This window comes from Parahoeflea olei, assembly GCF_001703635.1.
GTDB lineage: Bacteria > Pseudomonadota > Alphaproteobacteria > Rhizobiales > Rhizobiaceae > Hoeflea > Hoeflea olei.
The window spans coordinates 1-56,974 of the sequence record NZ_LQZT01000007.1 but is presented as its reverse complement, the minus strand read 5'-3'; the positions used below and the strand labels follow the sequence as shown (position 1 = coordinate 56,974).

Sequence of the window (56,974 nt, the reverse complement as noted above, 5' to 3'; positions counted from 1 at the left end):
GCGCCGGAACAGCGAATCCTTCATCTCGCCGATGCCGCTCGCCAGATTGGCGGCGATCAGCTTCCAGAAGCCGGGGAAGCGCAGATAGCTGCTCATGTCGGCCGCGTTGACCGAGAATTTCGGATAGCCCTCGCGGGCCATGCCGAGCACGGCATTGGGGCCGACCGTCAGCGAGCCGTCGATCATCGGCGTCAGGTGGATGCCGAGAAAGGGCAGCGCCGGGTCCGGCACCGGGTAGATCATCCGCTCGACCAGCCCGGACAGTTCCGGCCTGAGCGCATAATATTCACCGCGGAACGGCACGATCCGGAAATCGGCGTCGAGACCGGAACGGCTGGCGAGGCGGTCGGCCTGAAGCCCGGCGCAGGCCACCGCCTGGCGCGCCTCGAAAGCGGTGTCGCCGGCGATGATGCGGACATGATCGGCGCGGTCCTCGAACCGGTCGACCGCCACGCCGGTGGCGATCTCGCCACCATTCTCCCGGATAAGCCCGGCCATGGCGCGGCAGATTGCGGTGTAATCGACAATGCCCGATTGCGGCACCAGGATCGCGCCAAACCCGGTCACGGCCGGCTCCATCTCGGTCAGCGCCTCCGCCCCGATACGCGTGCAGGAAATGCCGTTGGCGGCGGCATTGGCCTCCAGCGCGGCAAGGCGCATCATTTCGACCTCGCTGGTGGCCACCACCAGCTTGCCGGGCGTGCGGTAGGGAATGCCGTTTTCCTCGCAGAAGTTCTTGGTGGCGCGCTCGCCGGCGCGGCACAGCTCGGCTTTGAAGCTCTTGGGCGCGTAGTAGATGCCGGCATGGATGACGCCGCTGTTGTGGCCGGTCTGGTGCTGGCCGAGCGCGTCTTCCTTCTCGATCACGAGCAGGCGCGCGCCGGGCCGGTTGCGCGTGATGGTCAGCGCTGTGGCGAGGCCGACAATGCCACCTCCGACGATACAATAGTCATACATGGCAAGTCCCGTCCAAGCTCTGCTTGGGGTCTCGCATATCATTGCCCGATCGTCAACAATCCTGTTATCAATAATGGCGACTGTCGGGCGGGCCGTGTTGACCGATATCGGGGGAACCGTGCTAGACAACGGCAAAGGGAACCCGGCGGGACGCCACATGACAGACCAGGTCGCCAGCGCACTGAGATTCGACATCGTCTTCGGGCGCCTGCGTCCGCGCGAGCGGCTGGTGGAAAACGACCTGACCGAACGCTTCGGCGTCGGCCGCTATGTCATCCGCGCCGCGCTCGACGAACTGGAGCGGCAGGGCTTTGTCGTGAAGCGGCCCAACAAGGGCGCGATGGTGCGCGAATATTCCAGCGAAGAGATCCGCCAGCTCTACGACATGCGCAGTCTTTTGCAGCGCGAGGCGGCCGAACGCATTCCGCTCGAGGATACCGCCGATTTGGTCGCCCGCCTCGAGGAAATCCAGGCGCGCTACCGGGCAGCCCTCAAGCAGCGTGACCTCGTGTCCGTCTCGGCCGCCAATGATGCATTCCATGCCACCCTGTTTGCGGCCTGCGGCAACGTCTTCCTTGCCGAAACGATCGAACAGTTCTGGAACAAGACGGCGGCGATCCATTCCTATGCGCTCATCGATCCGTCGCTCGCCGAGCGCTCCTGCGCCGAGCACGAGACAATGATCGAGGCGCTCCGCAACGGCGACCGGGCCACACTGGTCGAGGTCGTCGTCGATCACATGAAGCCGGCGCTGCAGGCCTACGAATCGGCCTTGCGCCGCTGGTAACGCCGCGGCGCGACCTGCCCCGACGGTCCCTGACGATCTTTCAAACGCTGCTGCCAGAGTGTGGCCGGCGGGGTGCCGGACGGCTCGGGGAGGGGATCTCTGTGGCGGAAATGTTACAGTGTCCGAAAAATGCGCTCTGCCCGCGCATGGCGCGTGACCGGGCTCGGGCGGCTGCGTCGCTGTCGCCATCCCAATGGAATCAAGCATTAAACATGACAAAAAGACACTAGTTTTATGCCGCAGCGGCGTCGGCGGCCTAAATCATTGCCATTGCGCGGGAATTTCGCCTTTGTTAGGGCCGTTCCATCGAAAATGTGAACGCCGCCACAGGCGTTGAGTGCCGCCAGATGTCCATGGAATCGATCAGTATCGCCTCCCTTTATGCCACCGAGCACAGCCGCCTGAGGCTGATGCTGATGCGCCGCGGCATGTCCGCGCAAAGTGCCGCGGATATCGTCCAGGATGCGTTCGTCAAACTGTTGCGCAATCCTGCCGCCGACATCCGCGACCTGCGAAGCTATCTGCGGCGGACCACCGAGACGGTCGCGATCGATCACTTCCGCAGCGAGCAGCGCGCCGCGCGCGTCGTGGACCCGGCCTTCGCCGTCGACGAAAATGTCGCCGACGCCTTGCCGCTGCCGGACATGGCCCTGATCTCGGCCGAGGAAATCGCCGCGCTCGCGGCCGCGATGCTGGAATTGCCGCCGCGCGCCCGCGAGGTGCTGGTCCTGCACAAATACGAGGGTCTGAGCTATGCAGAGATTTCCGAGCGCCTCGGCATCGCCCGGAACACGGTGATGGTGCACATGGTCAAGGCGCTCGGATGCCTGAGGTCGAAGCTGCGCGAGAACAATCCGCGCGACGACTAATTGGTTTCCGTCTTTCCACCGTCCTAGTAGATAGGCGATCGTCGTCGAATCGTGACGGCGGTCGGCGCACGCCCGTGAGGCGTGGCCGCATGCGACATGAAACGCCAACAGGACACACGGCCCAGCCGGGATTGCTGATGGGAAAGCGCGACGAACAGACCATCGATGACGAAGCCCTTGAGTGGTTCGTGCTGTTGGGCGACGAGGACGCATCTGACGATGACCGCCGTCGGTTCGAAGCGTGGCGCGCGGCCGACCCCCGGCACGACAGGGCCTGGCGCGAGCTCGAGCGTCTCTGGGGAGGCCTCGGCCATCGGGCCGTCGCGGACGCCGCCAGGGCCGGGGCGCACCGGCCCGGACCTGCCGTCGCACCGATCCGCCGCGCCGATCGCGCGCCGCCGCGCCTCGGGGCGAGCCGGCGTCAAGGCCTGTCCGTGGCCGCCGCCGTGATGCTTGCCATCGCCGTCGGCTGGCAGATGACGCCTGCGGGCCTCCTGGCCGATTACCGTTCGGGCATCGGCGAGCGGCAGACCGTTCGCCTCGAGGACAATTCGCAGGTCGAGCTCTCCAGTGCCAGCGCCATGGATGTCTCTTTCGGCCCCGGCCGCAGATATGTGACGCTGCTGGCCGGCGAAGCCTTCTTTACCGTCGCCCCCGATCCGCAGCGCCCCTTCGTGGTCAGGACCGGCCAGGGCGACATCACCGTGCTCGGCACCGCCTTCAATGTGCGTCTCGGCGACAGCGCGAGCGTCGCGGTGGCGCAGCACACCGTCGAGGTGAGCGCCGCCGGCGAAGCCGTTCGCGTCGGCGAAGGCGAGATGGTTCGGTTCGGCCCCGCCGGCGTCTCCGCGGCCGAGACCGCCGACCTCGACGCGATCTCCGCCTGGCGGCACGACCGGATCGTCTTCAGCGACCTGCCGCTCGATCAGGTCGTCGCCGAGCTGCAGCGCTATCACCGCGGCCGCATCCAGCTGGTCGGCGGCGGCATGGCCGACAAGCGCGTCACGGCGGTGTTCGACACCGGCCGCATCGATGCGGCGATCGGCACCATCGCCGAGAGCCTGGGGCTGCGCGTCATGCAGGTCCCGGGGCTGCTCACGTTGATCATGCCCGGCTGACGCGCCGCGAAAAAAACGCTCCGGCCTCTAATTACTTTTCCCAAGCCCGCCGTCTTCATAGTCAGGAGGCCGCTTTCGGCCGGTCTCCAGTGTGTTTGGAGACAGGTGATCATGCGTAACAGTGGATGTGACAGGGGAACGCGGTTCCGGAACTTGCTCGCGGGCCTGATGGCCGGCACGGCCGTGATCGCGGTCTCGGCCGGCGACCGTGTGATGGCGCAATCGGCCGCCGCTTCGGAGGCCAACCTGAACATCCCAGCCCAGCCGCTTGCGAGCGCCCTGATCGCCTTCTCCCGCCAGACCGGCGTCGAGGTGTTCGTCGCCTCACAGGACGCCGCCGGCAAGCGCTCGACCGCCGTCAGCGGCGCGCTCCGGCCGGAGGCGGCGCTGCAGCACTTGCTCTCCGGCGCGGGCCTTTCCTACAGCTTCACCAATCCGACCACCGTCACCATCAGCGACCGCATCGCTGCGGCGCATGCCCCGGCCGCCGATGACGGGTCGCTGCTGCTCGACACGATCACCGTCAATGGCGGCGGCAGGGAAGGCTCGGTCTACAGCCCCTATCAAACGGCCGGGGCTGCGGCCCATATTTCGGGCGAGAAGATCGAGCGTTTCCGCGGATCGAGTCCGGCCGACATGTTCCGTGGCACGCCGGGTGTCATGTCGGGAGAGGCCCGCAATGGCGCCGGGTCGATCGATCCGAATGTCCGGGGCATGCAGGGTTTTGGCCGTGTCGCGACAACCATTGACGGGGCCGAGAACGCGGTCACGATCTACCAGGGCTATCAAGGGCTTTCCAACCGGACATTCGTCGACCCGGATTTCATCGCCAGCGTCGATGTTCTCAAGGGGGCGGACACAGCCTCCTGGGGCAATGCCGGCTCAATCTCCATGCGGACATTGAGCGCCGATGACATCGTCAAACCGGGAGATACCTGGGGTGTTCGCGTCAAGGGCGGCGTCGGCGGGAATACCAGTGGCCCCGTTGCCGGCAACAAGGCGGGATACAGGTACAACAATCCCCTGGGCAGCGTGAGCAATCCGACCACGGGATATGGTTCTGCCACAGCTTCTCCAACCGGGATGGATCGCCCATCCCTGCTGTCGCCCACCAGCGGATCGGGCAGCATCGTCGGTGCCTACAAGGGCGAAGGGTTCGACATTCTCGGCGGGTATGCCAGGCGAAAGCAGGGCAACTACCACGCCGGAACCCATGGTGCGGCCGCGAATCCGGTGAGCACGGGGCCGCGCCCGTTCTGCTATGCCAACGGGGTCTGCAATCCCGACTTCCTGTATCGCGACGTCATCGAGAATGGTGGCCTGTCGAATTATCGTGCCGGCGAGGAAGTCCTCAACACCCAGCTCGAAACCGAGTCCTGGCTGTTCAAGCTGAACGCAGACATCGGCAGCGATCAGAAACTGCAACTCGGCTACACCGGTTACCGCAGTGAAGCCGGCGACCGGTTGGCATCGGCACAGTCCGGCTACATGTCGCAAGCCTTGCAGCAGGCGCAAACCACCGGAACCAGCCTCGATACGTTCACGGCGCGCTATCGCTGGAATCCGGAAGGAAACGATCTGGTCGACATGAAGGCGAATGCCTACTGGACCCATCTTGAGCAGCGTAACCCGCTGCGTGGCGGACGGTGGGGCGTTACCGCGGAATCCGTCGGCCTGCCGGCAGGGTATCGCGTCGGATCTGACACGGACATGTGGGGAGGCAGCATCAGCAACACATCGCTGGTTTCCCTCGACCATGCGGATCTCAATCTCACCTATGGCCTGTCGTATCGTGCGGAAGACACCCGCGGCAGCAGGCATGCGGCCGCACTCGAAGGATGGGTCACGCCGCGCGACGGCATCAGGCAGGAAGTCGCAGGCTATGTAAAGGGCAGCTACAAACCGTTTGAATGGGATTGGCTGACGCTGAATGCAGGTCTTCGTTATTCGCATTTCTGGTCCAAGGATCGCGTTGATCCCTATGAGCGCAGCCAGGTCGACAATGACCGTGTCGTTGTGGGCTATGAGACCGATGCCGGCGGTTTTAGCCCGTCTGTCGGCATTACCGTTGAACCCTTTGAAGGCACGCAGGTCTATGCCAGCTATTCCAGCATGATGCGGGCGCCGAGCATTATCGAATCGGTATCGGCCTTCAACAGCGTGGTGGCCAATAACGCCGTCAGGCCCGAACGGTCCAACAACTGGGAAATTGGCGCCAATTTCAACCGGGACGGGCTGATGCGGCCGGACGACCGGGCGATGCTCAAGCTTGGGTACTTCAACTGGAACGTGAAGGACTATCTGGCGCGGGGCATCATTGTCGATCCGACAAATCCCAACGCACTCGGGCTGGACATAACCAATATTCACCGGGCGAAATTTTCGGGGCTCGAGCTTTCTGGCCGATACGAAGCGGGCGGCTTTACGGCCGAACTGGCGGCCAACTATTTCCTCAATGTGGAATATTGCCGGACCGCCGCGACCTGCGAAGACAAGACCCTTTATGCCGACTATGCGACGAACCACGTTCAACCCGAATACACGGTTGATCTGACGCTGTCGCAAAAGCTGTTGCAGGACAGGTTGACGATCGGCGGCCGCATCTCTCACGTGGGCCCCCGCGCCATCGGTCACGGCGACGTGACGGCCCAGGGCGCGCAGCAGTTCATTACGCCGGTCCGGTGGGATCCCTACAGGCTTGTCGATGTCTTCGCCGAGTACAAGATTAGCGGCAACCTCACCGCCTCGATCCGGGTCGAGAACCTGTTTGATCAGTATTATGTCGATCCGCTCGGCCTTGTCTCCCAACCGGGACCTGGACGCACCTTCTATGCAAGCCTCACCGGTACATTCGGCGGCGACCAAAGCCTCAACCCGGCCTTCTCGCCGTTTTCGGGCGGAGCCTACGGTGCGGCTTCCGGAGTGGTCGACTGGACCGGGCTCTATGCGGGCATGCATGCCGGTGGGGCGTTTTCCGGTGAGAGGGGAACAACCACTGCGCTTGATGGAACGACAAACGCAACGACACGCGCGGAGTCGACGGACCTCGATATGAAAAACGGCCTGTTCGGCGTTCAGGCGGGCTACAATTGGCAGTTCGCCAACGGGATCGTGCTCGGCGTCGAGGCGGACTGGAGCAGGACCTGGATGAACGGCAAGCAAAAGACTGTTTCGACTGAAGCCGGCCTGGCCGACGCGGGCTCCGCGCAGGCGCTGACCTACCATGATGTCGACTGGGTTTCGACGATTCGCGGGCGTCTTGGCTATGCGCTCGGAAATCGCTGGATGGTTTACGGCACGGGAGGCCTCGCTCTGGCCCGGGAAAGCCTGGCCCGCGAGCAGTATTGGAGAAAGGACAGCTATTCGCCGGTCACCACGATTGCCTCCGTCGAGCGCACCAAAAAGACGCGGCTCGGGTTTACGCTGGGCGCTGGCACGGAATACGCCATCAACGACAGATGGTCGCTCAGCACAAGCTATGCCTATAGCCACTTTGGCAGCGCCGATTTCGAGTTCCAAAGTGCCCGTGCCGGCGCGGACACCACGTCCGGGGCTTTCGACATCACAAACGGCAGGAAGGCGTCCAACACGCTTGACCTTCACACCGTCAATATCGGCTTGAACTACCGGTTCTGACCTCCCCGACACTGCGCGCCTGCCTTTCCCGGAAGGGAGAAGGCAGGCGGTTCCTCCCCCCCCGCGCCCCCGCTTTGGCGAGCCCTGTTCCGGGAAGGACGGTGCAGCTGATCGCTCTGCGCTTCGCCGCTGTTGGCCCTGCTTCCGGATATTGAAGAGCGCGGCCGGATCCAGCCGGTCGGGGGTATTTTTCAGCACCGGCCGCATCGACGCGGCGATCGGCACCATCGCCGAGAGCCTGGGGCTGCGGGTCATGCAGGTCCCGGGGCTGTTCACGCTGATCATGCCCGGCTGACGCGCCGCGAAAAAAACGCTCCGGCCTCTAATTACTTTTCCCAAGCCCGCCGTCTTCATAGTCAGGAGGCCGCTTTCGGCCGGTCTCCAGTGTGTTTGGAGACAGGTGATCATGCGTAACAGTGGATGTGACAGGGGAACGCGGTTCCGGAACTTGCTCGCGGGCCTGATGGCCGGCACGGCCGTGATCGCGGTCTCGGCCGGCGACCGTGTGATGGCGCAATCGGCCGCCGCTTCGGAGGCCAACCTGAACATCCCAGCCCAGCCGCTTGCGAGCGCCCTGATCGCCTTCTCCCGCCAGACCGGCGTCGAGGTGTTCGTCGCCTCACAGGACGCCGCCGGCAAGCGCTCGACCGCCGTCAGCGGCGCGCTCCGGCCGGAGGCGGCGCTGCAGCACTTGCTCTCCGGCGCGGGCCTTTCCTACAGCTTCACCAATCCGACCACCGTCACCATCAGCGACCGCATCGCTGCGGCGCATGCCCCGGCCGCCGATGACGGGTCGCTGCTGCTCGACACGATCACCGTCAATGGCGGCGCTGGGCGCACGGCGACGCTCGGAAGCCTGGCGGATGACGACGCCAACTATCGTACCGCCGGCAGCAGTGCCTTCCTGAGCGACGCCAAGATCCAGCGGTTCCGGGGCTCTTCGGTGGGCGATTTCATCAAGGGCACGCCCGGCGTCTTGACCGGCGACAATCGCAACAGCGGCGCCGTCGATGTGAACGTCCGCGGCATGCAGGGGTTTGGGCGGGTTCCCGTCGTCGTCGACGGCACGATGCAGCAGAACACGGTCTATCGCGGCTATTCCGGGGTCGCCTCCCGCAACTATGTCGACCCGGACATGATCGGCGGTGTGGTCATCGAGAAGGGGCCCTCGGCCAGTGTCTATGGTGTCGGGGCCACAGGCGGGCTGGTGCGCATGGAAACCATCAACGCCGACGACATCATCATGGACGGCAAGAACTGGGGCGTAAGGCTGCGCGGCGGCATGATGGCCAATACCTCCACGCCGCCGGCGGTCGGTACCGCGGGCGGCTATGCCCCGATGGCCAAGTCGCGCTACACCACCGGCTGCAACTGGGGATGCACGCTCGACACGCTTCCCGACAACCCGCTCGTCGGCAGTCCCGACGGCATGGATCGCCCGGCGTTTCTTGAGCCCAATTCCGGATCGGGCAGTGCTGCATTTGCCGCGCGCAACGACATGTTTGAGGTGGTGGCGGCCTATTCCAGGCGCAAGAACGGCAACTATCATGCGGGCACCCATGGCAGGACGCCGCAACTGACGAAGTCCTACGACACGGTCATTCGGCCCGGCCGGCCCGGCAGGCCGGAGCAGATCACGGATTACACCGTCTATTCGCTGACCGGCCTCAACCGCTATCGCGCCGGCGAAGAGGTGCTCAACACCTCGCAGGACAACACTTCCTATCTCTTCAAGGCCAAGGCGGAACTCGATGGCGGACATGTCTTCGACTTCAGCTACATGCGCTACCACAGCCTGTTCGGCGAGATGATGCCGTCGGTCATCATCCGGTTCGACGGCGCCACGCAGGCCCCGTTGAGCGAAGTGTCGGTCGACACCTATCGCGCCGGATATCGCTGGAACCCCGACGAGAACGATTGGGTCAACCTCAAGGCCAATATCTGGATGACCGATACAGACACCCATATCCTGACGCCCTATGCCTTCGACTTCGGCGGCACCGTGGCGCATTTTCCGCAGGCCTACTGGGACATCGCCAAGCGCTACGGCTTCGACCTTGTCAACACCTCGGAGATGAGCACGCAGTGGGGCGATGTCACGGTCGCGACTGGAGGGTCCTTCGTCTATGAAACCCTGGAGCCGCCCGCCGGAAACGTGAATGTCGACAGCAACGAACTGCTGGCCTCGCGCGATGGCTGGCGCAAGGAAGCGAGCGCCTTTGTAGCCGGCGACTGGAAGCCGAAAGACTGGCTGAAGGTCGATGCGGCGCTGCGCTACACCTGGACGCAGTCCTACGACAACAACACCGGTTACGGACTGGATCAGCACAACGAGGAAAAGAACAGCGGCTGGGCGCCGATGGTCGGCGTCACCGTGGAGCCCTGGAGCGGCATCCAGCTCTATGCGAAATACTCCGAGGCGATCCGCTCGCCCAGCCTGTTCGAATCCACGACCGGTTTCTCCTTCAGTCCCGACCCCCTGGTCGGCGTGCGCCCGGAGCGCTCGCGCGATACCGAGCTGGGGCTCAACATCCTTCAGGAGAACGTGCTGCGCGCGGGCGACAAGCTTCGCTTCAAGGCGAGTTATTTCAACAATGACGTCAAGGATTACCTGACGCGCACCAACGATCCGAGCGTGTCGGTCTCCAATATCGAGCATGCGCTGTTCCGGGGTTTCGAAGCCTCCCTCGGCTATGATGCGGGCTGGGGCTATTTCGACGTCGGCGGCATCCTCTACGACAAGATCGAATTCTGCGCGGAGGAATTGCTCTCCGGGGTCATGTGCCGTCAGTCCGGCGTCAAGAACGGGTACGCGCAGCTGCACCGCCCGCCGAACAAGAGCGCCACGCTGACGGCCGGTCTGCGGTTGTTCGACGATGCCCTCGATGTCGGCGGGCGGGTGACCTATACCGGCGATCGCGGCCGCATGACCAATGTCGAAACCGGCGGCTACACGACCGTGGTGAACTGGCAAAAATACACGCTGGTGGACCTGTTCGCGAGCTACAAGGTCAACGACAATCTGCAGCTGGAAGTCGCCGTCGATAACGTCACCGACGTCTATTACATGGATGCGCTGACCCTCGGCCTGATGCCGTCGCCCGGCCGCACCTTCCGCGCGAGCCTGACAGCGAAATTCTGACGACACGGCCCCGCGCGGCATCGCGCTCCGGGGCGGAAACGAGCCGCTGTCATGGCGGAGACACAGATGAGGGCAGAGCGATGACGCATGAGACATTGGAAACACAAGCCGAGGCCGGAGAGGTGGGCCGGGCCAAGCGGCTGAAGCGGGCCACCCATTCCACCCACGAGCGTCTGGACCAGGCGATCATGGCCCGCGAGCCCTTTGCCGATCGCGAGCGCTATGGCCGGTTCCTCGCGGTGCAGCATCGCTTCCACGCCGAGATCGACCCGCTTTTTGGCCACCCGGAGCTGCAGGCCCTGCTTCCGGACCTGGAAGAACGCCGCCGCCTCGACCTGATCCGCCAGGACATGGCCGATCTCGGCATGGCGTCGCCAACGCTGACCCCAGGCCGTGCGGAACCGCTGCCCGGCATCGCCGTGGCGCTTGGCTGGCTCTATGTCGCCGAAGGCTCCAATCTCGGTGCGGCCTTCCTGCTCAAGGAAGCAGCCAAACTCGGCCTGTCGCAGGCGTTTGGCGCACGGCATCTTGCGCCCGCGCCTGAAGGCCGCGGCCTGCACTGGAGGACCTTCACCGCTGCGCTCGACGCGGTGGCGCTGCCCGAGGCGGATGAAGCCCGCGTCGTCGCCGGGGCGGAACAGGCATTTCGCCGCGTGCATGCGCTGGTCGGGGACGTGTTCGGATGACGGCTCTGGTTCTCCTCGAGACGAGCTCTCCGCGCGACAGGGCGCAATGGCGGCGTTCGAAACGATGACCGAGTCAGCCCGACCGACAGACGCCGGCGTTCGTGCCGATCAGCCGTGCAAAAGGCGGCTTTCCCCTCGCAGTCGATGCCGGCGGGTGGGCGAAGCGTCGCTGCACGCGACCGGAGAGGCTTCCATGATGCCGCTGCGTGCGGTCTCGCCGCGGCCGGGGCGTTCCCGGCTCGATGAAGGCCGACAGGCAGGCTACATGGCGCTCGGCTGTCTCATGCTGCTGCTCGGCATGGTCGGCGCGGTGCTCCCGCTGATGCCGACGACGATTTTCCTGATCCTCGCCGCATGGTGTTTCGGTCGCTCCTCGCCGCGTCTGGAGGCCTGGATGCTGGCCCATCCGCGTGCCGGTCCGCTGATCCGGGACTGGCGTGCGCAGGGGGCGATTCCGCTGCGGGCGAAGTGGATGGCCTGCCTCGGAATGACGCTCGGCTACGCGCTGTTCTGGTTGGCGGCCAGGCCCGACCCCTGGCTCGCGGTCCCGGTCGCCGCAGCCATGCTCGGCTGCGCGGCCTGGATCGTCACGCGGCCCGGGCAGGGCGCGGCCTGCGGCGTGGACCGTTCAGGCGGGTTCGCGAGCCCGCAGCCAGGAGGCGAGAGACCATGATGAAACTGACCCGGCAGGCCGAAATCGCCATCGACATTCTCGTGGCCTGCGCACGGCCCCAGCCCAACAAGCCGAGAACCACACGGCTCGTCGCCGACCTCGCCGGCACCACCAAGGACCACGCGGCGCAGGTTGTCACGAAGCTCTGCCGGCATGGCTTTCTCGAAGGCATGCGCGGCCGCGCCGGTGGCATCCGGCTGTCCCGGCCTGCAGAGGCGATCGTCATCGGCGATGTGCTTCGGCTGATGGAGCCCTCGCTCGTGGATCAGGCCCGCACGGCCCCCGAACCGTCGGGCACGGCCCTCGATACGGTGGTGCATGCGGCCATCGGCTCCTTCGTCTCGATCTTTGACGACTTCACCATCGACGACCTCGCCGGCGATCCCTCGAGCGGCAGGCTCGCTTGCCTGGGGTGCGACCTGCACAGCCTCGTCCTCAAGGGCCGGCTCTTTTCGCGGCTTCGGCCGCATCTCCGGCATAGGCCCCGGCCCGCATCGAACCTGGACAAAGTCGCCACGCCGGCGGCATGAAGGAACACTGGAATGACCGACATCACCAAGCCTCACCGCCGCCTGAGCGGGTTTTGCCTTTCCCTGCTGCTCGCCGCGTCGCTGATCTTTGGCGGCCCGGTCTCCGCGACCGCGCAGGAGCCGGCCCCTGCCCCTGCCGCGAGCGGGCAGGTGGCGCCCGCAGTCCCCGCAGTCCCCGCTGTCCCCGCGGACCAGGACGCCGCCGGAGCCGCGTCGCCTGCGCAAGCCGAAATCACAGCTCCCACGGATGACGCCCGGTCGGTGCCGCCTGCGCCCGTCCCGAACGAGGGCGCGGAGCCGGAAGTCCAAACCGGCGGCGCCGATGCACCGGCCGATATCGCCGGGCCGGTCGCGCCTGCGCCGACTTTCCTTGAGGACCCGGCCGGTGCCGTCTCGCACCTCCTGAACGCCGAGCCCGACGCCAGCCTGCCGCACAACCTGTCGCCCTGGGGCATGTTCATGGCGGCCGACTGGGTGGTGAAGACCGTCATGATCGGTCTCGCGCTCGGCTCGCTCGCCGTCTGGACGGTCTGGGCGGCCAAGACCATCGAGATCGCCTGCGCCAAGGCGCGCGCAAGACGCGGGGTCGCCGTCATTGCTTCCGCGTCCACGCTCGCGGATGCCGCACACCGGCTCGCCGGCCGGGGCGGTCCTGCCGCGTTCATGGTGCGCTCGGCCGAGCATGAACTGGAGCGCTCGTCCGCAGCCCTCGACCATGCCGGCAATGACGGCGTCAAGGAGCGCCTCGGCGCGCGGCTTGCCCGCATCGAGGCGCAGGCGGGGAGGCGACTGTCGCGCGGCACCGGCCTTCTGGCCACGGTGGGCTCGACCGCCCCCTTCATCGGCCTGTTCGGTACGGTCTGGGGCATCATGAATTCCTTCATCGGCATCTCTGAGGCGCAGACCACCAATCTCGCCGTCGTCGCGCCGGGCATCGCCGAGGCGCTGCTCGCCACCGCCATCGGCCTGGTCGCGGCCATTCCGGCCGTGATCATCTACAACCTGTTTGCGAGAAGCATCGCCGGCTACGGCCAACTGCTTGCCGATGCCGCATCGGGCGTGGAACAGTTGGTGAGCCTCGATCTCGACCTGCGCAAGGTGCCGGTGCGGAGCGCAACTCCCGCTGCGTCCTTTGCGGTGGAGCAGTCCCGGACGCCGGAGCGCTCCGGTGAAGCCACGGCTGCGGCGGCGGAGTAGACGACATGGCCGGAGGCATTCGCAGGAACGCGGGCGCGCTGCCCGAAGAAAACAGCGACATCAACATCGTTCCCTTCATCGACATCATGCTGGTGCTGCTCATCATCTTCATGGTGGCGGCGCCGCTGGCGACCGTCGACGTGAATGTCGATCTGCCGGCCGCGGCGGCGAAGCCGGCGGAGCGGCCCGACAAGCCGCTCTACGTGACGCTGAAACCGGACCTGACGCTGCATCTGGATGAGGATCCGGTCGCGCGGGAAGCGCTCGGCGCGGCAATCGACGTGCTGACCGAAGGCGACAAGGAAGCCCGCATCTTCCTGCGTGCCGACCGCGGCGTCGACTATGGCGACTTCATGGAGGTGATGAACCTGCTGCGGCAGTCGGGCTACCTGAAGATCGCGCTGGTCGGGCTTGAGAAGACGCAGCAGCCCGCTTCAGTTCCGTCCGCGGACGAGAATGCACCCGGCGCGGTCGAGGGCGAGGGCGACAGTGCCGCCACGTCTGGCCCGTCCGGCGCCGACAGTCCCGTGGTGCCATGACCGGCTCCCGTCCCCCCACCGGCGCCACACGCGCCCTGCGTGTCATGGAGGCGGCGCTGTGGACCGGCGCCAGCCTGTTGGTGCTGACCGCCCATGTCGGTGCCGCCCTGTGGCTGATGCGCGAGGCGCCCATGGTCGCCGCCGACGCCACGCCGCCGGCAGCCATCATGATCGAACTCGCCGATGAAGCGGAAGCGGTCGACACCCAGGAAAACGAAATCTCCGAGGCCATGGAGGATGCAGAGGCGAGCAAACCCGCCGAAAACGTCCCGACGCCGGACGAGACACCTTTCGAGGAGGTGGTCGAGGACCTGCCCGAACCCGAGCCCGAGGAGATTGTGGAAGAGGTCGCCGAAGACGACGATCCTGTCGATGAGGACGTCGCCCTGATTCCCGAGGCCGAGGTGCCGATTCCGCTGCCGCGGCCTGCGCCGCCGGAGCCGAAGCGCGAGGTGGTCAAGGCCGAACCCCGGAAGACTGAACCGCGCCGGCAGAAGCCCCGTCCGCAACAGCAGCAGGCCGCCTCGCAGGCCACGCGCCAGGCCAAGGCCCAGGTCAAGGAGGGCGCCCGCACCGCCGCGCGCCAGTCTGCATCCGGTGTCTCCTCGATGTCGCCGGCACGCTGGCAATCGCGGCTGATGGCGCATCTGGAGCGGCGCAAGAAATATCCCGCCGATGCGCGCCGGCGCGGCGAGCGCGGCACTGTCCATGTCCGCTTCTCGATCGATGATGCCGGCAATGTCCGGTCGGTCACGCTCGCGCGCTCATCGGGCTACCCGGCGCTCGACAACGAGGTTCTCTCCCTCGTGCGCCGCGCGTCCCCGGTTCCCGCCCCGCCCCCCGGCGTCAACAGGACCATCGTCGCGCCGGTGCGCTTCAGTGTGAGGTGAGCGGGGAGATCCCGCACAGGCGCGCCTGAGGCGATGATCCTGGCCGGGTCGGGGTCGTTTCACGCGGCGGCCTGTCTCCCGCCGGTGGACAGCAGTTGCAGCAGTGAGGCGAGCGTGCCGACGATGATCAGCGCGATCCAGGCGAGCGAATAGCTGCCGCTCCACTGAAAGCTGAGGCTGCCCAGCCAGGCGCCGAGAAAGGCGCCGACCTGGTGGCTGAGAAACATCACGCCGAAAAGGCTGCCGAAATTGGCCGGGCCGAACAGGCTGTTGATGAGCCCGCTCACGGGCGGCACGACGCTGAGCCATAAAAAGCCCATCGCCGCGGCGAACACCAGGGTGGTTCCCACGCTCACGGGCAGCACGAAGAACAGTGCGATCGCCGCAGTGCGCAGCGCATAGATGAGCGCGAGCACCGTGCTGTTTCCCCAGCGCTGGCAGAGATGGCCGGCTGCCAGCGTGCCAAGGGCGTTGCACACGCCGATCAGCGCGATCGCCTGCGCGCTGACCGACGGCGGTAAGCCGCAGATGGCGACGAAATTGGGCAGATGGGTGGCGATGAAGATCAGCTGGAAGCCGCAGGCAAAGAAGGCGAGGGTCGTGATCACGAAGGCCCGGTTGGTGAGTGCCTCGGCGATGGCGAGCCTGAAACTGGCCTTGGCAGCCGGGGACGCCGCCGGTCCGCGCGGCTTGCTCCGGCCGAGCGGCACCGCCACCGCCGCCATCACGCTCGCCAGCACCGCCAGTCCCGCAAGTGCGCCCTTCCACGACCAGAGATCGATCATCGCCTGGGCGCCCGGCGCGATCACGAAGGTTCCCAGCGACCCGGCCGCCGCCAGAATCGAGACGGCCGTGCCGCGCACCGCCGGCGTCGCAAGCCGCGAGACGATGCCGACCAGCACGCCATGCGACGTCCCCGCCACCGCCAGGCCGATCAGCACTCCTCCGCCAAGATAGAGGCCGAAGCGGCTCCCCGTCGCCATCAGGAACAGACCCGCACAATACAGGACCGATGCCGAAACGATGACGATACGTCCGCCGAGCCGGTCGAACAGCGCCCCCATGAACGGTTGCCCGATCCCCCAGGCCAGGTTCTGGATCGCCATCGCGAAACCGAAGGACGCCAGCGTGATGCCGGTTCCGGTGATCATCGGCTCCACGAAAAGGCCGAGACTCTGTCTCAGGCCCATCGACAGCGACAGGATTGTTGCGGCGGCGATGAGCGTCAGCACCAGCGCCGGCGTCCAGGGTCGTGCATCGGTGTGCGGCAAGGCTCGACTCCCTCCTCGAAGGCGCCGACGATAAGCCGCGGACGGAGAGAAGAAATACACTAGTCGGTATACCTGGCGGCTTCAGTCGGCGACGCGGGCGCGCAGCACTTCCGGCTCTGCTGTGGCGGCAGCGGCGATGGACGCGGCCGCCTTGCCCGCGGCCAGGGCATAGGACACGTCGCGGTGCACGAGCATCTGCGCGATCGCGCCCTCGAGCAGGATCATGATCTGCCGTCCCGCAAGCGCGGGGTCCGACGCGCCGGCGGTCCGCAACTCGTCCGTGAGCCAGGCCTCGAAGCGCGTTTTGTGGGTGGCCGCCATCGCCACGGCAGGGTGGCCCGGCTGGCCCGCGAGCTCCACCGCGGCACGGGTGAAGCCGCAACCGCGCCATTTCGGTTTCTCGGCATGGGCCGCGAGCGCCGAGAACAGGCGCAGGATGCGATCCGCCAGCGGGCGATCGTCCGCGCCGAGCCAGCGGCGATAGCGTTGCGCCGTCGGGCCGTCCTTGTCGGCCAGATAGGCGGCGATCAGTTCGTCCTTGCTCCTGAAATGGTAGTAGAGCGTCCGCTTGGTCACCTCCGCCCGCTCGGCGATGGCGTCGACGCTCACGCTTCGAAGCCCGTGCTCGTAGAAAAGCGCGTCTGCCGCGGCGATGATTCGGGCTCTCGTGGTGTTCTGCATCGGCTCAAGCCACCCTGTGGGGAAGACGGAAAGGCGGATCTTATATCACCGAAGCCCGGTTTGGCATCGGTCGCCGCCCTGGCGCGGCGGTCGGAGTTCGCGAAGGCGCGCTCAAAAGCCGGCTTCCGGGAGCTGCATGCAAGGCCCGCTCGCGGCGATCCTCTTCTGGGACGGGCAATCGGCTCCGATGGTCCGATCGTGCCCGTCACGGGCGAAAGATGTCTTCGATCGAAAGCTCGAACAGGCTTGCGATCCTGAACGCCAGAGGAAGACTGGGGTCGTAGCGGCCCCGCTCGAGAGCGTTGACCGTCTGCCGCGAGACGTCGAGCCTAGTCGCCAGATCCGCCTGCGACCAGCCTCGCTTTGTCCGCAGTTCCTGAATGCGGTTGTTCATTTGTAGCGCAGGTGCCCGAGCACGAGGCCCGCCATCCAAAGGCCGCACATCACCGGCCAGACGGCGAATGCCGACAGTTTCGGAAAGCCGACATTCTCGAGGAAGCCATAGCTGAACGTGATGAGTGCGGTGCCCGCAAAGGCGAGCGAGAAGGCTTCGAGCTGAAGCCTGCGCTGCATCTCGTCGAGCTTCCGGATCACGCCGATGATCGAGGCGCAGAGAAGCACGGCCGGGACCATCGGCGCGAGCGTCACCGCGATTTCCTGGACCCGGTTGTCGATGCCGCCGGCCAGCAGGCGCAGCGAGACCATCAGCACCAGGGCATAGGCCAGCATGCTCAGGAAGGCCGGGATCATGTTCCGCGCGAGCGCGGCGGGAGTGGTGGTATCAGTCATGGTGTCACCTCGTGTAAAGTGTCCTTTACATAAGATCGCGCAAGCATGTCCTTGTCAAGGGTCCTTTACATCGGTCTCGCGATTTCGTCCGCGACGAAGGCGACGAACTTGCGCACCAGTTCGGGAGCCTCTTCCGGGCGCCAGCCCATCCCGACTTCGATCGTCGGGGCGCTTTCCCGCAGCCGAAGATAGGTGACGCCGGCCGGTGACAGGCTGCACATCGAGCTCGGCACGAAGGCAAGCCCCAATCCTTCCGCCACCAGATTGATGATGGTCTGCATCTGCATCGCGCGCTGGCCGATGACGGGATGCGCGCCGAAGTCGGCGTAAAGGCGGGTGACGAGATCGTGAAGAACGGGCGCCCCGGTCCGCGGAAACAGGATGAGCGGCTTGCCCCTGAGGCGATCGAAGGAGACGGTGCCGGTCGCGTGCGCGGGATCGCCGACCTCCAACCACGTGGTCGGCATGGCCACGACCAGTTCCTCCGAACTGATCGGCACATAGCCGAGCGGGGCCGGCATGGCCCGGTTCGGCGGCGGGATCATCAGGCCGATATCGAGTTCGCCCGCAAGCAGGCCGTCGATCTGGACGTTGCTGGTCGCTTCGTTCAGTTCGATGTCCACCTCGGGGAAGGCGTGCTTGAAGCGGCTGACCAGCCGCGGAAGGAAGCTGTAGCCAACGAAGCTCACAAAGGCCAGGTGCAGCGTGCCGACCTCGCCGCGGGACAGCCGCCGGGCCAGCTCGGGAAGCGTCGTCGCTTCGCCCAGCACCCGCCGCGCATAGGGCAGCCACTCCTTGCCGATCGGCGACAGCCGCACCGTGCGCTTGGTGCGCACGAACAGTTGCACGCCGAGGTCGGCTTCCAGCGCCTGAATGCTCTGGCTCAGCGGCGGCTGTGTCATGTGCAGCCGTTCCGCGGCCCTGCCGAAATGCAGTTCTTCGGCAACGGCGACGAAGTGGCGGAGCTGGCGCAGTTCCATGAGTATCTCGATTAATATGCAATACGACCTAATATCATATGATAAATCTATTTCCAGAATTACTTGGTTGCCGCTTATGCTTTGGCTCACCAGCCAGCCGAGGGAGGGCAGCCAGTGCCGCAGGACCTGCGATCGAGCATGATCACCAAAGGCGTCGAACGCTCGCCCAATCGCGCGATGTTCCGGGCACTCGGCTATCGCAGCGAGGATTTCGACAAGCCCATGATCGGGATCGCCAACGGGCACTCGACCATCACGCCCTGCAATGCCGGGCTTCAGCCGCTGGCTGATGCCGCAGCGGATGCGATCAGGGCTGCCGGCGCCAATCCCCAGATGTTCGGCGTCCCCACCATCTCCGATGGCATGTCGATGGGCACCGAAGGCATGAAGTACTCCCTCGTCTCGCGCGAGGTGATTGCCGATTGCGTTGAAACCACCGTCCAGGGACAGTGGATGGACGGCGTTCTCGTGATCGGCGGCTGCGACAAGAACAAGCCCGGCGGCATGATCGGGATCGCACGGGCGAACGTGCCGGCGGTCTATGTCTATGGCGGCACCATCAAGCCGGGGAACTGGAAGGGCAACGACCTGTCGATCGTCTCGGCCTTCGAGGCGGTCGGCGCGATCAAGGCGGGCCACATGAGCCAGGAGGATTTCGACGGCATCGAACGGCACGCCTGTCCGAGCACCGGCGCCTGTGGCGGCATGTACACGGCCAACACGATGAGTTCGTCCTTCGAGGCGCTGGGCATGTCGCTGCTCGGTTCCTCGCTGATGGCCAATGTCGATGAGGAGAAACGCTCGTCGGCGGCGGCGTCGGCCACCGTGCTGGTCGAAGCGGTCAGGAAGGGCATCAGGCCGCGCGACATCATCACCCGCGAAAGCGTCGAGAATGCCATCGCGCTGGTGATGGCGACCGGTGGCTCGACCAATGCCGTGTTGCACTATCTCGCCATCTGTCATGCTGCCGAAGTCGAGTGGACGCTCGATGATTTCGAGCGCATCCGCAAGAAGGTGCCGGTCATCTGCGACCTCAAGCCCTCCGGGCGTTACATGGCGGTCGACCTGCACCGGCAGGGCGGCGTTCCCCAGGTGCTCAAACTCTTGCTCAATGCCGGCCTGCTCAATCCCGGCTGCATGACGATCACCGGCAGGACGATTGCGGACGAACTCGCCGATGTGCCCGACCACCCGCCCGAAGGTCAGGATGTGGTGCGCCCGGTCGATGCCCCGCTCTACCAGGAAGGCCATCTGGCGATCCTGCGCGGCAATCTCGCCGAGGGCGGCGCGGTCGCCAAGATCACCGGCCTGAAATCGACCTCGATCACCGGCCCGGCGCGTGTCTTCAATGACGAGCAGTCCGCACTCGACGCCATCCTGTCCGGTGCGATCCGGCCCGGCGACGTGCTGGTGCTGCGCTATCTCGGTCCGAAGGGCGGTCCCGGCATGCCAGAAATGCTCGCGCCGACCTCGGCGATTGTCGGCCGCGGGCTCGGTGACAAGGTCGGCCTGATCACCGACGGCCGCTTTTCCGGCGGGTCCTGGGGCATGCTCGTCGGCCATGTCACGCCGGAGGCCTTTGTCGGCGGAACGATCGCGCTGGTCGAGGAGGGCGACCAGATCACCATCGATGCCGATCGCCGCCTGCTTCAGCTCGACGTGCCGGCAGAAGAGATCGATCGGCGACGGCGCGCGTGGCGCCAGCCGGCACCGCGCTACACGCGCGGCGTGCTGGCCAAGTTCGCCGCGCTTGCAAGCCCCGCCAACGAGGGAGCCGTCACCGGATAGCAGGGGCGCCCGGGGACGCCCCGTCCACACATCACACACAGGGAGGAGAAAGATCATGCTCAAGACAGGAAGGCAGTTCGTGCGCGCCACGCTTGCCGCGGCGACGCTGTGGGGGCTCGCCACGGCGGCATCCGCGCAACAGGAAATCAAGCTCGGCTACGCGCTGGCGCCGACATCGCATTACGGGGTCGCGGCCGCACGGTGGCAGGAATTCGTGGAGGCGGAGAGCGAAGGGCGTTACGCCTTCCGGCATTTTCCGTCCTCGGGCCTGGGCGGCGAGCGGGAAGTGATCGAGGGCGTTCAGCTCGGCACCGTCGAAACGACGATCGTCTCATCCGGCACCCTGTCCAATTTCGTGCCGGAAGCCGGGGTCTTCGACATTCCGTTCCTGTTCCGCGACCTCGGCCATGCGCGCCGGGTTCTCGACGGACCGGTGGGGCAGGAGATCCTCAAGAAGTTCGACGATGTCGGGCTGGTCGCCATCGCCTGGGGCGAGCAGGGCTTCCGCCACATCACCAACAACCGCAACGCCATCGAAACCCCGGCGGACATCTCCGGCCTGAAGCTGCGGACGATGGAGAACCCCACGCACATCACCGCCTTCGAGACGCTCGGAGCCGCGCCCACGCCGATGGCCTGGCCGGAGGTCATCGGCGCGCTTGAGCAGGGCACGATCGACGGCCAGGAAAACCCGCTGTCGGTGATCACCTCGGCCAAGCTTTCCGAAGTCCAGACCTATCTCACCCTCTCAGGCCATGTCTATTCGCCGACCGTGTTCCTCGTTTCGCGGCCGTTCTGGGACGGCCTGTCCGAGGAAGACCGGGAGATCTTCCGCAAGGGCGCGACCGAAGCCGTCGCGGCGATGCGCGCTTTCGTCGACGGTGTCGAAAGCTCAGGCGTCGAACAGCTCAAGGCCGAAGGCATGACCGTCGGGGAACTCAGCAAGGAGCAGAAGGCGGCATTTCAGGGGGCGCTGGAAACTGCCTACGAGCAGTATTACGGCACGTATGGCAAGGACCTGGTCGATCGGATCATCGCCACCGAATAACGCCCTGCGCCGACCGCCCGCAGGTGCTGCCGGCACGCCTCCGCGCGTGCCGGCTCTCTTTTCAAGGTGAGACACGATGCAAATGTTCGAGCGCCAATTTGTCAGGGTCAATGAATGGCTCGTGCTGCTGATCCTGGCGGCCATGACGGTGATCGTCTTCACCAATGTCGCCCTGCGTTATCTGACCAACTATTCGCTCATCTGGGCGGAGGAGGTCGCGCGTTATCTGATGATCTGGATGACGTTTGTCGGCGCGGGGTTGGTGCTGCGGGCGGGCGGACATGTGGCGATCACCAATCTGCATGACCTCGTCCCGCCCCCGGTAAAGCGCGCGCTGCGCATCGTCGTTGCCATGATCCTGCTCGGCTTCTTCGCCGGCATGGTCTGGTTCGGCCATGACTACATGACGCGCATGGGGCGGCAGTTGACGCCCGCGACGCGGGTCCCCTTTCACTTCATCTATGCGGCCATGCCGGTCGGCTTTGCGTTGCTGATCGTCCACTTCCTGCTCGTGCTCCGGCACTATGTGGCGACGGGCGGAAGCGCTGACGACCGTCCGGCAGGCGGGGGCTAGCATGGACGATATCCGGATAAGCCGATGGTGACGATCCTGTTCATTTCCTTCTTCGGGCTTCTCGTCATCGGCGTGCCGGTGGCGTTTTCGCTTGCGATCTCGGCCGCGCTCGCCGTCCTGTTCGGATCGAGCTATCCGATGCTCGTCGTGATCAAGGAGATGTTCTCCGGCCTCGACAGTTTTCCGCTGATGGCGGTGCCGTTCTTCATCCTGGCCGCCGAACTGATGACGGGCGGCGCGATGACCATCGTCCTGCTGCGCTTCGCGTCCCAGTTCGTGGGCCATCTGCGGGGTGGTCTGGGCTATGCCAATGTGCTGTCGTCGACGATGTTCGCGGGCATTTCCGGCTCTGCGCTCGCCGACGCCGCCGGTCCGGGCGCGATGATGGTGCGGATGATGGAACGAAGCGGTTACGACAAATCCTATGCCGGCGCGCTGACCGCATCGAGCGCGGTGATCGGCCCGATCATCCCGCCCTCGATCATCATGATTCTCTACGCCATGCAGGTCAACGAAGTCTCGGTCGGCGGGCTGTTCATGGCCGGCATCCTTCCGGGGCTTCTGATGACGGTAATGCTGTGTGCCGCCAACTGGCATGTCTGCCGCCGGCGCGGTTACCGCGCGAGCGAACCCAGGCCCTCCTTCCCCGAAATGGTGCGCACCACGGTCATGGCCATTCCCGCCCTGGTGCTGGTCGGCATCATCATCGGCGGCATCCGCGGCGGCGTCTTCACGCCCACCGAAGCCTCGGTGGTGGCGGTCTTCTACGCCTTGCTGTGCGGCGGCTTCGTCTACCGGTCGCTGAAGCCGCGCGACCTGCCGGCGATCGTCCTGCGCGCCGCGCTTGTCAGCGTCTCGGTGCTCCTCATCCTTGCCGCCGCGCGCGCCTTCGCCTGGGTTCTCATCATCGAAAGCGTGCCGCAGACGCTCGCCGAACTCATCACGGCCTGGAACCTGAGCCCGATCGTGTTCCTGCTCGCCGTCAACCTGCTGCTGATCCTGTTCGGCATGTTCATGGACCCGCTGCCCGGGGTGATGGTGCTGGTGCCGATCCTCTCGCCGATCGCCCTGAGCCTCGGCATCGACCCGTTCCAGTTCGCCATGATCGTGATCGTCAACCTGACCATCGGGCTGGTCACGCCCCCGGTCGGGGCGTTGCTGTTCGTCATCTCCTCGACGGTCAAGCTCGACGTGGGCGAACTTGTCAGGGAGATGCCGCCCTTCATGATCGCGCACCTGATCGTGCTGATGCTGCTGACACTGGCGCCGGCGCTGTCGTCCTGGCTGCCGCAGGCGAGCGGCTTCTGACCCTTCCCGCGGGTGCGTGCGCGAGGCGCGATCAGGAGGCGAGGCGGCCGGCCGCGTCGGCGAGCGTGACCAGCCCCCTCACCAGATGCTCCGGCGCCGTGTCTTCGTCGGGATTGTGGCTGATGCCGCCGATCGAGGGCACGAACATCATGCCCACCGGCAGGACCTGCGCCACGTTGGAAGCGTCGTGAAGCGCGCCGGACGGCATCCGCCGCCAGGCACCGGCAGCATGGGTCTCCGCCGCCGCGGTGATCGCAGCGACAAGGGCTTGCGACATCGGCACCGGCTCAAATCGCGGGCCTTGCTCGATCTCCAGGGCAAGCTCGCGGTCGCGGGCGATCGTCTCGGCCAGTTCCAGCGCGATCGCCATCAGCGTCTCGAGACGGTCGCTGTCGGGATCGCGCATCTGCACCGACAGGCTCGCCTTTCCCGGAACGATCGAGGCCGCATTGGGCTCGACCGCGAGATGGCCGTGTGTCCAGACGGTCTTCTCCGTCACATGCGGCGCGAAGGCCTCTTCGAGATCGCGGATGAACTGTGCGGCGGCGCGGAGCGCATCGCGGCGAAGATGCATCGGCGTGGTTCCGGCATGGTTGGCCTGCCCGACAAACCGCAGGGTGAAGCCGCGCATGCCGACGATCGCCTCCACCACGCCGATGGCTTCGTTCGACTGGTCCAGCACCGGTCCCTGTTCGATATGCGCTTCCAGATAGGCCGAGAACCGCCCGGCCGGAACCTCCGCCACGGGGGCGATCCGCCCGACCGTGCAGCGTGCGTCTGCGAAACGCGCACCTTCGGCGTCGTGCAGGGCATCGGCCTCTGCAAGCGGCATGACGCCGGCCCAGACAGCACTTCCGGTCAGCCCGCCGAAGCGTCCTTCCTCGTCCTGGAACGACACCACCGCCACCCGCGGCCCGCCGCTCTCGAGCGATGCTCGCGCGACCTCCAGGCCGCAGAGCACGCCATAGATCCCGTCGAGCCACCCGCCCAGCGGCTGGGTGTCGCTGTGCGATCCGATCAGCAGGCACGGCCCGACCCCCGGGGGGATGCCGAACAGGTTGCCGCAGGCATCGACCGTGACTTCGAGTCCTGCGTCCCGCATGCGCTCGGCAAGCAGGGCGCGGGAAGCAAGATCCGGCTCCGAAAAGGCCATCCGCGCCACGCCCTTTCCCTGGGCGCCGAAGCGCCTGAGTTCTGCAAGCTCGGCCAGAAGCCGGTCCGGGTTCACGGGAATGGGTTTCATGTCGGCAACCTCAGCTACGGGAGTGTCGGGCCCAGGCGAAATGCCGCTCGAGCCTTTCGGAGACGGCAAACAGGGCGAGGATGAACATCAGGTACAGCGCGCCCACCAGCGCCCAGACCTCGAAGACGGCGAAGGTGCGGGCGATCACGACCTGACCCGCAAAGGTCAGTTCAGCCACCGAAAGCGCCGAAAGAAAGGCCGATTCCTTGGTCACCGTGGCAAACAGGTTGGTGCTCGCCGGCAGCGCGAAGGGCATCAGTTGCGGCAACACCACCAGCCGGAAGGCCTGGGCCTTGCCGAGGCCCAGCGCATCGGCCGCTTCCCACTGGCCTGCGGGGATGGCGAGCAGGGCGCCGCGCACGATCTCGGCCATGTAAGCGGCGGTATAGAGCGCAACGGCGGTGATGCCGAGCATCTCCATCGGCAGCCGCAGCCGCAGCACGCCGGCAAAGGCGAACAGCAGGCTCGCCTGGATCAGGAACGGGGTGTTGCGGATCGCCTCGACATAGGCGCCGGCGATGATCCGCGGCAGCGCATGCCGGCCTTGCCGGGCAAGCCCCAGCGGCGCGCCGATCAGGGCGCCCAGAACGAAACCGGACAGCACGATCCGGATCGTGTTCCAGAACCCTTCCAGGATCTGGGTTCCGTTGACGGCGAGGAACTCGGTCATGCCCGGTGCTCCACCAGCGCCAGCCGGCGCTCCAGAAGCCGTGACAATTCGGACAGGGCGTACAGCACCGCGAAATAGAGCAGGGCCGCCGCCAGCATCGGCACCAGCGGATCGAAGGTCTGCATCGCCACCTGCTGCGAGCGCCGCGTGAGATCGACCACGGTGATCAGCGACAGCACCGGCGGCGCCTTGACCAGGAATGTCATCTCGCCGACGATCGCAGGCAGCGCGATCCGCAGCGCCTGTGGTCCTATCACTCTCGCCCAGGTCACGCCCGGGCTCAGCCCCAGGCTCGCCGCGGCATCCCATTGCCCGCGGCCGACCGAGGCGATGGAGGCCCGCAGGATCTCGCTCAGGAAGGCACTGCCGTTGAGCGCGAGTGCCAGCACGCCCACCCAGAAGGCGGAGACCCGCCCCAGCCCGAGCAACGCCGGTACGCCGAAATAGAGAAGGAAGACCAGGATCACGATCGGCAGGCCGCGCATCAGCGAGACCCATGCCCAGGCTGCTTTCTGCAGCAGGCCTATATCGGAGCGCCGCGCCAGCACCAGCGGCACGGCGAGGAGGATGGCGGCGATCATGCCCGCCAGGCAGATCGCCAGGGTGGCGGCAAGCCCATCAAGAAGCAACGGAAGGGTCTGCAGGACCCGAACGATGAATTCCATAAGCCTGCCGCCTTGCCCCGAGCCCTATTGAACCGCGCCGTCCGGCAGGTAGTTTTCTGCCGGAACCGGTGTGGCGACGCCAATCCAGCGTTCCTGCATTTCGGCCAGGGCGCCGCTGTCGGCAAGCCGGCCGATGGTGCCGTTGATGCTGCCCAGCAGGCCCGGATTGCCCGGGCGCAGCACCCAGGACAGCATCACCGGATCGCCGTAGCTGCCGGCAACGCGGAACTCGCCGGGCGCGCTGGCCATGAATTCGCCTGCCGTCAGATTGGCCACGATGATGGCATCGACCTGGCCCGAACGCAAAGCGAAGGCCGTGTCCGGGAAGGTCTGGTAGAGCCGCAGATCGGAGAAGCCTTCTCCCTTGTCGGCGAGCATCTTGTCGATGTCGCGGGCAACGGCTTCAGTCGAACTGCCGAGCTGGGTCCCCACCAGCTTTCCGGCGAGGTCGTCCACGGAGGTGATGTCGTCCGCGTCGGCCGCTGTCACGATCACGTTCTCGATGGCGGCGAAAGGCCGGGTGAAGGCATAGGTGGCCGCCCGTTCAGGATTGATGGCGACCGATGTCGCCACCAGGTCATACTGCCCGGCCGCCAGGCCCGCGAGAATGCCCTGGAACGGCAGGTCGAGCTGTTCGACCTCGACCTCGAGATCGGCGGCAACCTGCTTCAGCAATTCCGAGCCGAAGCCGACGATCTTGCCGTCCTGAACGAATTCGAACGGGGCGAAGGCAGCCTCGGTGGCCACGACGATGCGTCCTTCCGAGCGAATTTTGTCCAGATCTTCCGCATGGCTGGCCGTCGTCGCGAAAACAGCTGCTGCGCAGGCCAATAATCTGGTGATCTTGTTCATGACTGGCTCCATGTTGGGGGGTGGTGTGGCATCGGCAGTATGGTCCGGACGCTAGGCGTGCCGAGATTGACCATAAACGGCAAATTTGGCTAGCATGGTTGCTGATCCAGTCAAGTGAACAGAAAGAACCTCATGCGTGGCTTTGCCCTTTCGAGCATCGATCTGCGGATCCTCAACGTGTTTGTCGATGTCGTCGAGCATGACGGATTTTCTGCCGCGGCGGAGGCGAAGGGGATCAGCCTCTCGGCGGTCACGCGGGACATCTCCGCGCTTGAAACGCGCCTCGGGCTCAAGCTGTGCCGCCGCGGGCGCGGCGGCTTCGGCATCACCCCCGATGGCGACGCCGTCTACCGCGCGACGCGGCGGTTCATGGAGGACGTGCACAGTTTCGAGGAGCGGCTGCAGTCAACGCGGGCGTCGGTGCCGCATCCGATCGAGATCGGCATCATCGACAACATCATCGCCAATCCGCACTGTCCGATCATTCCGGCCCTCAGGCGCTTCAGGTATGGCGCACGGCCCTACAGCCTGCGCATCGGCGTCCACCCGGTGCGGGCGATCGACTTCCTGGTGCGCGACCGCAAGCTCGACATCGGCTTTACCAACCTGCGCACGCCGCTCGCCTCGCTGGCCTATCAACTGGCCTTCATCGAGAAGCACGCATTGTTCGTGAGCCGGCATTGCCCGGATTTCGACAAGGTCATGGCCTGGCGCCCCGGCACGGCGTCCTCGCCGCTGCCCTATGTCGCCCGGTCCTTTCCGACCGACGAGTTCGCGCGCTTCGAAAGCTCCATGCCGCTCCGGGCCACGGCCTATGGCGACAGCCTGGAAGGCGTGCTGACGGCGGTGGCGGCCGGGCTGGGCACCGGCATCCTGCCGCTGCACGCGGCCGCACCCTTTGCCGACCTGGTGGCGCTGCCTTACCCGGAAGAGGGGCTCAGCGTCGATTTTCACGTGGTCACGCGCAAGGACATCCCGCCCAAGGGCGCCGTGGCGGAACTGGCCCGCAACTTCGCGGCCGTCGGGCGGGATACTTCCCAAATTGCGCAAGTGAAGTGTGCGCCTGCGCGCTTTGACTGACGCTTTGCGAAGCTATGGTGTCCCGCGGAACCAATGCAGGAGTACGTGGGAATGTCGCAGGCTGAAGAGATCTGGGTCGAGTCGGAGTGGGCTGAACTCAGGGAATGTGTTTACGGGTCGCCCGATGCATGGGTTCTTCCGAAATTTCTGGGCGATGCGAGGTTGCGCGCCCAGGGCGAATTCGGCGCCTTCTGGCAGGCCAATGCCGGGCGCGACGTGGCCGAGGCGGCGCCGGAGATCTTTGCGGAGATGCGCGCCCAGGTGAGCGGCGCGATCGAGCTTCTGCGCGGGCTCGGCGTGACCGTCCATGTCGCCGGCCCGATTTCGCCCGACAATCGAAAGTTCCCGCGCGGCGAAGACCATGGCGTCAGCACGCCCTGGATGCGGGATCCGTTCGTCACCATCGGCGCCAATGTCATCGAACTCGCGCCGCGCAGCCTGTTTCACCGCCGCCAGCGCTTCGCGATCCGCGGGATTCTCGCCGGGACGATGGCCCGCGGCGCGCGCTTCTTCGCCCAGCCCGACTCCGGCGCCGACGATTATGTCGACGGACCGGGTTGGGGCTATCTCGAAGGTGGCGACGTGTTCGTGCTCGGGCGCCGGGTGCTGGTCGGCAATTCCGGCGGCTGCTCCAATCCCGAGGGCGCGCGCTGGCTGCAGCATGCGCTCGGATCCGGCTACGAAGTCGACACCGTCAGCATCGATCCGATGTTTCCGCATCTCGACTGCGTGCTGATGACCCCGCGCGAGGGCGTGGCCGTGGCCTGCCTGGAGGCGCTGCCCGAGGGACTGCCGGCCTTCATGAAGGAGTGGGACGTGATCGATGTGCCCAAGGCGCTGGCCAAGGGCCACATGGGCTGCAACAATCTGGTGCTCAACGACCGCACCGTGGTGGTTCCCTCCGAAGAGGCGCTGGAGCCGGTGGCCCAGGCGCTGAAGGCGCGGCAGTTCGAGGTGATCCGCATCCCCTACCGCGTGCCCTGTATGGCGGGCGGATCGTTTCGCTGCGCCCATCAGCCGCTGCGCCGGTCCTGAGCGGCAGGCGCCATCCGGCGCTCGGGGCGGAAGGTCGCGCCCCCTCGCTCTGCCCCGGCGCTTCGGGGCAGGCGCGCCGTGCCGCAGGTTTGAGGCTTGGCGTTTCGCGTAGCGGGTATACACTTGCCGCGGATCGCGCGAAGGATAGCCCATGACCCAGCACATCGAATCACGCACGCCCCGGCTCGCCATCCTGATCGACGCCGACAACACCTCCGCCAAGATCGTCGATGGCCTGTTCGAGGAGATCGCCAAGATCGGCGAGGCGAGCGTCCGGCGCATCTATGGCGATTTCGCCAGTCCCCGCTCGAAGGGATGGACCGAGGTGCTGGCCCGGCACGCGATCATCCCGCAGCAGCAGTTCGCCTATACCAGCGGCAAGAACGCGTCCGACATCACGCTGGTGATCGACGCGATGGACCTGCTGCACAGCGGCCGCTTCGATGGCTTCTGCCTGGTCTCCTCCGACAGCGACTTCACCCGGCTCGCCTCCCGGATCCGCGAGCAGGGCGTCGATGTGTTCGGCTTCGGCGAGCAGAAGACGCCCGAGAGTTTCCGCCAGGCCTGCCGCCGCTTCACCTACACGGAAAACCTGCTGCCCGACCTCGATGCCGATCGTGGCGGCGCCGCGGACGCTGCCACATCATTGCAGCCGCCAAGTGCGGCGACGCCCGTGCTCAGAAAGGTGATCCTGCAGATGGACAGCGAGGACGGCTGGGTGCCTCTCGGCGCGCTCGGCACGCAGCTCGCCAATCTGTCATCGGATTTCGACCCCCGCACCTTCGGCTTTCGCAAGCTGAGCGATCTGGTCCGCAAGACCGGCGCCTTCGAGCTCGATCAGACCGATGGCAAGACCCTGCGCGTGCGCCTGAAACAACCGGGCGGCAAGAAGGCCGACCGCTAACGCCAGCCAAAGCCCGCCCGGCCGCGCCCCCGGTGAGGGGGCGACACCTGCGCTGGAGCCCCTCCTGCGGCTTCGGGCTGTTTCGACCCACGCCCCCGTGAAGGGGCGACCACCGGCGACGCCGGGCAGCCGGTCACCTCCGGCGTTTCGATCCACGCCCCCGTGAAGGGGCGACTGGGCCGACGTGATTTCGGGAGGGATGGCGACATGTTTCGATCCACGCCCCCGTGAAGGGGCGACGATCGCTGGTCGAGCGCATAGAGCGGCTCGAAGAGGTTTCGATCCACGCCCCCGTGAAGGGGCGACTTGAACAGCCGCTACAACGCATTGATCTGGTACCAGTTTCGATCCACGCCCCCGTGAAGGGGCGACGTCCCACATATCAGCGCCCCGCGAGGTTTTGAGCGTTTCGATCCACGCCCCCGTGAAGGGGCGACCCCTGTACCGCGGACTCAAGGCGCTGGCGAAATCGCTGTTTCGATCCACGCCCCCGTGAAGGGGCGACGGGCAGGCCTGCGCGGCGGATTGGTTGCCCAGCGGTTTCGATCCACGCCCCCGTGAAGGGGCGACTGACCGACAAGGCCAATTGCCGCCGGTGCGGCAAGGTTTCGATCCACGCCCCCGTGAAGGGGCGACAGCCACTCGTCATCGATCGCGGCCAGCGATAGCCGTTTCGATCCACGCCCCCGTGAAGGGGCGACCAAGAGCGCGGCATCATCACATCTGGCCACGGCTGGTTTCGATCCACGCCCCCGTGAAGGGGCGACGCAGTGTCGACGTTATGCCCTTGGCGCGCGACCTTGTTTCGATCCACGCCCCCGTGAAGGGGCGACGGGCCATGCTGTCGGTCGCCTGGCGCCACGGCCAGGTTTCGATCCACGCCCCCGTGAAGGGGCGACGTGGCGGCAAGGACAGGTTTGCGGTGCACCCGGGCGTTTCGATCCACGCCCCCGTGAAGGGGCGACGCAGCTCGCCATCCATGCCGAATTCGGCACACAGGTTTCGATCCACGCCCCCGTGAAGGGGCGACGTAGCCCTTGGGGCTGCCCTGGTTGGTCGCGTCCGGTTTCGATCCACGCCCCCGTGAAGGGGCGACGTCGAAATATCGGCTCGAGTAGAACATGATATCGTTTCGATCCACGCCCCCGTGAAGGGGCGACGTCGCCGTCGTCGGTTTCTTGCCAGGCCAGGTCGGTTTCGATCCACGCCCCCGTGAAGGGGCGACGGCTTTCGTCCGGTTGTCGATGTCAGCTTGCCCGGGTTTCGATCCACGCCCCCGTGAAGGGGCGACGGTGGCCTCATTCCGGGGCCGGGGTCGCTGCTTGTAGTTTCGATCCACGCCCCCGTGAAGGGGCGACTCCAGGTGATGTTTAGGCACTTGCCCTTGTCGTCGCGGGGAGTTTCGATCCACGCCCCCGTGAAGGGGCGACCCTACAATCTGTACATCGATGACAGCTGGAACTTTGTTTCGATCCACGCCCCCGTGAAGGGGCGACGATGTCGGCAAATGCATCATCGTTGCTGTTGTAGGAGTTTCGATCCACGCCCCCGTGAAGGGGCGACGGAAGATCGCGCCAAACCGGCCCCTGCAGTGGGCGTTTCGATCCACGCCCCCGTGAAGGGGCGACCGACCAGGCGCGCACGCCGGGCAGCTTTTTGGGGTTTCGATCCACGCCCCCGTGAAGGGGCGACACATAGAGCACCGGTGCGCCGCCCGAGAGCAGTGCGTTTCGATCCACGCCCCCGTGAAGGGGCGACACGGCGCGATCCTCGACATCAAGAGCCTGCGCGCGGTTTCGATCCACGCCCCCGTGAAGGGGCGACGATCGTGGATGCGCGCCGCCACCTGGTCGCGGCCGTTTCGATCCACGCCCCCGTGAAGGGGCGACTAAAGACGCCTTGCGGACCCGTTGATATCCTTGTGTTTCGATCCACGCCCCCGTGAAGGGGCGACTCTCGCTGATCGCGGCTTCTACCGTGCCGATCAAGGTTTCGATCCACGCCCCCGTGAAGGGGCGACCGCTCGCCGGGCATGACATTGGTGGCGATGCCGGCGTTTCGATCCACGCCCCCGTGAAGGGGCGACTTGCGGGCCGAGCTTGGCTGAGTGCGCCGAGATGTTTCGATCCACGCCCCCGTGAAGGGGCGACGGCTGCAGGATATCAGTCCCGAGGACGCCTGCGCGGTTTCGATCCACGCCCCCGTGAAGGGGCGACTGCGGTTGTTCTAACCCATTGCGGGGGCGAGTGAAACGGGGGAGCAGGCGCGATCCGTGCCGAAAAGGGATGCCGCAGCCTCGGGGTGGTGCCGGGCTTGAGCAGGAGCTGTCGCCGTTTCAGGTGCTTGGGGCGGGTGCGAACCTGCCGGGGTTTTGCCGCACGCTTGCGGTTCGCACCGCTGTAGCGGGTCCCCGGGGGGCTGGCTCGGGCGTGCGCTCGGGCGCGGGCACGGCGCGGGCGCGGTCGTTCAGGACGCAGCCAGGGAGGCGGGGGGCCTGCCGGCGCGAACTTCTGCTTCCGGGGGGCCTGCTCTTTGGCGGATCCGCCCGGCGTTCACATTCATCCGCGCAGCAGGCGAGCGGCCTGTGCTCCCCGCCCGTCCTGCGGCATGGGGAGGCTGCGGCCGCTCTCCCCTTGCGGCCTGCGAAGTCCCCAGTCTAGAAGGGGGCTGATCCGCCGCTCCGGCGGGCACTTGGCCGGAAAGGCGGCAGCGGGCGTGGCATGAGCAAACCGGGCGGGATCGAAGCCTTCATCATTCATCTGGCGCGCGCCGAGGCGCGGCGGCCGCAGGTCGAGCGCATCCGCGCCGCCTCGCCGGTGCCGGCCGAGGTGATCGACGCGGTCGACGGCCGGGCGCTGCCCAAGGCGGAGATCGACGCCGTCCTCAGCCGTCAGAGCCTGTTCGATCCGCCCTATCCGTTCGAGCTGTCGATGGGCGAGATCGGCTGTTTCCTGAGCCACCGCAAGGTCTGGCGCGAGATCGTCGAGCGCGGGCTCGCCGCCGGCCTCGTGCTCGAGGACGATGTCGAGATCGATCGCGAGGCCTTTGCCCGTGCCTTTGCGATGGCGAGCGAGGTGGTCGATCGCGAAGGCTACATCCAGTTCCAGGTCCGGCCGGTGCCCGGGAGTGCCGCTGAGGTCGAGCGCCGCGGCGACGTGGTGCTGGTGCGGCCGGACATCGTCATGCTGCGCACCTCGGCGCAGCTCGTGAGCGCCGCGCAGGCGGCGCGGCTCCTCGAACTCAGCGAGCGCATCGACCGGCCGGTGGACGGGCTGTTGCAGATGGGCTGGGTGACCGGGGTCGCGCCCGGCTGCGTGATCCCCTCGGGCGTGAGCGACCGCACCGCGCAAGCGGGCGGCAGCACCATTTCCATCGCCGGCCGTGGCGGGCTTGCGGGCAGGCTCGGCCGTGAGCTCCGGCGCTTTGTCTATCGCCGCCGCATCCGCGCCTGTTCGGCACGGTTTCTCGCCGCGCGCGGAGGCCGGCCGTGAGCGTACTGGTCACCGGCGGCGCAGGCTATATCGGCAGCCACATGGTGCTTGAACTGCTCGCGCGCAACGAGGACGTCGTCGTCATCGACAATCTGTGCACCGGCAATGCCTGGGCGGTGCCGGCGGGCGCCACGTTCTACCGCGCCGATATCGGCGACGCGCAGGCGCTCGAAACCATCTTTTCCGCCCATGATATCGAGGCTGTCATTCATTTCGCCGGGCTCATCGTGGTGCCCGACTCGGTGGAGCGTCCGCTCGATTATTATGGCGAGAACACCTGCAAGTCGCGCGTGCTGATCGCCCATGCGCTGGCGGCGGGAGTCCGGCATTTCATCTTCTCTTCTTCGGCTGCGGTCTATGGTGCGCCGGGGCTCGAGCCGGTCGTCGAGACGGCGCCCTTCGCGCCGGAATCGCCCTATGGCGCGTCGAAGATGATGACCGAGCTGATGCTGCGCGACGTATCTGCAGTCAATCCGGAATTCCGCAGCTTTTGCCTGCGCTATTTCAACGTCGCCGGCGCCGACCCGAAGATGCGCGCGGGCCAGTCCTCGGGCAGGTCCACGCATCTCATCAAGATCGCCGCGGAGGCCGCGACCGGAAAGCGCGACCGGGTCCAGGTCTTTGGCGACGATTTCGAAACCCCGGACGGCACCTGCGTGCGCGACTATGTGCACGTCACCGACCTGGCCCGCGCCCATTTCGGCGCGCTCGACTATCTGCGACGCGGCGGGGCGTCGATGGCGGTCAATTGCGGCTCCGGTTCGGGCTATTCGGTTCGCGAGGTGATCGCGGCGGTCAAGGCGGTCTCGGGCGTCGATTTTCCGGTGGAGCGCGCGCCGCGCCGGGCGGGCGATGCGGCCATGATCGTGGCCGATTCCACGCTCGCCCGCGACGTGCTGGGCTGGGCGCCCGAATATGGCGATCTCGAAACCATCATCACCCATGCGATCGAATGGGAACGCCGGCTCGCCGCCCGCCAGAGCCGTGCCTGACCGCCATGCCGTGTGTCTCGGGGCCAGGCGCTCCGCCCGACCTCAGGATGTTTCGGCGGGCACACGAATGCCGCGCGACATCCTCACGGTTGGTCGGGCTTGAGGCTCCATTGCTCCCAGATGAAGTCATAGCTCCAGTCGCACCGGTGGGTGTGTGAGAGCTGTTGGCGGATCTCGTCGCGGGCGGCGATGTGGCTCGTGTCGAACAGGTGGAACTGGATCTGCAAAAGCCCGAAGCGGCGAAGCAAGCCGGCCGCATGAAGCGCCGGCAGGAGGTCGTATTCGCCGCCCTCGATATTGATCTTGGCGACGTCGATCCTGTCCGGCTCGAAGCCGGCCATGAAGTCGCTCACGGCGACGACGCGTCCCGTCAGGGTGCTGCCGGAGGTTTTCAACGCGGAGGAGGCGTCGCCCTGGTCGGAGATCGGGAAACTGCCATGCGCGCCTCCGAGCGCAAACGGGTTGACGGTGATCTGCGGAATGGCCGCAAATTTCGCTTCAAGCTCGGCCGCAAAACGGGGATGCGGCTCGAAGATCTGCGCCCGGCAGCCGTAATAGTCGAACAGCGCCTGCGTCCAGCTGCCGCGAAACCCGCCGAAATCGAAGATCGTCGACTCCGGCGTCAGGCCGGGAAAGCGGGTGCGGCGGGTCTCGCCATTGTCGGCACGCCACCGGCGGTATTCGAGCCGCTGGGTTTTCAGATGCGGATTTTGCTTTTCCTTGAAATGGCGGCGGATTTTTCTCAACATGCATCGCATCCAGGCGTGATCGGCAAAGCAACGTCATGTCACAGCTTTGCCTCCGGCGCCATACCGGGGGCAAGCCCGGCCGGGGCAAATTGCGATTGACCGGCCGGCGGTTTTTCTCCTAAGCCCAACCGATCACGGCCGGCGAAGTGACTTGCGGCCTGCCTTCCATCGCCAGCCCGTATGCTGAGAAGAGACCTGCGCATGATCATCACCCACATCAATGGCGGCCTCGGCAACCAGATGTTCCAGTATGCCGCGGGCCGGGCGCTGGCGCTGCGCCACGGCACGGATCTTCTGCTCGATACGCGCGCATTCGACGGCAGCACCCAGTTCGGCTACGGGCTCGACCATTTCGCCATCGTCGCGCGCAAGGCCGGCGATGGCGACCTGCCGCCCGAGCGCAAGCGCGCGCCGCTGCGCTATCTGCTCTGGCGCGGCCTGAAGCTCAAGCCGCGGCTGGTGCGCGAGGACGGCTTGAGTTTCAACGCGGGCTTCGATGCGCTTGGCGACGGCGTCTACCTCAAGGGCTACTGGCAGAGCGAGCGCTATTTCAAGCGGTTCCAGGCGGAATTGCGCGCCGATTTCCGGATCGTCACGCCGCCGTCCGACCAGAATGCCGCGATCCTCGCCGAGCTTGCCGAACGGCCGGCGATCTCGCTGCACATTCGGCGCGGCGACTATGTCCGCGACGCGCGCACCAACGCCACCCATGGCACCTGCACGCTCGATTACTACGCGCGGGCGGCCGAACGCATCGCAACAACCATGTCGGATGCGCCGCTGATCGTGACCTTCTCCGACGATCCCGCCTGGGTGCGCGACAATCTCCGGCTGCCCTTCGAGATGCGGGTGATGGACCACAATGATTCCGACCACAATTACGAGGATCTGCGGCTGATGAGCGCCTGCCGGCACCACATCATCGCCAATTCCTCGTTCTCCTGGTGGGGCGCCTGGCTCAACCCGTCACCGGACAAGGTGGTGGTTGCGCCCTCGCGCTGGTTCGCCGACGACAAGCTCGTCAACCGCGACATCTGGCCCGAGGGCTGGATCCGGCTCGACTGAGCGGGCGGCCGCGCAGACTTCAAACGTCAGTGCTGTTGCGGCCGAAGGCCTGGGTCAGCGCCAGGTGCAACTGCTCCATCGGCTTTTCGAGCGGATAATGGTGGTTGCCGATGAACAGCCCGTTGCGGTCTGCGAGTTCGGCATTGGCAAGGCTGCCATGGATCTCGTGATCCATGTAGCGCGTGACCACCTCGTTCTTGGCGAAATTGCCGGCCACGATCGGCCGCGCCTCGATGCCGTGCCGGTCGAAACAGGAAACCAGCTCCCTGCGGCTCAGGCCGCAGTCGGGGTCGAGGATCATCGAGAAGCCGAACCAGCTGCTTTCGCCGGTCTCGCGCTGGGTGCGGATCTGCGGGAAGTCCGCCATCACCTGCTTGAACAGCGCCGCGTTCCGGCGCCGGTTCTCGACGATCATCGCAAGCTTCGCCATCTGCTCGATGCCGATCGCGCCGCTCATTTCCAGCGGCCTGAGATTGTAGCCCGGCAGCACGAAACGGAAGGCTTCCTCGAACGGATCGTCGCCCTTCACCCCGGTCACGCGGTTCGGGTTCGGCAGGTTGCGGGTCCAGCCATGCGCGCGCAGGCTCAGCATGATGTGGAACAGCTCCTCGTCATGGGTGACGGTGACCCCGCCCTCCATGGTGGAGATATGGTGCGAGAAGAACGCCGAATAGCTGCCTGCGAGCCCGAAGGTGCCGGCCTGGCGGCCGTTGAAGGTCGCGCCCAGCGACTCGCAATTGTCTTCGAGCAGGACGATGTCGCGCTCGCCGATGATGGCGGCGATGCGGTCGAAATCATTGGGGTTGCCGAGAAGATTGACCGCCATGATCGCGCGGGTGCGCTCGGTGACCGCCGTTTCCAGCCGGTCGAGATCGTAGTTGAGCGTGTCGAGATCGATATCGACGAATTTGAGCCTGAGCCCGTACTGGTAGAGCGGCGCATAGGTGGTGCTCCACGAGACCGCCGGCACGATCACCTCGTCGCCGGGTGAAAGCTTGTGGCGCGAATGGTAGCGCAGCGCCGCGACGAACAGGAGGTTCGCCGACGAACCCGAATTCGACATGATCGCATAGGGCGCGCCGAGCTGTTCGGCGAACAGCTTCTCGAACGCCGCCACTTCCTTGCCCATCGAGAAGAAGCCGGATCGGACCACCCGGTCGATCGCCGCATATTCCTTTTCGTCCCAGGAACTGGTGGCCAGCGGGAACGCGATCTCTGTCACTTGGAAGTCTCCTTGGACGCCTCTTCGAGCGTGCGGTAATGCGCGTAGGTCTCGGCAATCGCCTCATCGAGCGGGGTCGCGGGCATCCAGCCGAACTGCTGCTGCAAGGCGACCGAAACCAGCTTCTGCTTCATGCCCACGGGCTTCGAAAGATCATGGGTGAAGCTGCCCTGCCAGCCGATCACCCGCGCCACGGCGGCATAGTAATCATTGATCGAATGGTCGGTGCCCACGCCCATGTTCATCGTGGCCGGCAGTTCGTCGAAGCGTTCGACCGCGGTCCAGATGCCGTCGGCGAGATCCGAGGCGAACATGAATTCGCGTCGCGCTTCGCCGCTGCCCCAGATCTCGACCGTCCCGGCGCCTGTCCGCTTCGCCTCGTCCACCTTGCGGATGATGGCAGGCAGCAGGTGCGAGACGGCCGGGTCGAACTTGTCGTGAAGGCCGAACAGGTTGCACGGGATCAGCGTCTTGTAGGAGAGATGCGGATCGGAGCGGCTTACATAGTCGCAGAGCCGTGCCGTCATCACCTTGGCAAGCGCATAGCCCTCGTTGGTGGGCTCCAGTTCGCCCGTCAGCACCGCGCTTTCCTCAAGCGGGTTTGGGGCGGCGCGCGGATACATGCAGGAACTGCCGATATTGATGAGCTGCGGCACGCCCGCCTTGCGCGCGGCGATGACGATGTTGCGGCCCATGTCGAGGTTCTCGACCAGGAACTCGACCGGATGGGCCATGTTGGCCTGGATGCCGCCGACCCGGCCCGCGGCATGGATGATCATGTCCGGCTTGAGTTGCGCCACATAGCTTTCGGTGGCCGCGGCGTCGGTCAGATCGAGTTCGCGGCTTGGCGGCGCGACGAGTTCGTGCCGGCCTTGCTCCGCGCGGTCGCGGATGTTGCGGCCGACCATGCCGTTGCCGCCGGTGAGCAGGATCTTCATCCGCGCACGCTCCCGGCCAGGTTTCGGGCGGGCTCAGCCATCGCGCCGCGCCTCTTCGAGATCGGCCTCGGCCATTTCGGCGACCAGATCGGCAAACGAGGTCTGCGGCGTCCAGCCGAGTTTCTGCCTGGCCTTGGAGGCGTCGCCGAGAAGTGTCTCCACCTCGGTCGGGCGGAAATAGCGCGGGTCGACCGCCACCACCACTTTGCCGGACTCGTCGCGGCCGACCTCGTCCACGCCTTCGCCCTCGAACGTGATGCGCATGCCGAGCGCGTCGGCGGCCGCGAGCACGAAGTCGCGCACCGAGTACTGCACGCCGGTGGCGATCACGAAATCCTCGGGCTCCTGCTGCTGCAGCATCAGCCACTGCATCTCGACATAGTCGCGCGCATGGCCCCAGTCGCGCAGCGCATCCATGTTGCCGAGCTTGAGCACATCCTGCTTGCCGAGCTTGATGCGCGCCAGCGCCCGTGTGATCTTGCGGGTCACGAAGGTTTCCCCGCGCAGCGGGCTTTCGTGGTTGAACAGGATGCCGTTGCAGGCATAGAGCCCGTAGGCCTCGCGGTAGTTGACCGTGATCCAGTAGGCATAGAGCTTGGCCACGCCATAGGGCGAGCGCGGGTAGAACGGCGTGCGCTCGGTCTGCGGCGTCTCCTGCACAAGGCCGTAGAGCTCGGAGGTCGAGGCCTGGTAGAACCTGGTCTTGTCCTTCAGGCCGAGGATGCGGATCGCTTCCAGCAGCCGAAGCGTGCCGAGCGCATCGGAATTGGCGGTGTATTCAGGCTCCTCGAAGGAGACCGCGACATGGCTCTGGGCAGCGAGATTGTAGACCTCGTCGGGCTTGGTCTGCTGCAGGATGTGTGTGAGCGACGAGGAATCGGTCATGTCGCCGTGGTGCAGCACGAACTGGCCGGAGCGTCCGTACTCGCCGTCGAACAGGTGGTCGATGCGGGCGGTGTTGAACAGCGAGGTGCGCCGCTTGATGCCGTGCACCTTGTAGCCCTTCTTGAGCAGGAACTCCGAAAGATAGGCGCCGTCCTGTCCGGTCACGCCGGTGATCAGGGCGGTTTTGGGCGATGTGCTGTCGGTCATGGCTTGGGTTTCGTCCTTTGCGCGGCGATCTCGACGATGCGGGCTGCGGCCCGCTCGTGGTCGGCGTATCGAGATGCCTTTTCCTTGTTCTTGGCGATAAATTCAAGACGCGAGGCATAGTCGGCCTCTGAAACCGAGCCGATTGCGGCCTCAATGTCCGCAAGCGAGCGGCACACCATCATGCCGCGGGTGTCGAAAATCTCTTCGATGTCCTGGGCGCCCCAATAGATCGGCACGGTCTCGCAGAGCAGGCAATCGATCAGCTTTTCCGTGACATAGCTGGGCTCGCGCACATTCTCGATGATCACCGAATAGCGGTACGGGGCAAGCCCGTCGGACTTGCGCTCGAACGGCGCATAGCCGCGGCCGAGAATGTCGGCCTCGACGCCGTTCGCGCGGATCCAGTCGACCGTTTGGTGGCGCAGCCTGTGGCCTTCATAGGTCCGCTTTTGCGATGCGATCAGCGAGAGCATCCGGGTCTTGCCGGTGTCGATCCTGCGCCAGTCCGGCACCCAAGTCGAGCCGAACACGAAGCGGTGGCCGTTCGGGATTGCCCGAAGCAGCGCGGCATTGCAGCTCAGCACCTTGAAAAAGCGCCACCACAACAGCCTGAGCCAGATCATGTTGCGCCGGTGCACGGCCTCGGGCTCGACCACGATCACCGACATCCGCGCCCGCACTCCCGGACGCGGCATGTAGAGCAGCCGGGAATTCACATAGGCGACCAGATGATCGTCCGGACTCATGTCGGCGATCGTGCCGTGCGCAAGCCGTGAAGGCCGGCCAAGCGGCCAGGAAAGCTCGTCGAGGTTCAAGCGCGCAAAGCTCAGCGTCGCCCTTTTGCCATAGGGCACGATGGCGATCGCCGGGGCCGTGTCCGGGCGCTCGGGTGTCTCAGTCATGGCCGCGGCTGTAGAGCGAATTGTTGCGCGTGCGGCCCGTGAGCCGGTAGCCGTGGCGGGCGAAGGCGGCCGTGCAGCCCGGATAGTCCGCGCCGGGCTCGGGGTGCTCGATGACGATGCGGCGGGGCAGCATGTCCGGGGCGGCGGCGTCGAGGAAGGGCACCAGCGCCTTGTCCTCATGGCCCTCGATGTCGATCTTGAGCCCGTCGACCCTGGTGATGCCGGCCGCGGCGAGCAGAGCCGACAGCGTCCTCACCGGAATCGGGCCGGTACCGGTTTCCTCCACGGCGACGATGGCGTCGTCGTTCTTGCGCACCGCAAGCTGACCCGAGCCTTCGCGGTCGCTCACCGCACTGGCGATGGCGGTGACATTGCCGAGCCCGCTGAGCGCCGCGTTGCGCTTGAGCCGCTCGATCATCAGCGGGTTGGCGTCGATCGACACGCAGCGCCCGGTTGGTCCAGCGGCGCGGGCGAGCGGCAGGCTGTAGAGCCCGATATTGGAGCCCACATCGACGAATACGCCGCCGTCCGCGACGGCGCCGAGCAGGAAGTCGATGTCCTCGGCATTGTAGGCGGGATTGAGCAGGATGCCGTATTCGATCAGGTTGCGGCCACCTTCGAGCCGGAAGGTGACGCCCCGGAAGCCGATATCGAGCGGGCGGCCGCCGCCGAGCATGAAGACCAGCCGGGAGACGGTGGCGCGGAAGATGCCGCGGCGCAGCCAGCCGCCGCGCGCCACGTCGATCAGGCGCTGCTGCAGCGCGGTCGGGGGAGCGCTGTGCGGCCCGCCTGCGCCGTCACCCGCGGCTCCCTGTGCGGACCAGCGGCCTTTGTCGAGTGGTTTCCACTCCTGGCTCATGCGTTACCCCCATCCTTGCTGTTGCCCCGAAGCGCCCGGGCCATCATCGGGTCCCGCCTGCGGCTCGCAACGGGTCTCGTCGTGTCCGCCGGCATCGTGTTGGCGTCATCGGTCGTGTTGTCCCAGTTCCCGGTGGTCAATTCAAGCGGCCCGCTGCCGCATGTGCCGCCGTCCGGCGGGCAGATGCGTGCCGTTTACATCGGCCTGCGGTCCGCGGCAACGGGCGCAGGCAAATCCCGCCCCGGTCCGCGCAGGGCTGCGGGAACCCGGACTTGGGCCGGAACCGGAATCGCGCGCCGGCGCCGCGTCGCGCCATCACGTGTGATGCGCGGATTCCGTGTATTGGCTGAAAGGGATTCGCCTGATATGACAAAGCCACTGTTTACTGGCATACTAACATGTTAGATTGACCATCCGGCCCTGCGGACGCACCGCGTCCACATGAATCGGCCTGCAACAAACGGACACTGCATGACCACCGACCTGCCTTCGACCATTCGTCTCAATCCCCAGGACAATGTCATCATCGCCTTGAAGGACCTCGTGGCCGGCGCGGTGATCCCCGGGCTTGAGGCAGCGCTCCTGGAAACCGTGCCGCGCGGGCACAAGATCGCCTGCCGGCCGATTGTAGCCGGGGAGCGGGTCATCCGCTACGGCCAGACCATCGGTCTCGCCAGCCGCGCCATTGCTCCGGGCGAACATGTGCATGTGCACAATCTCTCGATGGGCGGCCATGCCGAGGCGCAGGAATTCTCGACCGAGATCCGGGCCTTGCCCGCGCCCGCCGAAAACCGCCATTTCATGGGCTACCACCGCGCCGACGGCAAGGTCGGCACCCGCAACTATCTCGGCATCCTGACCTCGGTGAACTGCTCGGGCTCCGTCGCCCGCTTCATCGCCGAGGCCGTGGAGAAGCAGGGCTGGCTCGACGAGTTCGAGAATGTCGACGGCGTGGTGCCGATCGTGCATGGCACCGGCTGCGGCATGTCGGGCCGCGACGAGGGTTACGAGACCCTGTTCCGCACGCTGCAGGGCTATGCCCGCAATCCGAATTTCGCCGGTATCCTGCTTCTGGGGCTCGGCTGCGAGGTCATGCAGGTGCCCGATCTGGTGGGCCGCGGCCGCATGCGCGCCGACGGCAATATCCGCTACATGACCATCCAGCAGACCGGCGGCACCCGCCGCACCATCGAGCGCGGCGTCGAGCAGTTGAAGGAAATGGCGGCCGTCGCCAACCAGGCCGTGCGCGCGCCGGCAGGGCTCGAGCACCTCGTGATCGGCATGCAGTGCGGGGGCTCGGACGGCTATTCCGGGATTACCGCCAATCCAGCGCTCGGCGTCGCCTCCGACCTGATGGTCGCCCATGGCGGCACCACCATCCTGTCGGAAACCTCGGAGATCTACGGCGCCGAACATCTCCTCACCCGCCGCGCGGTGACGCCGGAAGTGGGCGCCAAGATCGTCGAGCGGATCCGCTGGTGGGAGGACTACACCGCCCGCAATGGCGGCGAGATGGACAACAATCCCTCGCCGGGCAACAAGAAGGGCGGGCTCACCACCATTCTCGAAAAGTCGCTCGGCGCGGTCGCCAAGGGCGGTTCGGCGCCGCTGACCCAGGTCTACAAATTCGCCGAACCCGTGACCGAGCGCGGCTTCGTGTTCATGGATAGCCCCGGCTACGACCCTTGTTCGGTGACCGGGCAGATCGCCTCGGGCGCCAATCTCATTGTGTTCACCACCGGCCGCGGCTCGGTGTCGGGCTACAAGCCGACGCCCTGCATCAAGCTTGCCACCAATTCGGAAATGTATGCCCGCATGTCCGACGACATGGACATCAATTGCGGCGACATCGTCACCGAAGGCGTGAGCCTCGAAGCCAAGGGCCGCGAGATTTTCGAACTGTTCCTGCGCGTGGCCTCCGGCGAAAAGACCAAGAGCGAGGAACTGGGCTTCGGCGGCGCCGAATTCGTGCCCTGGCAGATGGGCGCGGTGATGTGATCCCGCCTCCGCGGGTGGCCCCTGTGGCCGCCCGTGGCCTGGTTTTCCCTTACGCGCCAACCCTTTGCGGCCTTGTCGTGGCATGGCAGAAATCTGCCGATTGACTCTCGCGCCGAGTCCGGTGTTTATTAGAACATAACATGAACATTTGAGGGGACCATGAGTCTTTCGCGGCTGCAAATTGCAACGGATATCCTCGCCGCGCAGACCCGTGCCGGTGAAGCTCGTGCCTGTCGGGCGCACAGCGGAATGGGAGCTGGCGATGCCGGCGCGGCCGCGCCGCTTGCCTTGGGCGCGACCGCGGTCGATCGCTGTCTCGAGGGCGGGCTCGCCTGTGGCGGATTGCACGAAGTGCGCAGTCCGCTTGCGCGCGACATCGGCGCGGCGGCGGGATTCGTGCTCGGTCTCGCCGTGCGGGCCGGCCAGGCCGGGCGCGGCGGCCGCCAGGGCGTCGTCTGGGTCAGCGATCCTGCCGCCCGGGTCGATGGCGGCGGGCTGTTCCCGGCGGGGCTGGCGCAGCACGGGCTCGATCCGTCGCTGATCACCATGGTCGAACCGGCGGACCTGCAGGGCGCGTTGTGGGCGGCCGACGAGGCGGCGGACTGCGCGGGGCTTGCCGCGCTGGTGTTGCAGATCCGGGGCAATCCGGCGCGCTTCGACATCACCGCCACGCGGCGGCTGATGCTGCGCGCGCGGCAAAGCGGGGTGCTGGCGCTGGTTCTGCGCCAGAGCGGGGAGGAGGAGGCGAGTGCGGCGGCCACGCGCTGGCGGGTGAACACGGAAATATCGGGGACGGACGACCTTGACCAACGCGGCGTGGGGGCCATGCGGCTGTCGCTCACGCTGGAACGCAACCGAACGGGGCGCACGGGCCACTGGTTTGTGGCCTGGAACCCTCAGACCAGGACCTTCGATCATGCCGCTCCCACCCCCGTCCTCCGCTCCGTCCACCCGGCAGCGCATTCTCGCCATCGCCTTTCCGCGACTGGCCACCGACAGGATCCGCCGCGCACAATGGGGCAGGTCCTGGATCACCGACAGGATTTCGGACGCGCATCCTGACGCGCCCCCCGTCGTCGTCACCGACATGGTCAGGAATGCCGTGCGCATCGTTGCCCTCGACGAGCGCGCCCGGGCTCGCGGGCTGCGGCGCGACCAGACGCTCGGCGATGCCCGCGCGCTTGCGCCGGATCTTGATTGCCGCCCCGCCGATCCCGAGGGCGACCGGGCGCTGCTTCTGAAGCTTGCCGGCTGGTGCGAGCGCTACACGCCGCTCGTCGCCCTCGATGCGGCGGCGGAGGCGGCGGGCAGTCATGGCCTGTTCATGGACATCACCGGCTGCGCCCATCTGCTGGGTGGCGAGGCGGGGCTGGTCGCAGATCTCGAGGCGCGGCTCTGCGCGCAAGGGTTTTCCGTCCGGCTCTGCCTGGCCGACACGCCGGGCGCCGCCTGGGCGATGGCGCGCCATGGCGAGGCGCGGATCCTCCCCGAGGGCGCCCATGCGGCCGCGATCGAGCCGCTGGGGCTGAGCGCGCTCCGGCTCGAGCCCTCCCTGGTCACGGCCCTTGGCCGCGTCGGGCTCAAGACCGTGGGCTGTATCGCCCGCCTGCCGCGCGCGCCGCTCGCCGCCCGCTTTGGCGCGCGACTGCTGCAGCGGCTCGACCAGGCGCTCGGGCGCGAGGCCGAGGCGCTCTCGCCGCTCATGCCGGTGGCGGAATTGTCCACCGAGCGCCGCTTCGCCGAGCCGGTGAGCCAGCACGACGAGATCAGCCATGTGATCGCGGCCCTTGCGGCGGGCCTCATCGAACCGCTGGAGCGCCGCGGGCTCGGCCTGCGCCGCGGCCGGATCCGGCTGTTCCGGGTCGATGGTCATGTCGGCGAACTTGCCATCCAGACGGCGCGGCCGCTGCGCGATGCGCGCGTGATCGCCCGCCTGTTCGAGGAGCGCATCGCCGGCCTGCACGACGATCTCGACGCCGGCTTCGGCTTCGACCTGATCCGGCTCGACGTGGTCCATGCCGATCCGTTCGCGGGCGTGCAGGCCGATCTGGTGGCGGGCGCCGGCGGCGGCGAGCATGATCATGACGCGCTGATCGACCGGCTCGGCGCGCGGCTCGGTACGGGGCGGGTGCAGCGCTTCGTGCTGGCCGACACCCATATTCCCGAGCGCAGCTTCGGCCGGCTGCCTGCCGCCCGCCTGCAGCCGGGGGCGGGGAGGGGGCGTGCGGCGGCGGGACTGGCGCTCGCGGCGGTGCCCCAAGACGAGGGGCTGCCCGAGGGCATCGTCACCCGGCCACTGATCCTGTTCGAGCGGCCGGAGCCGTTGCAGACCATCGCCGAGGTGCCCGACGGCCCGCCGCTCAAATTCCGCTGGCGCGGCGTCTCCTACGAGGTCGCCCGCTCGGAAGGACCCGAGCGCATTGCCTGCGAATGGTGGCGCGATGGCCGCGGCGCGCGTACGCGCGATTATTTCCGCGTCGAAGACAGCCAGGGCTACCGCTTCTGGCTGTTCCGCCACGGGCTTTATGGCCGCGAGACCGGCGAGCCGGCCTGGTACATGCACGGGCTGTTCGCATGACAGCCCGTCCCTTGTCCGGTCCGGGTTCGGCCCCCGCCTATGCGGAGCTCGCCGCCGCGAGCAATTTTTCCTTCCTGCGCGGGGCGTCCCATGCGGAGGAACTGGTGGTGCAGGCCGCCCGCCTCGGGCTTTCGGGCCTAGCCATTGCCGACCGCAATTCGCTGGCGGGCGTGGTGCGCGGCCACATGGCGGCCAAGGAGGCCGGGCTCGCCTTCGCGCCCGGGTGCCGGCTCGCGTTCATGGATGGCACCCCCGACATTCTGGTCTGGCCAGAGGATCGCGCCGGTTACGCCAATCTGTGCGAGCTTCTGACCACTGGCAAGCGCCGTGCGCCCAAGGGCGACTGCCACCTCACGCTCGAGGATCTGATCGCCCGCGGCGCGGGCCTGTTGATGGCCTTGGTGCCGGCAAACCGCGACGCCCGGACGCTCGCACCGGTGCTCGAACGCCTGCGGGAGCGATTTCCCGATCACCTGCATCTGGCGCTGATCCGCGCCTATGGCAGCCTCGACCAGCGCCGCATGGTGATGGCGGCGCGGCTGGCCGAAGCTCACGGCTTGCCGCTGGTGGCGATGGGCGACGTGCTCTACCACGCGCCCGAGCGCCGGCCGCTGCAGGACGTGCTCACCTGCATCCGCGAGGGCGAGCGGCTCACCACCATCGGCGCCCGGCTTGAGCCCAATGCCGAACGGCATCTGCGCGCGCCCGCCGACATGCTGCATGCCTTCAGGGGCTATGAGGCGGCGGTGGCGCAGTCGCTCACCCTCTTCCGCCGCATCCGCTTTTCGCTCGACGAACTGCGCTACCAGTATCCCGACGCGCCGGTCTTTGCGGAACTGGGCGACACGCCGCTGCCCGCCCAGGAGGCGCTCGAACGGCTCACCGCCATCGGTCTCGCCCGGCGCTATCCCGAGGGCGCTCCGGAAAAGGTGACAAGGGCCATCGCCCACGAGACGGAGTTGATCCGCAAGCTCGATTACGCCCCCTATTTCCTGACCGTCTACGACATCGTCCGCTTCGCCCGCTCTGAAGGCATCCTCTGCCAGGGTCGGGGCTCGGCGGCGAATTCCGCGGTCTGCTACTGTCTCGGCATCACCGAGGTCGATCCCGGCAAGGTCGATCTGCTGTTCGAGCGCTTCATTTCCGAGGAGCGCAACGAGCCGCCCGACATCGATGTCGATTTCGAGCACGAGCGGCGCGAGGAGGTGATCCAGTACATCTACCGGAAATACGGTCGCGACCGGGCGGGGCTGGCCGCCACCGTGATCACCTATCGCGCCCGCTCGGCGATCCGCGAGGTGGGCAAGGTGTTCGGCCTCTCCGACGACGCGATCTCCGCCATCTCGGGCACCAAATGGGGCGGCTGGTCGCGCGAGATCGACCAGGAAGACGCCCGCCGCGCCGGTCTCGATCCCTCCGACCGGCATCTCGCGCAGATGCTCGACCTCGCCTCGCAGATCGTCGGCTTCCCGCGGCACCTGTCGCAGCATGTCGGCGGCTTCGTGATCACCCGCGACCGGCTCTCCGCGCTGATCCCGATCGAGAACGCGGCGATGGAGGACCGTACCATCGTCGAATGGGACAAGGACGATCTCGAAAGCCTCGGCATGCTCAAGATCGACGTGCTGGCGCTCGGCATGCTCACCTGCATCCGCAAGGCCTTCGGCCTGCTCGAGGCCCATTACGGCCGCCGCGAGACGCTTGCCTCGCTGCCCGATGGCGACCGGCCGACCTATGACATGATCTGTCGCGCCGACACCATCGGCGTGTTCCAGATCGAAAGCCGGGCGCAGATGTCGATGCTGCCGCGCTTGAAGCCGCGCTGCTATTACGACCTCGTCATCGAGGTGGCGATCGTCCGGCCCGGCCCGATCCAGGGCGACATGGTCCATCCCTATCTGCGCCGCCGGCAGAAGAAGGAGGAGGTCACCTTCCCGAAGGAGGAACTGCGCGCCGTGCTCGGCAAGACGCTCGGCGTGCCGCTGTTCCAGGAGCAGGCGATGAACATCGCCATCGTCGCCGGCGGCTTCTCGCCGGGCGAGGCCGACAAGCTGCGCCGCGCCATGGCCACCTTCCGCAGGGTCGGCACCATCGGCTCGTTCCAGAAGAAGATGGTCGAGGGCATGGTCGCCAACGGCTACGAGCGCGACTTCGCCGAGCACTGCTTCCGCCAGATCGAGGGGTTTGGCGAATACGGCTTCCCGGAAAGCCATGCGGCGAGTTTCGCGCTTCTCGTCTATGTCTCCTGCTGGCTCAAATGCCATTACCCGGACGTCTTCTGCGCGGCGATCCTCAATTCCCAGCCGATGGGGTTCTATGCGCCGGCGCAACTGGTGCGCGATGCGCGCGAGCACGGCGTCGAGATCCGTCCCGTCGACGTCAACTGCTCGGACTGGGACGCAACGCTCGAACCCGGTGCCGCCCCGCAGCCCCTGTCGGCACGGCATCGCGAGATGGCCGGCGTGATGAAACAGTCGCACGCGGTGCGGCTCGGTTTCCAGCACGTCAAGGGCCTGGCCGAGGCCGATGCGCGCCAGCTCGTCGAGCGGCGCGGGCGCGGCTATGACAGCGTGCGCGACCTGTGGATGCGCTCGGGCCTGCCGCGCCGGGCGATCGAGCAACTGGCCGAGGCCGATTGCTTCCGCTCCATCGGGCTCGACCGCCGCGATGCGCTGTGGGCGGTCAAGGCGCTCGATCCGCTCTCGAGTGCCGAGCGGCTGCCGCTGTTCGCGCTCGCCGACAGCCGCGACCTGCAGAACGAGCCCGATGTGCACCTGCCGCCGATGCCGCTCGGCGAGCAGGTGATCAACGATTACCAGTCGCTGTCGCTCTCGCTGAAGGCACATCCGATGGCCTTCCTGCGCGCCGAATTGGCCCGCTCAGGCTGCCGCGTCAGCGCAGACCTGGAGACCATCCGCTCGGGCCGCCAGGTCCAGGTCGCGGGCCTGGTGCTGGTGAGGCAGCGGCCAGGTTCGGCCAAGGGCGTAGTGTTCGAGACCATCGAGGACGAAACCGGGGTCGCCAACATCATCGTCTGGCCGAAAGTGTTCGAGAAATTCCGCGCCGTGGTGCTCGGCAGCCGCTGCGTCGCCGTGCGCGGCCGGGTGCAGAACGAGGACGGGGTGATCCATGTGGTGGCCGATCATCTCGAGGACCTGACGCCGATGATGGCGCGGATCTCGGACATGGCCGGCGCCATGGGCGGGCTTGCCAATGCCGACGAGGTGCGCCGGCCGGTGGCGGAGGACAGCCGGCTCCGCGAGCGCAGGTCCTCGGCCGGCATTGCCCGGCTGATCCGGGACGCGCCGGACCTGCGCGCCGATTTCGAGGAGCTGGCGCGCGTGCGCGCCGCGGGCAGGGCGCTGCCGAAGGGGCGGAATTTCCATTGAGGCCCGATCCCCGCATGTGCCAGGCCCGGGCGCGGCGAGCGCGGCGCAAGGCCGGCCCGACCCGGGGCAAGGCGTGGGCTCAGTCCCGGGGCGGCCCCAGCGTGCCGCGCTCGACGATCGCGGTCGGAATCTTGACATGGGTTTCGACCGGCTGCTTGGTGATGAGCCTGATCAGCATTTCCGCCGCCGCCTCGCCCATGCGCCGGTGCGGCACCCGCACGGTGGTCAGTTCCGGCGTGACCACACGCGCGAGATCGATGTCGTCGAACCCGGTGATCGAGACGTCCGCCGGCATGGCAAGGCCGAGTTCGCGCGCGCGCTGCATGGCGCCGACGGCGAGCACGTCGTTGCCGCACATCACCACGCTCGGCCGCGGCGTCCGCGCCATCAGTTCGCCCATGGCGCGCGCGCCGTCCTCAAAGGTATAGGCGGCCTCGATCACCGGCAGGTCGGCATCGGCGATGCCCGCGGCGCGGGCGGCATCCCGCACGCCGGCCATACGGTCGGCGGCGCGGTCGTTCATCTGCGTGACGCCGGCGATCATGGAAAGCCGGCGATGGCCATAGGCGATCACCCTCTCGGCCAGCATCGCCGCCGCTGCGCGGTTGTCGAAGCCCACGAAATGACCGTCGCCGCTGCCGAGGTTCCAGGCGCGCACGAAGGGAATGCCGCGCCGGCGCAGGTAATCGGTGCTCATGTCGGGCCGCGCCGAGCCGATCAGCAAAAGCCCGTCGGCCCCGCGCCCGGCAAGCGCCTCCATCTGCTCGCGCTCGCGCGCGGGATCGTAATTCGAGCTCGCCACCAGAAGCGTCTTGCCGAAGCGCGACAGCGTTTCCTGAAACGACTGCAGCCCGCGCGCAAAGATGGCATTGTCCATGGTGGGGATGATCGCGCCCACGGTGTTGGTGCGCCGCGAGGCGAGCGCGCGCCCGCCGAAATCAGGCGTGTAGCCGAGCGTCTCCACCGCCTGCATCACCCGCAGACGGGTCGCGGCAATCACCTGATCGGGCGAATTGAGGCAGCGCGACACCGTTGCCGTCGACACGCCCGCCGCGCGCGCGACGTCATCGAGCGTTGGCTTGCTATGGTCGTTCACGGGCCCTCCATCATGGCTGCTGAAACAAATATACCCCAAAGCACGCTGTAGGTGGTTGCGTTAAACCATGTAAGCGCTTACATTGCAACGGTCGAAACCTTGGGAGGGGTCATGATACACGCGGAAAAACCGGTCTTTTGGCTGGCTGCCCTGACGATGGCGCTGTTCGCCGCGGATGTGGTGGCGGGCGCCTTCTTTCGCGCCGCTTTCCTGACCGATCTGCAGCAGGCCGTGCTGCTCGCGCTCTCCTGCAGTTTCTTCGTCGCCGGTCTGCTCATCATCGAGGCAGGGGGCGCGCGCGACACCACATCAGCACACAATGGGGAGGAGGAAACCCGATGACCGACAAGAGCATTCAGGATGACCTGGCTTCGGCCGAGCGACGCAATTTTCTCAAGCTGACCGGAGCTGGCGCCTTCACCGCCGCCATGGTGCTCGGCGCGGCGGGGACGCTGTGGTCGGACGAGGCGGTGGCGCAGACCGCCAAGGAGGAAAAGGACCGCGAGGCCGCGGCCGCCCATGTGATGACGCTCGCCACCGAATATGTGATCGGCACCTCGCGCAGCTATCCGATGATGCAGCTCGACGTGAAGGAAAACCTCCAGAACGCGTCGAACGGCAAGATCTATGTCAAGCTCGCCCCCGGCGGCCAGCTCGGCATCGGCTCGGCTTTGGCGCAGAAGGTGCAGGGCGGCACGGTCAATGCCGGCCAGTTCTCCCTGTCCAATTTCGCGCCCTTTGCGCCGGCGGTCGATCTCATCAACATGCCCTATTTCTGCGGCGCCAATCAGCGCTTCGTCAATCTGGTGACCTCGGACATCTGGAAGAAGGAAGTCGATGCGCTGGTCGAGGCGCGCGGCTTCAAGCCGATGTTCTATTTCTGCATCGATCCGCGGGTGATGGCCGTGCGCCAGGGCGGCAAGGCGATCATCACGCCGGCCGACCTGCAGGGCGTGAAGTTTCGCGTGCCGGGCTCCAAGATGCTCCAGCAGTTCTACCGCATGGGCGGCGCCAATCCCACGCCGGTGGCCTGGGGTGAGACGCCCTCGGCCATCAAGCAGGGCGTGGCCGATGCGCTCGACCCGTCGGTCGGCGCGCTCTACGCCTTCGGCTTCAAGGACATCCTGAGCCATGTCACCTTCACCCAGGCCGTGCCCGACAGCCAGGCCTATGCCTGCAATCTCGAATGGTTCAACGGCCTGCCCGCCGACGTGCAGGATTCGATCGCCTGGGCTTCGGAGATGAGCTTCCACCAGAACCTCGCCAAGGTGCCCTCGGCCCGCGCCTTCGCCATGGCCGAGATGGCCAAGTCCGGCGTCGAGTTCCATTCGCTGACGGAAGACCAGCTCAACGAGTGGAAGGAGACGGTCGGCTACCAGCGCTCCGAATGGGACAGCTACAAGACCGAGCTGGCCGGATCGATGGACACCTTCGACAAGCTGGTCGAGGCCGCCGGCACCAAGGGCAAATACTACGTCCACGACGCCTGATCCCACCCTCTGAGGCTTCCGCCGCCGGCAAGTTCCCGGGCGGCGGAAGCGGCAAACCAACCAACAACGCTGGCTGGCGGCCCGGACAGGGCGGCGCCGCGAAGGAGGTATCGTGTCGAAATTCCTGAGTGCGCTGGACCGGAACCTGGAACGCTGGGCGCTGCTGATGTTCTACGTGCTGCTGGTCGCGACCATGGCGATCGAGGTGCTGCGCCGCGAAGTCTTCGCCTATTCCTCGATCTGGGGCGAGGAGGTGGTGCGCTACGCCTTTATCTATCTCGTCTGGATCGGGGCCGCGGCGGCGGTGCGCGAGCGCGGCCATATCCGCATCGACGTGATGATGCATTACCTCGGGCCGCGCGCCAAGGCCGCGCTCTACATCTTCGGCGACCTGGTCATGGTCGTCGTCGCCGTGATCGCGCTCTACTGGTCGTTCGAGACGGTGCTGGTTTCGGCCAAATACGGTTCCGTCAGCGCCGGGCTCAGGGTGTCGATGGTGTGGTTCCTGATGGCGGTGCCGCTCGGCTTTGCGATCATGCTGTGGCGCCTCGCCCAGTCGCTGGTCCGTGACATCCGCTGCCTTCTGGACGGCTCGCCCGTCTATGAAGGCGACCAGCTGTTCGAGTGAGGGGCGCATCATGCTTTGGCAACAGCTCAACCAGACCGTCGAACTCGGCTGGGACTTCTATGCACCGGTCATCCTCTTCGTCGCGCTGATCACCCTTGCGGTGCCGGTCTGGGCGGCAATCGGCGCCGGCGCGATCCTGATGCTGGCAATGTCCGGCGACATGCCGCTGAGCGCGGTCGGCGAAAGCCTGTTCACCGGCATCGACGCCTTTGCGCTGACCGCCGTGCCGCTGTTCATCCTGACCGGCGATGTGCTGGTGCGCACGGGACTGAGCCGCAAGTTTCTCGATGTCGCCGAGGCGCTGACCTGCTGGACCAAGGGCGGCTTCGGCTCGGCCACGGTGCTGGTCTGTGGCATGTTCGCGGCGATTTCGGGCTCGGATGCCGCAGGGGCCGCCGCCGTCGGCCGCATGACCATCGCCCGGCTCGTCGAAAGCGGCTATCCGCGGCCCTATGCCTGCGCGCTGGTCGCCGCCGGCGCCTGCACCGGCATCCTCATTCCGCCCTCCATCGCCTATATCATCATCGGCCTGGTGCTCGGCATCTCCGCCTCGACGCTGTTCCTGGCGGCCCTCATTCCGGGCATCCTGATCCTCGTCTCGATCCTGGTCACCAATCTCGTCGTCAACCGCATCTACCACTACGAGGGCGGCGAGCCGATGACGTTCGGCGAGTGGGCCTCCAATCTCGGCCATGCGCTCAAATCCGGCTGGTATGCCTTCATCGTGCCGGGCATCATCTTCTACGGCATCTTTTCCGGACGTCTGACGCCGACCGAGGCCGGCGCCACCGCGGTGGTGGTCACGATCCTGATGGGCTTCATGCTGCGCACGCTGAGTCTTGCCGATTTCCCGGCCATGCTTCTGGGCTCCGCCAAGGTCAACGGCGTGATCCTGCCGATCATCGCCTTTTCCGCCCCGCTTGCCGAGGCGCTGGCGATCATGGGCGTGCCGCAGGGGTTCGTGCAGGCCGTGACCTCGGTCAGCGAAGATCCCGTGATCATCATCCTGATGATGATCTTCATCCTGATCGCCGCCGGCTGCGTCATGGAGACCACACCCAACATCGTCATCCTGGCGCCGATCCTCAAGCCGCTCGCCGACAATATCGGCATGAACGAGATCCAGTTCTGCGTGATGATGGTCACCGCGCTCGGGGTCGGCTTCATCACCCCGCCACTCGGTCTCAACCTGTTCGTCGTATCTGGCATTACCGGCGAATCGATTTTGAAAATAGCCTGGCAGGCGATCCCCTTCGTACTGTTCATGCTGATCGTCGTGCTGTTCATCGCCTATGTCCCGGCGCTGTCCACCACCCTGCTGCCCGCCATCTACCAATAGCCTGACACCCATCAAAAGGAGGTCCGGGAACATGTCCCGCATCTATCTCAAGAAAGCCGAAAAAACCGCATCCGCCGAGTCCGGCTCCGTCCGTGACACGGTCCAGGCCATCCTCGACCAGATCGAGACCGGCGGAGAAGAGGCTGCCCGGCGCTATGCCGAACAGTTCGACCGCTACACCGGCAACATCGTCGTCACCCGCGAAGAGATCGCGCGCGCCGCCTCGCAGCTGCCGCAGAAGCTCAAAGACGACATCCGCTTTGCCCATGACAATGTGAAGAAGTTCGCCGAAGCGCAGAAATCGACGCTGGGCGACGTCGAGGTGGAGATCGTTCCGGGGCTCGTGGCCGGCCAGAAGATCATCCCGATCGAGGCCGCGGGCTGCTATGTGCCGGGCGGCCGCTACAGCCACGTTGCCTCCGCCATCATGACCGTGACCACCGCCAAGGTGGCCGGCTGCAAGCACATCACGGTCTGCTCGCCGCCGCGGCCCGATGTGGGCGTGCATCCGGCGATCCTCTACACCGCCGATCTCTGCGGCGCGGACACCATCCTCGCCATGGGCGGGGTGCAGGGCGTGGCCTCGATGGCCTTCGGCCTGTTCGGGGCCCCGGCCTCGGGCATCCTGGTCGGTCCCGGCAACCAGTTCGTCGCCGAAGCCAAGCGCATCCTGTTCGGCCGCGTCGGCATCGACATGTTCGCCGGCCCCACCGACAGCCTGATTCTCGCCGACAAGGACGCCGACGCCGAGATCGTCGCCGCCGACCTCGTCGGCCAGGCCGAGCACGGTTACAATTCGCCGGTATGGCTGGTGACCGACGACCGCGCGCTTGCCGAAACCGTGATGGCCCTTGTGCCGAAGCTGATCGACACGCTGCCCGAGGTCAACCGCGACAACGCCGCCGCCGCCTGGCGCGACTTTGCCGAAGTGATCCTGTGCGACAGCCGCGAGGAAATGGCAGCGACCTCCGACGACTATGCGCCCGAACACCTGACCGTGCAGGCCGCCGACCCCGACTGGTGGCTCGACAGGCTCTCCTGCTACGGCTCGCTGTTCCTGGGCGAGGAAACGACGGTCGCCTTCGGCGACAAGGCGTCCGGGCCCAACCATGTGCTGCCGACCTCCAAGGCCGCGCGCTACACCGGCGGGCTGTCGGTGCACAAATACATGAAGATCGTCACCTGGCAGCGCGCCACCCGCGAGGGCGCCAAGCCGATCGCCGAGGCGACCGCGCGCATCTCCCGGCTCGAAGGCATGGAGGGACACGCCCGCACCGCCGATATCCGCCTCAGGAAATATTTCCCCGGCGAGAATTTCGATCTCTCCGGCACCGACCGGGATATCTGAGATGGGCGTTCAGGACATGTTCGGCCTCGAGGGCCGGGTGGCGCTCGTCACCGGCGCGAGCTCCGGCCTCGGCCGGGCGGCGGCCAGTTGCCTGGCGGGTGCAGGCGCAAAGGTGGTGGGGCTCGCGCGCCGCGCCGATGCGCTCGAGGACTGGCGCCGCGAGGCGCAAGGCGAGACCGCGGCGATTGCCGCCGATCTTGCCGGCGGCGCCGATGTCGCGGCGATCGCGGAAAAGGCCGCTGTACCTTTCGGCCCGCCCGACATTCTGGTCAATGCCGCGGGGCTCAACCTGCGCCAGCATGCCGGCGCGGTCACGCCCGAGGGCTGGGAGCGCACCATCGCGCTCAATCTCACGGTGCCGTTCTTCCTGGCCCAGGCGCTGGTGCCGGCGATGCGGGAACGGGGCTGGGGCAGGATCATCAACTTCGCCTCGCTGCAGTCGCGCCGCGCCTTTTCAAACGGCATCGCCTATGGCGCCTCGAAGGGCGGGGTCGAGCAATTGACTCGCGCCATGGCCGAGGCCTGGTCGGCCGACGGCATCAACGCCAATGCGCTGGCGCCGGGGTTCTTTCCGACCGAGCTCACCGGCCCGGTCTTCGCCGATCCCCAGGTCTCGGGCGCGCATGCCGCGGCCACCTGCATCGGCCGCAATGGAGAGATGGCCGATCTCGACGGGCCGCTCCTGTTCCTCGCCTCCAACGCGTCGGGCTATGTCACCGGCCAGGTGCTGTTCGTCGACGGGGGCTATACCGCCAAATGAGGACCCGTTCATGAAAGCTCTCGTCTACACCGCGCCGCGCAGCCTTGAGTGGCGCGACGAGCTGCCGCCCGTGCTGCAATCCGGCGAATGCCTGGTCCGGGTCGAGGCCGTCGGCATCTGCGGCTCCGACATGCATGCCTATCTCGGCCATGACGAACGCCGGCCCGCGCCGCTGATCCTCGGCCACGAGGCGGCAGGTGTCGTGGTCGAAGGCCCGGGAACGGGCCGGCGCGTCACCGTCAATCCGCTCGCCACCTGCGGCAGCTGCCGTGCCTGCAAGGCCGGCCGCAACAATCTCTGCCCCTCGCGCCAGATCCTGTCGATGATGCCGCGCCAGGGCGCGTTCGCGGAGCTGATCGCGATTCCGGCGGAAAACCTCGTTGAAATCCCCGACGGGGTGTCCTTCGAAAAGGCCTGCATGGCCGAACCGCTCGCCTGCGGCTGGCACGGCGTCCGGCTTGGCGCCGGCGCGCTCGACCTGCCGCTGGCGAAGGCGAAATGTCTCGTCATCGGCGGCGGCGCCATCGGGCTGGGCGCGGCGCTGGCGCTCAAGGCGCAAGGGGCTGGCGACGTGACCATCAGCGAGGCCAACGAACGCCGTCTCCCGGCGATCCGGTCGGCGGGCGACTTCACTGTCGCTTCGCCCGACGCGGTGATGGCCGCCGATCCCGGCGCCTATGATGTCGTGATCGACGGCGTCGGCTTTTCTGCCACGCGCGCGACCGCGAGCCGGGCCGTGCGGCCCGGTGGCGTGATCATCCATATCGGTCTCGGCGACGCCCAGGGCGGGCTCGATATCCGCCGCATGACGCTGCAGGAGATCACCTTCATCGGCGCCTATACCTACACGCCCAGGGATTTCCGCGACACGGCCGCGGCGATCTTCGACGGCCGGCTCGGCGCGCTCGACTGGAGCGAGATCCGCCCGCTCGAAGACGGCGCCTCCGCTTTTTCTGACATTCTCGACGGGCGGGCCGCCGCCCCGAAAATCATTCTCAAACCGTAAGAAGGAGATACGCCATGGGGGCTCCCCATTTGCTGGTACATGAACACGCGGACAATGTCGGCGTCGTGGTTGTCGAGGGCCTGAAGGCCGGGACGAAGATGCTGTGCGTGGTCACGCATG

50 protein-coding genes, 1 pseudogene and 1 CRISPR repeat array (1 of these 52 cut by a window edge) are annotated in these 56,974 nt (G+C 66.5%); of the genes and pseudogenes, 34 read left to right on the top strand and 17 right to left on the bottom strand.

The genetic code is table 11. The features are described 5' to 3' along the window. Nucleotides 1-957, bottom strand: the 5' portion of a protein-coding gene (lhgO, locus tag AWJ14_RS06745) for an L-2-hydroxyglutarate oxidase (RefSeq protein WP_066176670.1). The gene continues 234 nt to the left of window position 1, outside the view; the window shows 957 of its 1,191 coding nt (coding positions 1-957); its start codon is at nt 955-957; its stop codon lies off the left edge, out of view. A gap of 157 nt (nt 958-1,114) precedes the next feature. Between lhgO and AWJ14_RS06740 the strand changes: the two genes are divergently transcribed. The 12 genes from AWJ14_RS06740 (at nt 1,115) to AWJ14_RS06690 (ending at nt 15,024) form a co-directional block, all read left to right on the top strand. After that, a complete protein-coding gene (locus AWJ14_RS06740) occupies nt 1,115-1,744 on the top strand; it encodes a GntR family transcriptional regulator (protein WP_066176668.1) in 630 nt (209 codons plus the stop codon). Between the two features lie 353 nt (nt 1,745-2,097). Next, entirely contained in the window at nt 2,098-2,613 is a 516-nt protein-coding gene (locus AWJ14_RS06735) for an RNA polymerase sigma factor (protein ID WP_245304155.1), read from the top strand. Nucleotides 2,614-2,750: 137 nt separating this feature from the next. Continuing rightward, nucleotides 2,751-3,731, top strand: a complete 981-nt coding sequence (locus AWJ14_RS06730; RefSeq protein WP_066176787.1) for a FecR family protein — start codon at nt 2,751-2,753, stop codon at nt 3,729-3,731. A 111-nt stretch (nt 3,732-3,842) separates the two neighbouring features. Then, nucleotides 3,843-7,367 carry a TonB-dependent receptor domain-containing protein gene (locus AWJ14_RS06725; RefSeq protein ID WP_066176665.1) on the top strand — a complete coding sequence of 1,175 codons (3,525 nt, stop codon included), beginning with the start codon at nt 3,843-3,845 and terminating at the stop codon, nt 7,365-7,367. Nucleotides 7,368-7,518: 151 nt separating this feature from the next. Then, the gene (locus AWJ14_RS22360) at nt 7,519-7,662 is read left to right on the top strand and encodes a hypothetical protein (protein ID WP_171904834.1); all 144 of its coding nucleotides are present in this window, start codon (nt 7,519-7,521) and stop codon (nt 7,660-7,662) included. A gap of 111 nt (nt 7,663-7,773) precedes the next feature. Further along, entirely contained in the window at nt 7,774-10,509 is a 2,736-nt protein-coding gene (locus AWJ14_RS06720; protein WP_083220104.1) for a TonB-dependent receptor, read from the top strand. A gap of 80 nt (nt 10,510-10,589) precedes the next feature. After that, nucleotides 10,590-11,195, top strand: a complete 606-nt coding sequence (locus AWJ14_RS06715; protein WP_066176662.1) for a biliverdin-producing heme oxygenase — start codon at nt 10,590-10,592, stop codon at nt 11,193-11,195. A gap of 193 nt (nt 11,196-11,388) precedes the next feature. Further along, nucleotides 11,389-11,868, top strand: coding sequence for a YbaN family protein (locus AWJ14_RS06710; protein ID WP_066176661.1), 480 nt, complete (start codon nt 11,389-11,391; stop codon nt 11,866-11,868). Further along, on the top strand, nt 11,865-12,398 hold the full coding sequence (locus tag AWJ14_RS06705) for an RrF2 family transcriptional regulator (RefSeq protein ID WP_066176660.1): 534 nt from the start codon (nt 11,865-11,867) through the stop codon (nt 12,396-12,398). Before AWJ14_RS06710 ends, AWJ14_RS06705 begins: the two co-directional genes overlap by 4 nt. A gap of 12 nt (nt 12,399-12,410) precedes the next feature. Then, entirely contained in the window at nt 12,411-13,595 is a 1,185-nt protein-coding gene (gene exbB / locus AWJ14_RS06700) for a tonB-system energizer ExbB (RefSeq protein ID WP_083220103.1), read from the top strand. A gap of 5 nt (nt 13,596-13,600) precedes the next feature. Further along, complete coding sequence (gene exbD, locus AWJ14_RS06695) at nt 13,601-14,134, top strand: TonB system transport protein ExbD (RefSeq protein ID WP_066176657.1); 534 nt, start codon at nt 13,601-13,603, stop codon at nt 14,132-14,134. Continuing rightward, nucleotides 14,131-15,024 (top strand): energy transducer TonB family protein, encoded by an 894-nt coding sequence (locus AWJ14_RS06690; RefSeq protein WP_066176655.1) that lies wholly within the window; start codon nt 14,131-14,133, stop codon nt 15,022-15,024. Before exbD ends, AWJ14_RS06690 begins: the two co-directional genes overlap by 4 nt. Before the next feature lie 59 nt (nt 15,025-15,083). On the opposite strand, the gene AWJ14_RS06685 is transcribed toward AWJ14_RS06690, so the two are convergent. From AWJ14_RS06685 to AWJ14_RS06665, 5 genes are all read right to left on the bottom strand, one after another. Then, the gene (locus AWJ14_RS06685; protein WP_066176654.1) at nt 15,084-16,295 is read right to left on the bottom strand and encodes an MFS transporter; all 1,212 of its coding nucleotides are present in this window, start codon (nt 16,293-16,295) and stop codon (nt 15,084-15,086) included. An 81-nt stretch (nt 16,296-16,376) separates the two neighbouring features. Continuing rightward, the gene (locus AWJ14_RS06680) at nt 16,377-16,976 is read right to left on the bottom strand and encodes a TetR/AcrR family transcriptional regulator (RefSeq protein ID WP_066176653.1); all 600 of its coding nucleotides are present in this window, start codon (nt 16,974-16,976) and stop codon (nt 16,377-16,379) included. Nucleotides 16,977-17,181: 205 nt separating this feature from the next. After that, nucleotides 17,182-17,370 (bottom strand): helix-turn-helix transcriptional regulator, encoded by a 189-nt coding sequence (locus AWJ14_RS06675; protein WP_066176651.1) that lies wholly within the window; start codon nt 17,368-17,370, stop codon nt 17,182-17,184. After that, the gene (locus tag AWJ14_RS06670; RefSeq protein WP_066176648.1) at nt 17,367-17,765 is read right to left on the bottom strand and encodes a hypothetical protein; all 399 of its coding nucleotides are present in this window, start codon (nt 17,763-17,765) and stop codon (nt 17,367-17,369) included. Before AWJ14_RS06670 ends, AWJ14_RS06675 begins: the two co-directional genes overlap by 4 nt. Nucleotides 17,766-17,830: 65 nt before the next feature. Next, nucleotides 17,831-18,745: a LysR family transcriptional regulator gene (locus AWJ14_RS06665; RefSeq protein WP_066176647.1), complete on the bottom strand. Its 915-nt coding sequence runs from the start codon at nt 18,743-18,745 to the stop codon at nt 17,831-17,833. Nucleotides 18,746-18,859: 114 nt separating this feature from the next. On the opposite strand from AWJ14_RS06665, the gene ilvD reads away from it, so the two are divergent. From ilvD to AWJ14_RS06645, 4 genes are all read left to right on the top strand, one after another. Continuing rightward, a complete protein-coding gene (gene ilvD, locus AWJ14_RS06660; protein ID WP_210183511.1) occupies nt 18,860-20,533 on the top strand; it encodes a dihydroxy-acid dehydratase in 1,674 nt (557 codons plus the stop codon). A gap of 55 nt (nt 20,534-20,588) precedes the next feature. After that, the gene (locus AWJ14_RS06655; RefSeq protein WP_083220102.1) at nt 20,589-21,581 is read left to right on the top strand and encodes a TRAP transporter substrate-binding protein; all 993 of its coding nucleotides are present in this window, start codon (nt 20,589-20,591) and stop codon (nt 21,579-21,581) included. A gap of 76 nt (nt 21,582-21,657) precedes the next feature. Next, nucleotides 21,658-22,155 (top strand): TRAP transporter small permease, encoded by a 498-nt coding sequence (locus tag AWJ14_RS06650; RefSeq protein ID WP_066176643.1) that lies wholly within the window; start codon nt 21,658-21,660, stop codon nt 22,153-22,155. 24 nt (nt 22,156-22,179) lie between these two features. Next, entirely contained in the window at nt 22,180-23,463 is a 1,284-nt protein-coding gene (locus AWJ14_RS06645) for a TRAP transporter large permease (protein ID WP_066176641.1), read from the top strand. A gap of 31 nt (nt 23,464-23,494) precedes the next feature. On the opposite strand, the gene AWJ14_RS06640 is transcribed toward AWJ14_RS06645, so the two are convergent. From AWJ14_RS06640 to AWJ14_RS06625, 4 genes are read right to left on the bottom strand one after another with little or no spacing between them, the layout of a single operon-like run. Further along, a complete protein-coding gene (locus AWJ14_RS06640; RefSeq protein WP_066176639.1) occupies nt 23,495-24,706 on the bottom strand; it encodes a hydantoinase/carbamoylase family amidase in 1,212 nt (403 codons plus the stop codon). A gap of 10 nt (nt 24,707-24,716) precedes the next feature. After that, a complete protein-coding gene (locus AWJ14_RS06635; RefSeq protein ID WP_066176637.1) occupies nt 24,717-25,376 on the bottom strand; it encodes an amino acid ABC transporter permease in 660 nt (219 codons plus the stop codon). After that, nucleotides 25,373-26,041, bottom strand: coding sequence for an amino acid ABC transporter permease (locus tag AWJ14_RS06630; protein WP_066176636.1), 669 nt, complete (start codon nt 26,039-26,041; stop codon nt 25,373-25,375). Before AWJ14_RS06630 ends, AWJ14_RS06635 begins: the two co-directional genes overlap by 4 nt. A 24-nt stretch (nt 26,042-26,065) precedes the next feature. Then, the gene (locus AWJ14_RS06625) at nt 26,066-26,893 is read right to left on the bottom strand and encodes a transporter substrate-binding domain-containing protein (RefSeq protein ID WP_171904833.1); all 828 of its coding nucleotides are present in this window, start codon (nt 26,891-26,893) and stop codon (nt 26,066-26,068) included. Nucleotides 26,894-27,025: 132 nt separating this feature from the next. Here AWJ14_RS06625 and AWJ14_RS06620 point away from each other — a divergent pair, with 132 nt between their 5' ends. The 5 genes from AWJ14_RS06620 to galE all read left to right on the top strand — a co-directional run bounded on the left by AWJ14_RS06620 (nt 27,026) and on the right by galE (nt 34,395). Continuing rightward, the gene (locus AWJ14_RS06620; protein WP_066176632.1) at nt 27,026-27,973 is read left to right on the top strand and encodes a LysR family transcriptional regulator; all 948 of its coding nucleotides are present in this window, start codon (nt 27,026-27,028) and stop codon (nt 27,971-27,973) included. 51 nt (nt 27,974-28,024) lie between these two features. Next, nucleotides 28,025-29,008 carry a dimethylarginine dimethylaminohydrolase family protein gene (locus tag AWJ14_RS06615; protein WP_066176630.1) on the top strand — a complete coding sequence of 328 codons (984 nt, stop codon included), beginning with the start codon at nt 28,025-28,027 and terminating at the stop codon, nt 29,006-29,008. 151 nt (nt 29,009-29,159) lie between these two features. Further along, nucleotides 29,160-29,912 carry an NYN domain-containing protein gene (locus AWJ14_RS06610; protein ID WP_066176627.1) on the top strand — a complete coding sequence of 251 codons (753 nt, stop codon included), beginning with the start codon at nt 29,160-29,162 and terminating at the stop codon, nt 29,910-29,912. A 79-nt stretch (nt 29,913-29,991) separates the two neighbouring features. After that, nucleotides 29,992-32,128: direct repeats of the CRISPR family, unit length 31 nt; unit sequence GTTTCGATCCACGCCCCCGTGAAGGGGCGAC. A 504-nt stretch (nt 32,129-32,632) separates the two neighbouring features. Beyond that, nucleotides 32,633-33,403, top strand: coding sequence for a glycosyltransferase family 25 protein (locus AWJ14_RS06605; protein WP_066176626.1), 771 nt, complete (start codon nt 32,633-32,635; stop codon nt 33,401-33,403). Beyond that, complete coding sequence (gene galE, locus AWJ14_RS06600; RefSeq protein ID WP_066176624.1) at nt 33,400-34,395, top strand: UDP-glucose 4-epimerase GalE; 996 nt, start codon at nt 33,400-33,402, stop codon at nt 34,393-34,395. Before AWJ14_RS06605 ends, galE begins: the two co-directional genes overlap by 4 nt. Before the next feature lie 83 nt (nt 34,396-34,478). Here galE and AWJ14_RS06595 read toward each other — a convergent pair whose 3' ends face one another. Next, nucleotides 34,479-35,144 (bottom strand): FkbM family methyltransferase, encoded by a 666-nt coding sequence (locus AWJ14_RS06595; protein ID WP_066176623.1) that lies wholly within the window; start codon nt 35,142-35,144, stop codon nt 34,479-34,481. 201 nt (nt 35,145-35,345) lie between these two features. Here AWJ14_RS06595 and AWJ14_RS06590 point away from each other — a divergent pair, with 201 nt between their 5' ends. Then, nucleotides 35,346-36,209, top strand: coding sequence for an alpha-1,2-fucosyltransferase (locus tag AWJ14_RS06590; RefSeq protein ID WP_066176621.1), 864 nt, complete (start codon nt 35,346-35,348; stop codon nt 36,207-36,209). Nucleotides 36,210-36,228: 19 nt separating this feature from the next. Here the strand turns inward: AWJ14_RS06590 and AWJ14_RS06585 are convergent, their stop codons facing one another. From AWJ14_RS06585 to AWJ14_RS06565, 5 genes are read right to left on the bottom strand one after another with little or no spacing between them, the layout of a single operon-like run. Next, nucleotides 36,229-37,431: a DegT/DnrJ/EryC1/StrS family aminotransferase gene (locus AWJ14_RS06585; RefSeq protein ID WP_066176619.1), complete on the bottom strand. Its 1,203-nt coding sequence runs from the start codon at nt 37,429-37,431 to the stop codon at nt 36,229-36,231. Continuing rightward, nucleotides 37,428-38,369 carry a GDP-L-fucose synthase family protein gene (locus AWJ14_RS06580; protein WP_066176617.1) on the bottom strand — a complete coding sequence of 314 codons (942 nt, stop codon included), beginning with the start codon at nt 38,367-38,369 and terminating at the stop codon, nt 37,428-37,430. The genes AWJ14_RS06585 and AWJ14_RS06580 overlap by 4 nt, the downstream gene beginning before the upstream one ends. Before the next feature lie 33 nt (nt 38,370-38,402). Then, entirely contained in the window at nt 38,403-39,461 is a 1,059-nt protein-coding gene (gmd, locus tag AWJ14_RS06575; protein WP_066176615.1) for a GDP-mannose 4,6-dehydratase, read from the bottom strand. Then, nucleotides 39,458-40,363 carry a glycosyltransferase family 10 domain-containing protein gene (locus tag AWJ14_RS06570; RefSeq protein WP_066176614.1) on the bottom strand — a complete coding sequence of 302 codons (906 nt, stop codon included), beginning with the start codon at nt 40,361-40,363 and terminating at the stop codon, nt 39,458-39,460. Before AWJ14_RS06570 ends, gmd begins: the two co-directional genes overlap by 4 nt. Next, nucleotides 40,356-41,222, bottom strand: coding sequence for an FkbM family methyltransferase (locus AWJ14_RS06565; RefSeq protein WP_083220099.1), 867 nt, complete (start codon nt 41,220-41,222; stop codon nt 40,356-40,358). The genes AWJ14_RS06570 and AWJ14_RS06565 overlap by 8 nt, the downstream gene beginning before the upstream one ends. A 471-nt stretch (nt 41,223-41,693) precedes the next feature. Here AWJ14_RS06565 and AWJ14_RS06560 point away from each other — a divergent pair, with 471 nt between their 5' ends. The 4 genes from AWJ14_RS06560 to AWJ14_RS06545 all read left to right on the top strand — a co-directional run bounded on the left by AWJ14_RS06560 (nt 41,694) and on the right by AWJ14_RS06545 (nt 49,187). Continuing rightward, on the top strand, nt 41,694-43,220 hold the full coding sequence (locus AWJ14_RS06560) for a UxaA family hydrolase (protein ID WP_066176612.1): 1,527 nt from the start codon (nt 41,694-41,696) through the stop codon (nt 43,218-43,220). Nucleotides 43,221-43,379: 159 nt separating this feature from the next. Beyond that, entirely contained in the window at nt 43,380-44,282 is a 903-nt protein-coding gene (locus AWJ14_RS22730; protein WP_245304154.1) for an ImuA family protein, read from the top strand. After that, nucleotides 44,182-45,798 (top strand): Y-family DNA polymerase, encoded by a 1,617-nt coding sequence (locus AWJ14_RS06550; protein WP_245304160.1) that lies wholly within the window; start codon nt 44,182-44,184, stop codon nt 45,796-45,798. The genes AWJ14_RS22730 and AWJ14_RS06550 overlap by 101 nt, the downstream gene beginning before the upstream one ends. Continuing rightward, nucleotides 45,795-49,187 (top strand): error-prone DNA polymerase, encoded by a 3,393-nt coding sequence (locus AWJ14_RS06545; RefSeq protein ID WP_066176607.1) that lies wholly within the window; start codon nt 45,795-45,797, stop codon nt 49,185-49,187. The genes AWJ14_RS06550 and AWJ14_RS06545 overlap by 4 nt, the downstream gene beginning before the upstream one ends. Before the next feature lie 79 nt (nt 49,188-49,266). Here the strand turns inward: AWJ14_RS06545 and AWJ14_RS06540 are convergent, their stop codons facing one another. Beyond that, the gene (locus tag AWJ14_RS06540; RefSeq protein ID WP_066176606.1) at nt 49,267-50,283 is read right to left on the bottom strand and encodes a LacI family DNA-binding transcriptional regulator; all 1,017 of its coding nucleotides are present in this window, start codon (nt 50,281-50,283) and stop codon (nt 49,267-49,269) included. Nucleotides 50,284-50,394: 111 nt separating this feature from the next. On the opposite strand from AWJ14_RS06540, the gene AWJ14_RS06535 reads away from it, so the two are divergent. The 8 genes and pseudogenes from AWJ14_RS06535 to AWJ14_RS22725 form a co-directional block, all read left to right on the top strand. Then, the gene (locus AWJ14_RS06535; protein WP_139112556.1) at nt 50,395-50,625 is read left to right on the top strand and encodes a hypothetical protein; all 231 of its coding nucleotides are present in this window, start codon (nt 50,395-50,397) and stop codon (nt 50,623-50,625) included. Then, nucleotides 50,622-51,773 carry a TRAP transporter substrate-binding protein gene (locus AWJ14_RS06530; protein WP_066176600.1) on the top strand — a complete coding sequence of 384 codons (1,152 nt, stop codon included), beginning with the start codon at nt 50,622-50,624 and terminating at the stop codon, nt 51,771-51,773. The genes AWJ14_RS06535 and AWJ14_RS06530 overlap by 4 nt, the downstream gene beginning before the upstream one ends. 112 nt (nt 51,774-51,885) lie before the next feature. After that, nucleotides 51,886-52,401: a TRAP transporter small permease gene (locus AWJ14_RS06525; protein WP_245304153.1), complete on the top strand. Its 516-nt coding sequence runs from the start codon at nt 51,886-51,888 to the stop codon at nt 52,399-52,401. Between the two features lie 10 nt (nt 52,402-52,411). Then, nucleotides 52,412-53,740, top strand: coding sequence for a TRAP transporter large permease (locus tag AWJ14_RS06520; protein ID WP_066176598.1), 1,329 nt, complete (start codon nt 52,412-52,414; stop codon nt 53,738-53,740). A gap of 31 nt (nt 53,741-53,771) precedes the next feature. Then, nucleotides 53,772-55,088, top strand: a complete 1,317-nt coding sequence (gene hisD, locus AWJ14_RS06515; RefSeq protein ID WP_066176595.1) for a histidinol dehydrogenase — start codon at nt 53,772-53,774, stop codon at nt 55,086-55,088. A 1-nt stretch (nt 55,089) separates the two neighbouring features. Further along, nucleotides 55,090-55,848 (top strand): SDR family NAD(P)-dependent oxidoreductase, encoded by a 759-nt coding sequence (locus AWJ14_RS06510; RefSeq protein ID WP_066176593.1) that lies wholly within the window; start codon nt 55,090-55,092, stop codon nt 55,846-55,848. A 10-nt stretch (nt 55,849-55,858) separates the two neighbouring features. After that, the gene (locus tag AWJ14_RS06505) at nt 55,859-56,854 is read left to right on the top strand and encodes an alcohol dehydrogenase catalytic domain-containing protein (RefSeq protein ID WP_066176590.1); all 996 of its coding nucleotides are present in this window, start codon (nt 55,859-55,861) and stop codon (nt 56,852-56,854) included. 14 nt (nt 56,855-56,868) lie between these two features. Then, nucleotides 56,869-56,974: pseudogene (locus tag AWJ14_RS22725) on the top strand (flagellar biosynthesis protein FlgA); the annotation flags it as partial.

Coding starts and splice junctions, on each gene's coding strand:
- AWJ14_RS06545 (WP_066176607.1), top strand. CDS start 45,795: ATGACAGCCCGTCCCTTGTCCGGTCCGGGTTCGGCCCCCGCCTATGCG.
- AWJ14_RS06565 (WP_083220099.1), bottom strand. CDS start 41,222: ATGAGCCAGGAGTGGAAACCACTCGACAAAGGCCGCTGGTCCGCACAG.
- AWJ14_RS06505 (WP_066176590.1), top strand. CDS start 55,859: ATGAAAGCTCTCGTCTACACCGCGCCGCGCAGCCTTGAGTGGCGCGAC.
- AWJ14_RS06615 (WP_066176630.1), top strand. CDS start 28,025: ATGTCGCAGGCTGAAGAGATCTGGGTCGAGTCGGAGTGGGCTGAACTC.
- AWJ14_RS06740 (WP_066176668.1), top strand. CDS start 1,115: ATGACAGACCAGGTCGCCAGCGCACTGAGATTCGACATCGTCTTCGGG.
- AWJ14_RS06670 (WP_066176648.1), bottom strand. CDS start 17,765: ATGACTGATACCACCACTCCCGCCGCGCTCGCGCGGAACATGATCCCG.
- AWJ14_RS22730 (WP_245304154.1), top strand. CDS start 43,380: ATGAGTCTTTCGCGGCTGCAAATTGCAACGGATATCCTCGCCGCGCAG.
- AWJ14_RS06610 (WP_066176627.1), top strand. CDS start 29,160: ATGACCCAGCACATCGAATCACGCACGCCCCGGCTCGCCATCCTGATC.
- AWJ14_RS06605 (WP_066176626.1), top strand. CDS start 32,633: ATGAGCAAACCGGGCGGGATCGAAGCCTTCATCATTCATCTGGCGCGC.
- AWJ14_RS06595 (WP_066176623.1), bottom strand. CDS start 35,144: ATGTTGAGAAAAATCCGCCGCCATTTCAAGGAAAAGCAAAATCCGCAT.
- hisD (WP_066176595.1), top strand. CDS start 53,772: ATGTCCCGCATCTATCTCAAGAAAGCCGAAAAAACCGCATCCGCCGAG.
- AWJ14_RS06645 (WP_066176641.1), top strand. CDS start 22,180: ATGGTGACGATCCTGTTCATTTCCTTCTTCGGGCTTCTCGTCATCGGC.
- gmd (WP_066176615.1), bottom strand. CDS start 39,461: ATGACCGACAGCACATCGCCCAAAACCGCCCTGATCACCGGCGTGACC.
- AWJ14_RS06520 (WP_066176598.1), top strand. CDS start 52,412: ATGCTTTGGCAACAGCTCAACCAGACCGTCGAACTCGGCTGGGACTTC.
- AWJ14_RS06510 (WP_066176593.1), top strand. CDS start 55,090: ATGGGCGTTCAGGACATGTTCGGCCTCGAGGGCCGGGTGGCGCTCGTC.
- AWJ14_RS06535 (WP_139112556.1), top strand. CDS start 50,395: ATGATACACGCGGAAAAACCGGTCTTTTGGCTGGCTGCCCTGACGATG.
- AWJ14_RS06590 (WP_066176621.1), top strand. CDS start 35,346: ATGATCATCACCCACATCAATGGCGGCCTCGGCAACCAGATGTTCCAG.
- AWJ14_RS06675 (WP_066176651.1), bottom strand. CDS start 17,370: ATGAACAACCGCATTCAGGAACTGCGGACAAAGCGAGGCTGGTCGCAG.
- AWJ14_RS06690 (WP_066176655.1), top strand. CDS start 14,131: ATGACCGGCTCCCGTCCCCCCACCGGCGCCACACGCGCCCTGCGTGTC.
- AWJ14_RS06680 (WP_066176653.1), bottom strand. CDS start 16,976: ATGCAGAACACCACGAGAGCCCGAATCATCGCCGCGGCAGACGCGCTT.
- AWJ14_RS06635 (WP_066176637.1), bottom strand. CDS start 25,376: ATGACCGAGTTCCTCGCCGTCAACGGAACCCAGATCCTGGAAGGGTTC.
- AWJ14_RS06580 (WP_066176617.1), bottom strand. CDS start 38,369: ATGAAGATCCTGCTCACCGGCGGCAACGGCATGGTCGGCCGCAACATC.
- AWJ14_RS06730 (WP_066176787.1), top strand. CDS start 2,751: ATGGGAAAGCGCGACGAACAGACCATCGATGACGAAGCCCTTGAGTGG.
- AWJ14_RS06665 (WP_066176647.1), bottom strand. CDS start 18,745: ATGGAACTGCGCCAGCTCCGCCACTTCGTCGCCGTTGCCGAAGAACTG.
- AWJ14_RS06710 (WP_066176661.1), top strand. CDS start 11,389: ATGATGCCGCTGCGTGCGGTCTCGCCGCGGCCGGGGCGTTCCCGGCTC.
- AWJ14_RS06640 (WP_066176639.1), bottom strand. CDS start 24,706: ATGAAACCCATTCCCGTGAACCCGGACCGGCTTCTGGCCGAGCTTGCA.
- AWJ14_RS06630 (WP_066176636.1), bottom strand. CDS start 26,041: ATGGAATTCATCGTTCGGGTCCTGCAGACCCTTCCGTTGCTTCTTGAT.
- AWJ14_RS06570 (WP_066176614.1), bottom strand. CDS start 40,363: ATGACTGAGACACCCGAGCGCCCGGACACGGCCCCGGCGATCGCCATC.
- AWJ14_RS06625 (WP_171904833.1), bottom strand. CDS start 26,893: ATGAACAAGATCACCAGATTATTGGCCTGCGCAGCAGCTGTTTTCGCG.
- exbD (WP_066176657.1), top strand. CDS start 13,601: ATGGCCGGAGGCATTCGCAGGAACGCGGGCGCGCTGCCCGAAGAAAAC.
- exbB (WP_083220103.1), top strand. CDS start 12,411: ATGACCGACATCACCAAGCCTCACCGCCGCCTGAGCGGGTTTTGCCTT.
- AWJ14_RS06620 (WP_066176632.1), top strand. CDS start 27,026: ATGCGTGGCTTTGCCCTTTCGAGCATCGATCTGCGGATCCTCAACGTG.
- AWJ14_RS06560 (WP_066176612.1), top strand. CDS start 41,694: ATGACCACCGACCTGCCTTCGACCATTCGTCTCAATCCCCAGGACAAT.
- AWJ14_RS06530 (WP_066176600.1), top strand. CDS start 50,622: ATGACCGACAAGAGCATTCAGGATGACCTGGCTTCGGCCGAGCGACGC.
- AWJ14_RS06655 (WP_083220102.1), top strand. CDS start 20,589: ATGCTCAAGACAGGAAGGCAGTTCGTGCGCGCCACGCTTGCCGCGGCG.
- AWJ14_RS06725 (WP_066176665.1), top strand. CDS start 3,843: ATGCGTAACAGTGGATGTGACAGGGGAACGCGGTTCCGGAACTTGCTC.
- AWJ14_RS06705 (WP_066176660.1), top strand. CDS start 11,865: ATGATGAAACTGACCCGGCAGGCCGAAATCGCCATCGACATTCTCGTG.
- AWJ14_RS06715 (WP_066176662.1), top strand. CDS start 10,590: ATGACGCATGAGACATTGGAAACACAAGCCGAGGCCGGAGAGGTGGGC.
- AWJ14_RS06735 (WP_245304155.1), top strand. CDS start 2,098: ATGGAATCGATCAGTATCGCCTCCCTTTATGCCACCGAGCACAGCCGC.
- AWJ14_RS06650 (WP_066176643.1), top strand. CDS start 21,658: ATGCAAATGTTCGAGCGCCAATTTGTCAGGGTCAATGAATGGCTCGTG.
- AWJ14_RS06720 (WP_083220104.1), top strand. CDS start 7,774: ATGCGTAACAGTGGATGTGACAGGGGAACGCGGTTCCGGAACTTGCTC.